Source organism: Telluria mixta (assembly GCF_029223865.1).
GTDB classification, from domain to species: Bacteria; Pseudomonadota; Gammaproteobacteria; order Burkholderiales; family Burkholderiaceae_D; genus Telluria; species Telluria mixta.
In genome coordinates this window covers 7,369,283-7,426,116 of sequence record NZ_CP119520.1, presented here as the reverse complement: position 1 = coordinate 7,426,116, position 56,834 = coordinate 7,369,283, and the positions used below count along the sequence as shown (strand labels likewise).

48 protein-coding genes, 1 tRNA gene and 1 riboswitch (2 of these 50 running past the window's edge) are annotated in these 56,834 nt (G+C 66.5%); of the genes, 21 read left to right on the top strand and 28 right to left on the bottom strand.

The genetic code is table 11. The annotated features are described in order from the left end of the window. The 3 genes in view from rsgA to P0M04_RS32680 are tightly spaced (each overlapping or abutting the next) and all read right to left on the bottom strand, a layout consistent with a single transcriptional unit that may run on beyond the window. Window positions 1–487, bottom strand: the 5' portion of a protein-coding gene (gene rsgA / locus P0M04_RS32690) for a ribosome small subunit-dependent GTPase A (RefSeq protein WP_259452024.1). Its footprint begins 410 nt before the window's first position; 487 of the gene's 897 nt are visible here — the first part of the coding sequence; its start codon is at window positions 485–487; its stop codon lies off the left edge, out of view. Then, window positions 484–816 carry a 4a-hydroxytetrahydrobiopterin dehydratase gene (locus P0M04_RS32685; RefSeq protein WP_259452025.1) on the bottom strand — a complete coding sequence of 111 codons (333 nt, stop codon included), beginning with the start codon at window positions 814–816 and terminating at the stop codon, window positions 484–486. Before P0M04_RS32685 ends, rsgA begins: the two co-directional genes overlap by 4 nt. Beyond that, on the bottom strand, window positions 813–2,078 hold the full coding sequence (locus tag P0M04_RS32680; protein WP_259452026.1) for a M48 family metallopeptidase: 1,266 nt from the start codon (window positions 2,076–2,078) through the stop codon (window positions 813–815). The genes P0M04_RS32685 and P0M04_RS32680 overlap by 4 nt, the downstream gene beginning before the upstream one ends. A 102-nt stretch (window positions 2,079–2,180) precedes the next feature. Between P0M04_RS32680 and orn the strand changes: the two genes are divergently transcribed. Together orn and P0M04_RS32670 are read left to right on the top strand one after the other, a co-directional pair. Continuing rightward, window positions 2,181–2,759: an oligoribonuclease gene (orn, locus tag P0M04_RS32675; RefSeq protein WP_259452027.1), complete on the top strand. Its 579-nt coding sequence runs from the start codon at window positions 2,181–2,183 to the stop codon at window positions 2,757–2,759. A 75-nt stretch (window positions 2,760–2,834) separates the two neighbouring features. Continuing rightward, complete coding sequence (locus P0M04_RS32670; RefSeq protein WP_259452028.1) at window positions 2,835–5,327, top strand: hybrid sensor histidine kinase/response regulator; 2,493 nt, start codon at window positions 2,835–2,837, stop codon at window positions 5,325–5,327. Between the two features lie 6 nt (window positions 5,328–5,333). On the opposite strand, the gene P0M04_RS32665 is transcribed toward P0M04_RS32670, so the two are convergent. The 3 genes from P0M04_RS32665 to P0M04_RS32655 all read right to left on the bottom strand — a co-directional run bounded on the left by P0M04_RS32665 (window position 5,334) and on the right by P0M04_RS32655 (window position 8,490). Then, complete coding sequence (locus P0M04_RS32665) at window positions 5,334–6,287, bottom strand: MBL fold metallo-hydrolase (protein ID WP_259452029.1); 954 nt, start codon at window positions 6,285–6,287, stop codon at window positions 5,334–5,336. Window positions 6,288–6,380: 93 nt separating this feature from the next. Beyond that, a complete protein-coding gene (locus tag P0M04_RS32660; protein WP_259452030.1) occupies window positions 6,381–8,141 on the bottom strand; it encodes a chloride channel protein in 1,761 nt (586 codons plus the stop codon). 4 nt (window positions 8,142–8,145) lie between these two features. Further along, window positions 8,146–8,490 carry a MarR family winged helix-turn-helix transcriptional regulator gene (locus P0M04_RS32655; protein ID WP_259452136.1) on the bottom strand — a complete coding sequence of 115 codons (345 nt, stop codon included), beginning with the start codon at window positions 8,488–8,490 and terminating at the stop codon, window positions 8,146–8,148. Window positions 8,491–8,676: 186 nt separating this feature from the next. On the opposite strand from P0M04_RS32655, the gene P0M04_RS32650 reads away from it, so the two are divergent. Next, window positions 8,677–9,864 (top strand): HPP family protein, encoded by a 1,188-nt coding sequence (locus P0M04_RS32650; protein ID WP_259452031.1) that lies wholly within the window; start codon window positions 8,677–8,679, stop codon window positions 9,862–9,864. A gap of 99 nt (window positions 9,865–9,963) precedes the next feature. Here the strand turns inward: P0M04_RS32650 and P0M04_RS32645 are convergent, their stop codons facing one another. Next, window positions 9,964–10,653, bottom strand: coding sequence for a UPF0149 family protein (locus tag P0M04_RS32645; RefSeq protein ID WP_259452032.1), 690 nt, complete (start codon window positions 10,651–10,653; stop codon window positions 9,964–9,966). A gap of 77 nt (window positions 10,654–10,730) precedes the next feature. Between P0M04_RS32645 and P0M04_RS32640 the strand changes: the two genes are divergently transcribed. Together P0M04_RS32640 and P0M04_RS32635 are read left to right on the top strand one after the other, a co-directional pair. Further along, the gene (locus P0M04_RS32640) at window positions 10,731–11,711 is read left to right on the top strand and encodes a serine/threonine protein kinase (protein WP_259452033.1); all 981 of its coding nucleotides are present in this window, start codon (window positions 10,731–10,733) and stop codon (window positions 11,709–11,711) included. A gap of 112 nt (window positions 11,712–11,823) precedes the next feature. Next, entirely contained in the window at window positions 11,824–14,352 is a 2,529-nt protein-coding gene (locus tag P0M04_RS32635; protein ID WP_259452034.1) for a coiled-coil domain-containing protein, read from the top strand. Between the two features lie 138 nt (window positions 14,353–14,490). Here P0M04_RS32635 and P0M04_RS32630 read toward each other — a convergent pair whose 3' ends face one another. The 4 genes from P0M04_RS32630 to P0M04_RS32615 form a co-directional block, all read right to left on the bottom strand. Further along, window positions 14,491–15,939, bottom strand: a complete 1,449-nt coding sequence (locus P0M04_RS32630) for a tryptophan halogenase family protein (protein ID WP_281042236.1) — start codon at window positions 15,937–15,939, stop codon at window positions 14,491–14,493. Window positions 15,940–16,106: 167 nt separating this feature from the next. After that, the gene (locus P0M04_RS32625) at window positions 16,107–16,511 is read right to left on the bottom strand and encodes a DUF8785 domain-containing protein (protein ID WP_259452036.1); all 405 of its coding nucleotides are present in this window, start codon (window positions 16,509–16,511) and stop codon (window positions 16,107–16,109) included. Window positions 16,512–16,595: 84 nt separating this feature from the next. Beyond that, window positions 16,596–17,171: a TerD family protein gene (locus tag P0M04_RS32620; RefSeq protein WP_259452037.1), complete on the bottom strand. Its 576-nt coding sequence runs from the start codon at window positions 17,169–17,171 to the stop codon at window positions 16,596–16,598. Window positions 17,172–17,202: 31 nt separating this feature from the next. After that, on the bottom strand, window positions 17,203–18,243 hold the full coding sequence (locus P0M04_RS32615; RefSeq protein ID WP_259452038.1) for a DUF475 domain-containing protein: 1,041 nt from the start codon (window positions 18,241–18,243) through the stop codon (window positions 17,203–17,205). Between the two features lie 183 nt (window positions 18,244–18,426). Between P0M04_RS32615 and P0M04_RS32610 the strand changes: the two genes are divergently transcribed. From P0M04_RS32610 to P0M04_RS32600, 3 genes are all read left to right on the top strand, one after another. Continuing rightward, entirely contained in the window at window positions 18,427–18,846 is a 420-nt protein-coding gene (locus P0M04_RS32610) for a divergent PAP2 family protein (RefSeq protein WP_259452039.1), read from the top strand. Window positions 18,847–19,103: 257 nt separating this feature from the next. Then, window positions 19,104–20,291 (top strand): efflux RND transporter periplasmic adaptor subunit, encoded by a 1,188-nt coding sequence (locus P0M04_RS32605; protein WP_259452040.1) that lies wholly within the window; start codon window positions 19,104–19,106, stop codon window positions 20,289–20,291. A 15-nt stretch (window positions 20,292–20,306) separates the two neighbouring features. Then, the gene (locus tag P0M04_RS32600) at window positions 20,307–23,507 is read left to right on the top strand and encodes an efflux RND transporter permease subunit (RefSeq protein WP_259452041.1); all 3,201 of its coding nucleotides are present in this window, start codon (window positions 20,307–20,309) and stop codon (window positions 23,505–23,507) included. 161 nt (window positions 23,508–23,668) lie between these two features. Here P0M04_RS32600 and P0M04_RS32595 read toward each other — a convergent pair whose 3' ends face one another. The 4 genes from P0M04_RS32595 to P0M04_RS32580 form a co-directional block, all read right to left on the bottom strand. Beyond that, window positions 23,669–24,118: a hypothetical protein gene (locus tag P0M04_RS32595; RefSeq protein WP_259452042.1), complete on the bottom strand. Its 450-nt coding sequence runs from the start codon at window positions 24,116–24,118 to the stop codon at window positions 23,669–23,671. A 300-nt stretch (window positions 24,119–24,418) separates the two neighbouring features. After that, entirely contained in the window at window positions 24,419–25,387 is a 969-nt protein-coding gene (locus tag P0M04_RS32590) for an NAD(P)H-hydrate dehydratase (protein ID WP_259452043.1), read from the bottom strand. Between the two features lie 12 nt (window positions 25,388–25,399). After that, window positions 25,400–26,164, bottom strand: a complete 765-nt coding sequence (locus tag P0M04_RS32585; RefSeq protein WP_259452137.1) for a histidine phosphatase family protein — start codon at window positions 26,162–26,164, stop codon at window positions 25,400–25,402. Between the two features lie 132 nt (window positions 26,165–26,296). Beyond that, complete coding sequence (locus tag P0M04_RS32580) at window positions 26,297–27,697, bottom strand: L-cystine transporter (protein WP_259452044.1); 1,401 nt, start codon at window positions 27,695–27,697, stop codon at window positions 26,297–26,299. A 163-nt stretch (window positions 27,698–27,860) separates the two neighbouring features. On the opposite strand from P0M04_RS32580, the gene P0M04_RS32575 reads away from it, so the two are divergent. Both P0M04_RS32575 and pbpC read left to right on the top strand, forming a co-directional pair. Next, a complete protein-coding gene (locus P0M04_RS32575; protein WP_259452045.1) occupies window positions 27,861–33,584 on the top strand; it encodes an alpha-2-macroglobulin family protein in 5,724 nt (1,907 codons plus the stop codon). Continuing rightward, complete coding sequence (gene pbpC, locus P0M04_RS32570; protein WP_259452046.1) at window positions 33,584–35,734, top strand: penicillin-binding protein 1C; 2,151 nt, start codon at window positions 33,584–33,586, stop codon at window positions 35,732–35,734. Before P0M04_RS32575 ends, pbpC begins: the two co-directional genes overlap by 1 nt. Here the strand turns inward: pbpC and P0M04_RS32565 are convergent. Continuing rightward, window positions 35,644–36,654 carry a 5'-nucleotidase gene (locus P0M04_RS32565; RefSeq protein WP_259452047.1) on the bottom strand — a complete coding sequence of 337 codons (1,011 nt, stop codon included), beginning with the start codon at window positions 36,652–36,654 and terminating at the stop codon, window positions 35,644–35,646. The two genes, pbpC and P0M04_RS32565, sit on opposite strands and share 91 nt — an antisense overlap. Before the next feature lie 170 nt (window positions 36,655–36,824). Between P0M04_RS32565 and P0M04_RS32560 the strand changes: the two genes are divergently transcribed. Next, window positions 36,825–37,343: a lysozyme family protein gene (locus tag P0M04_RS32560; protein ID WP_259452048.1), complete on the top strand. Its 519-nt coding sequence runs from the start codon at window positions 36,825–36,827 to the stop codon at window positions 37,341–37,343. On the opposite strand, the gene P0M04_RS32555 is transcribed toward P0M04_RS32560, so the two are convergent. The 11 genes from P0M04_RS32555 to P0M04_RS32505 form a co-directional block, all read right to left on the bottom strand. Then, a complete protein-coding gene (locus tag P0M04_RS32555; RefSeq protein WP_259452049.1) occupies window positions 37,340–38,041 on the bottom strand; it encodes a penicillin-insensitive murein endopeptidase in 702 nt (233 codons plus the stop codon). The genes P0M04_RS32560 and P0M04_RS32555 overlap by 4 nt on opposite strands. Window positions 38,042–38,114: 73 nt before the next feature. Next, the gene (locus P0M04_RS32550) at window positions 38,115–38,507 is read right to left on the bottom strand and encodes a hypothetical protein (RefSeq protein ID WP_259452050.1); all 393 of its coding nucleotides are present in this window, start codon (window positions 38,505–38,507) and stop codon (window positions 38,115–38,117) included. 448 nt (window positions 38,508–38,955) lie between these two features. Then, window positions 38,956–39,031, bottom strand: a tRNA-Lys gene (locus tag P0M04_RS32545). Window positions 39,032–39,077: 46 nt separating this feature from the next. Next, on the bottom strand, window positions 39,078–39,839 hold the full coding sequence (gene ybgF, locus P0M04_RS32540) for a tol-pal system protein YbgF (protein ID WP_259452138.1): 762 nt from the start codon (window positions 39,837–39,839) through the stop codon (window positions 39,078–39,080). Window positions 39,840–39,973: 134 nt separating this feature from the next. Beyond that, window positions 39,974–40,501, bottom strand: coding sequence for a peptidoglycan-associated lipoprotein Pal (gene pal, locus P0M04_RS32535; protein WP_259452051.1), 528 nt, complete (start codon window positions 40,499–40,501; stop codon window positions 39,974–39,976). Between the two features lie 25 nt (window positions 40,502–40,526). Further along, window positions 40,527–41,792 (bottom strand): Tol-Pal system beta propeller repeat protein TolB, encoded by a 1,266-nt coding sequence (tolB, locus tag P0M04_RS32530; RefSeq protein ID WP_259452052.1) that lies wholly within the window; start codon window positions 41,790–41,792, stop codon window positions 40,527–40,529. Between the two features lie 34 nt (window positions 41,793–41,826). Next, window positions 41,827–42,807, bottom strand: coding sequence for a cell envelope integrity protein TolA (gene tolA, locus P0M04_RS32525; RefSeq protein ID WP_259452053.1), 981 nt, complete (start codon window positions 42,805–42,807; stop codon window positions 41,827–41,829). A gap of 10 nt (window positions 42,808–42,817) precedes the next feature. Continuing rightward, on the bottom strand, window positions 42,818–43,246 hold the full coding sequence (locus P0M04_RS32520; RefSeq protein ID WP_259452054.1) for a biopolymer transporter ExbD: 429 nt from the start codon (window positions 43,244–43,246) through the stop codon (window positions 42,818–42,820). Between the two features lie 20 nt (window positions 43,247–43,266). Continuing rightward, window positions 43,267–43,950, bottom strand: coding sequence for a protein TolQ (gene tolQ, locus P0M04_RS32515; protein ID WP_036237603.1), 684 nt, complete (start codon window positions 43,948–43,950; stop codon window positions 43,267–43,269). Window positions 43,951–43,977: 27 nt separating this feature from the next. After that, window positions 43,978–44,382, bottom strand: coding sequence for a tol-pal system-associated acyl-CoA thioesterase (gene ybgC / locus P0M04_RS32510; protein ID WP_259452055.1), 405 nt, complete (start codon window positions 44,380–44,382; stop codon window positions 43,978–43,980). Window positions 44,383–44,602: 220 nt separating this feature from the next. Further along, window positions 44,603–45,352 (bottom strand): SDR family NAD(P)-dependent oxidoreductase, encoded by a 750-nt coding sequence (locus P0M04_RS32505; protein ID WP_259452056.1) that lies wholly within the window; start codon window positions 45,350–45,352, stop codon window positions 44,603–44,605. A 142-nt stretch (window positions 45,353–45,494) separates the two neighbouring features. Beyond that, a riboswitch (ZMP/ZTP riboswitch) is annotated at window positions 45,495–45,628 on the top strand. 101 nt (window positions 45,629–45,729) lie between these two features. Here P0M04_RS32505 and glyA point away from each other — a divergent pair. The 10 genes from glyA to P0M04_RS32455 all read left to right on the top strand — a co-directional run bounded on the left by glyA (window position 45,730) and on the right by P0M04_RS32455 (window position 54,722). Beyond that, window positions 45,730–46,977 carry a serine hydroxymethyltransferase gene (glyA, locus tag P0M04_RS32500; RefSeq protein WP_259452057.1) on the top strand — a complete coding sequence of 416 codons (1,248 nt, stop codon included), beginning with the start codon at window positions 45,730–45,732 and terminating at the stop codon, window positions 46,975–46,977. Between the two features lie 39 nt (window positions 46,978–47,016). Next, window positions 47,017–47,475 carry a transcriptional regulator NrdR gene (nrdR, locus tag P0M04_RS32495; protein WP_259452139.1) on the top strand — a complete coding sequence of 153 codons (459 nt, stop codon included), beginning with the start codon at window positions 47,017–47,019 and terminating at the stop codon, window positions 47,473–47,475. Window positions 47,476–47,590: 115 nt separating this feature from the next. Then, window positions 47,591–48,145, top strand: a complete 555-nt coding sequence (pilV, locus tag P0M04_RS32490) for a type IV pilus modification protein PilV (RefSeq protein WP_259452058.1) — start codon at window positions 47,591–47,593, stop codon at window positions 48,143–48,145. After that, window positions 48,142–49,044, top strand: a complete 903-nt coding sequence (locus P0M04_RS32485; RefSeq protein WP_259452059.1) for a PilW family protein — start codon at window positions 48,142–48,144, stop codon at window positions 49,042–49,044. The genes pilV and P0M04_RS32485 overlap by 4 nt, the downstream gene beginning before the upstream one ends. Next, a complete protein-coding gene (locus tag P0M04_RS32480; RefSeq protein WP_259452060.1) occupies window positions 49,041–49,835 on the top strand; it encodes a pilus assembly PilX family protein in 795 nt (264 codons plus the stop codon). Before P0M04_RS32485 ends, P0M04_RS32480 begins: the two co-directional genes overlap by 4 nt. Continuing rightward, complete coding sequence (locus P0M04_RS32475) at window positions 49,822–50,268, top strand: type IV pilin protein (protein ID WP_259452061.1); 447 nt, start codon at window positions 49,822–49,824, stop codon at window positions 50,266–50,268. Before P0M04_RS32480 ends, P0M04_RS32475 begins: the two co-directional genes overlap by 14 nt. 5 nt (window positions 50,269–50,273) lie before the next feature. After that, window positions 50,274–50,834, top strand: coding sequence for a GspH/FimT family pseudopilin (locus tag P0M04_RS32470; protein ID WP_259452062.1), 561 nt, complete (start codon window positions 50,274–50,276; stop codon window positions 50,832–50,834). A gap of 65 nt (window positions 50,835–50,899) precedes the next feature. After that, a complete protein-coding gene (gene ribD / locus P0M04_RS32465) occupies window positions 50,900–51,991 on the top strand; it encodes a bifunctional diaminohydroxyphosphoribosylaminopyrimidine deaminase/5-amino-6-(5-phosphoribosylamino)uracil reductase RibD (protein ID WP_259452140.1) in 1,092 nt (363 codons plus the stop codon). A gap of 32 nt (window positions 51,992–52,023) precedes the next feature. Then, a complete protein-coding gene (locus P0M04_RS32460; RefSeq protein WP_259452063.1) occupies window positions 52,024–52,653 on the top strand; it encodes a riboflavin synthase in 630 nt (209 codons plus the stop codon). A gap of 101 nt (window positions 52,654–52,754) precedes the next feature. Then, window positions 52,755–54,722, top strand: coding sequence for a S9 family peptidase (locus P0M04_RS32455; protein ID WP_259452064.1), 1,968 nt, complete (start codon window positions 52,755–52,757; stop codon window positions 54,720–54,722). Here the strand turns inward: P0M04_RS32455 and P0M04_RS32450 are convergent, their stop codons facing one another. Then, window positions 54,723–56,834, bottom strand: the 3' portion of a protein-coding gene (locus P0M04_RS32450) for a M16 family metallopeptidase (RefSeq protein WP_259452065.1). Its footprint extends 765 nt past the window's final position; the window shows 2,112 of its 2,877 coding nt (coding positions 766–2,877); the start codon falls outside the window, past its right edge; the stop codon is at window positions 54,723–54,725.

Genomic DNA, 56,834 nt, shown 5'->3' with positions numbered 1-56,834 from the left:
GCAGCGGCGTCAATGCCGCCACGGTTTCCTCGGGATGCGTCTTCGCCGACACCTCGTGCAGCGGGTAGCCGAGGTTCGTGTACAGGCTCGCGCGTTCGCGCGCGCGGGCGAGGTTGGGTTCGAGGTCGACCTTGTTCAGGATGAGGTGGGCGTCGACGCCGGCCGCCTCGCAGGCGACGAGGGCGCGCGACACGAGGTCGTCGGCAAAGCTGGGTTCCGTCGCGATGACGATGAACAGCCGGCTGATGTTCGCGGCCAGCAGCTTGCTCTTGTACTGGTCGGAGCGGTACAGCAGCGTGGTGCGCTCGGCGATCTTCTCGATCACGGCCTGGTCGTTCGACGTGCGTTTCAGGTGGACGATGTCGCCCACCGCCACGTTGGTTTTTTTTCCTCGCGTGACGCACTGGAGGAATTCGCCGTCGACGTCGGCCAAATAATGCCGGCCGTGTGCCGCGACGATGGTACCTGTGAATTCTTGTTTGCTCATGCGCCAGCCCGTCCCGCGTACAGCGCATCCGCTTTGGCCGCGCAAATAAAATCGTTGTCGGACAGGCGGTTGCCGGCCGAATGCGTCGTCCACGCCGCGGTGCAACGCCGGTAGCCGACGGTGAGATCGGGGTGGTGGTCTTCGCGGTGGATCATGAAGGCGAGGGCGTTCACGAATTCCATCGTCTCGTGAAAATCGCGGAACACGAATTCGCGCTCGATGCGATTGCCGTTCACACGCCAGTCGGGGATCTCGGCCAGCAGGGGCGGCAGAGCGGCATCGTCCAGCGCGGGCGCGCCGTGCACACAGTGGCGGTCGACGAGGCTCATGCAGCCCCCGTGAGGTGCAGGTGACGGATGCGCACCGACGCCGGCGGGTGCGAATCGTAGAACGCGGAGTGGATCGGGTCTGGCGTCAGCGTCGAGGCATTGTCCTCGTACATCTTGACGAGGGCCGACACGAGGTCGCGCGCATCGCTGTGGCTCGCGGCGAACGCGTCGGCCTCGAATTCATGCTTGCGCGACGTGATCGACGTCAGCGGCGAGAACGGGAACGTGAACACCGGCAGCACGAGCGAGAACAGCAGCAGGGCCATGGCGTCGTTCGACTGGCCCAGCAGCGGCAGCACGCCCAGGCCCGTGTAAAACCACACCTGCGTCTTGAGCCAGCCGAGCAGGGCGAGGAACGCGAGCGACAGCACGAACAGCACGCCGATGCGCTTGATGATGTGCTTCAGCTTGAAGTGGCCCAGCTCGTGCGCCAGCACCGCCTCGATCTCTTCCGGGGCCAGGCGCGACAGCAGCGTGTCGAAGAACACGATGCGCTTGTTCGAACCGAAGCCGGAAAAATAGGCGTTGCCGTGCGCGGAGCGCTTGCTGCCGTCCATGACGAACAGGCCCTTGGCCGCAAAGCCGACGCGCGTCATGAGGCCTTCGATGCGGTCCTTCAGCTTGTCGTCCGTGAGCGGCGTGAACTTGTTGAACAGCGGCGCGATGACGGTCGGGTACAGCACCATCATCAGCAGCTGGAAGCCGCTCCACACGAGCCAGGCGTACAGCCACCACAGGGCGCCCGTCTTGTCCATCAGGGTGAGGACGACCCACAGCAGCGGCAGGCCGATGACGGCGCCGACGAGTCCGCCCTTGACGGCGTCGGCGATCCACAGCCCGACCGTCATCTTGTTGAAGCCGAAGCGTTCTTCCAGCACGAACTGGCGGTAGTACGAGAACGGCAGGTCGAGCGCGCCGGAGACGATGGCGAACGCGACGATCAGCAGGATCTGGTGCACCATACCGGGACCGGTCGCGTGCAGCAGCGCCGTCGACAGCGCCTGCAGGCCGCCCAGCAAGGTAAAACCGGTCAGCACGAGCGTGTTCCACAGCGCGCCCCACAGGCCGAAGCGGGTCTTGGCGACCGTGTAGTCGGCAGCCTTCTGGTGGGCGGACAGGGGAATCCTGGCGGCGAATTCGGCCGGCACCTGCGCCCGGTGCGCCAGCACGTGGCGGATGTGGCGGCGCGCCAGCCAGTACCTCAGGCCGAGCGTGAGCAGGAGAAAGACGACGAACAAAACCGAAAACGCGGATGAAAGCATTCTGTGCCTGTGAGAAAATCCTGTTTTTCGGGGTCAGAGCACGAATTTCACGGTTGTGCTCTGACCCCGACTGATTAAAGCTTTAACAGCGAAGAGAGAATTATGTCACAAGCCAACCCCACCGAAGTATCCACCCCGCGTCCGAACGAATTCAACCTGGTCTGGATCGACATGGAGATGACCGGCCTGGATCCGGACAACGACCGCATCATCGAGGTAGCCGCTGTCGTCACGGACGCCAACCTGAACGTGCTGGCCGAAGGCCCCGTGATCGCCGTCCACCAGAGCGACGCGACGCTGGACAAGATGGACAACTGGAACAAGGGCACGCACGGAAAATCGGGACTGATCGACCGCGTCAAGGCGTCGACCATCGACGAAGCCCAGGCCGAGGAGCAGCTGATCGCCTTCCTGAGGCAGTGGGTGCCGGCGAACAAATCGCCGATGTGCGGCAACTCGATCTGCCAGGACCGCCGCTTCATGGCGCGCGGCATGCCGAAGCTGGAAGCGTTCTTCCACTACCGCAACCTGGACGTGTCGACCCTGAAGGAACTGTGCCGCCGCTGGAAGCCGGAACTGGCGTCCGGTTTCAAGAAGGCGCAGAAGCACACGGCGCTGGCCGACATCATCGAGTCGATCGAAGAGCTGCGCTACTACCGCGAGCATTTCATCAAACTGTAAATCGGCTCGGGCGGACCCGGACACGAAGTTGCAATCGTGCATGGGCCCCGCCGCCGGGTATGCGAGAATCGGGGCATGGCTGACATTCTGCGTACCACCGCCGGCCTCGGCGGAGACAGCGACGTCCGGCGTCTCCTGCAGACGCACGACTGGAGCGCGTCGCCGCTCGGGCCGCCGGAAGACTGGCCGCCCGAACTGGCCACGGCCGTGTCGATGACCGTCAGCTCCGCGTTCCCGATGTTCGTCGCATGGGGGCCGGACCTGCGCTTCCTGTACAACGACGCTTACGCCACGATTCTCGGCGCCAAGCATCCCGCCGCGTTCGACGCGCCGTTCCAGCACGTCTGGGCCGAGATCTGGCCCGACCTGGTGCCCATCGTCGACCGCGCGCTGTCCAATAAATCCGCGTATTTCGAAGACCTGCCGCTCACGATGGAGCGCCACGGCTTTCGCGAGCAGACCTGGTTCACGTTCTCGTATTCGCCCCTGCACGACGGCCACGGCCGCGTGGCCGGGATGTATTGCACCGTCATCGAGACGACGACCCGCGTGCAGGCCGAGCGCCGCGCCGCGTTCGAACTGACGGTGGCGGACGCGCTGCGCCCGCTGGCGTCCGCCGACGAGGCGATCCGCACCGGCTGCACCCTGCTGGGCCTGGAACTGGGCATGGCGCGGGTGCTGTACGGCGAAGTCGACGACGATCTCGATACGCTGGCCGTGGCGCGCGACTGGAACCGGCCCGGGCTCGCCAGCGTGGCCGGCCACACGTTTTCCATGGATGCCTTCGGCCCCGGCCTGGCGCAGGCGGGACGCGCCGGCGAGATCGTGCAGCTGGCCGACGTGCGCACCGACCCGCGCGCGGCCGCCCTTCAGGGCACGTACCTGGCGCTGGACGCCGAGGCCTGCCTCGCCGTCCCGTTGCGCAGAAGCGGACGCCTGCAGGCGTTCCTGATCCTCGGCCTGGACCGGCCGCATCCGTGGACCGCCGCCGAAGTGGCGCTGGCGCGCGGCACGGCCGAGCGCATCCGGGCCGCCGTCGACCTGGCGCGCGTGCAGGGCACCCTGCGCGAGGAACGCGACCGCAGCCGCTCGATCCTCGACACGATCGCGGAAGGCTTCATGCTGCTCGACCGCGACTGGACAGTCCTGCAGATGAATCCCGCCGGCCTGCGCATCGCGCACATGGATCCCGCCGACATCTTCGGCCGCAACCATTGGGACGTGTGGCCGGAAGCGATCGACAGCGAGGCGGGGCGCATGTACCGCCGCGTGATGCGCGACCGCGTGGCGGGCACCGCGGAGTACCGCCAGCGCATGCCGGACGGCGTCGAGATCTGGTGCGAGGTGCGTGCGTACCCGACGGCCGACGGCGGCATCGTCTCGTTCTTCCGCGACATCACGGAGCGAAGGGCTGCCGAAGACAAGCTGCGTGCCGCCGACCGGCGCAAGGACGAATTCCTCGCGATGCTGGCGCACGAACTGCGCAATCCGCTGGCGCCGATCAGCGCCGCCGCCGACCTGCTGCGTATCGGCCGCCTGGATGAAGCGCGGGTGCGCCAGAGCAGCGCCATCATCGGCCGCCAGGTGCGTCACATGACGAGCCTCGTGGACGACCTGCTCGACGTCTCGCGCGTCACGCGCGGCCTCGTGACGCTCGCGCGCGCGCCCGTGGCGGCCCGCACCATCGTCGACGACGCGATCGAGCAGGTACGCCCCATGTTCGAGGCACGCCGGCAGCATCTCGCCGTCGCCATCGCCGACCCCGATGCACTGGTGCTGGGCGACAAGGCACGCCTCGTGCAGGTGCTCGCCAACCTGCTCAACAACGCGGCCAAATACACGCCGGAAGACCGCCGCATCGACGTCGCCGCCACGGTCGACGACGCGCGCGGCCGCCTGCTGCTGACGGTGCGCGACGAGGGCATCGGCATGGAACCGGAACTGACGGGGCACGTGTTCGACCTGTTTACGCAGGGCGAGCGTTCGGTCGACCGCGCCCAGGGCGGGCTGGGGCTTGGGCTTGCGCTCGTCAAGAACCTCGTCGAACTGCATGGCGGGACCGTCGCGTGCACGAGCCCCGGGCTGGGGCAGGGCAGTACCTTCGAGGTGGCGTTGCCGCTGATGGAAGGCGCGTCGCCCGTGGCGCCGGCCGCTTCGGGCACCGGCGTGCCCGGCACGGCCGCCGGCGCGCGGCGACCGCTGCGCGTGCTCGTGGTCGACGACAACGTCGACGCGGCGGCCACCCTGGGCATGCTGCTGGAAGCGTGCGGCTACCTGGTGGAGGTCGAACACGATTCGCACCGCGCGCTGGAGCGGGCGCGCCGCCAGCGGCCGGACGTGGCGCTGCTGGATATCGGTTTGCCGGAGATGGATGGCAACGAACTGGCCCGGCGCCTGCGCGCGGACGCGCAGACGGGGGCCATCGTGCTGGTGGCCGTCACGGGGTACGGCCAGGAACAGGACCGCCGCGCGGTGTTCGAGGCGGGGTTCGACCACCACCTCGTGAAGCCCGTCGACATGGACGAGCTGGCCGCGCTGCTGGCGGGGATCGAGGCGGAACGCGCCTGACTACGTTCAGCGCATCTGGGTGTAGTTGACGGGCACCCAGCGATACCCTTTACCCTGCGTCACGAGGTGACCCAGGCCCGGGAACTGCAGGTGCGCGCCGCCCACGAGCCAGCCGTTCTTCGCCGCGTCGTCGAACACTTTCTTGCGCGCCGCATACGCCGCCTTCTCGTCGCTGTCGAACGCGATCGTCACCTGCGGATTGTCGAACTGGACGGCCGCCAGGTGGATCAGGTCGCCGATCAGCACGAGCTTCTGGCCACGGCTTTCCACCGCGTACACGGTGTGGCCCGGCGTATGGCCGTGCTCGGCCTGGGCGGAGACGCCCGGGACCAGTTCGCCATCCTTCTCGATGGGCTTGAACTTGCCGGCCTGGATGTACGGATTGATCGACGCCATCGCGCCCTTGAAGAAGTCCTTCTTGTCGGCCGGGGCCTTGTCCATGTTCGCCTGGCTCAGCCAGTAGTCGGCATCGGCCTTGCCCGCGCGCACGACGGCGTTCGGGAACACGCGCTGGCCATTGTTGACGAGGCCGCCCACGTGGTCGCCGTGCATGTGGGTGATGTAGATCTCGTCGATCTGTTCCGGCTGGTAACCGGCCGCCTTCAGGTTGTTGACGAACTTGCCGACGGTCGGGCCGAACAGCGCGCCGGCGCCCGTGTCGACCAGCACCAGCTTGCCGCCGGTGTTGATCAGGAAGGCGTTGTCGGACGTTTCGACCGGCAGCTTCAGGAAGTTCTTCGTGACGGCGGTGCGCGTCAGTTCCGGCTTCTGGTGCATGAACTGGTCCATCGGCAGGTCGAAAGTGCCGTCGCTGATCGGCGTGATTTCGACGTCGCCGAGCATCACGCGGAAGAAACCGGGGGCCGGGGTCTTGACCATCGGTGCGGCGGCCTGGGCGCCAACGGTTGCTGCGGCGAGGGCGGCGGCGAGCAGGGTGTGCTTGAGTGCTTTATTAATCATGTTGTTATCCTCGATGAATGACACAACGCGCGAACGCGGGTTGCTTATCGTACATGATTGTTCAGCAACTCGCTGGACCCTGGTTGCCCTACCTCAAGGACGGCGCACCAGGGGCAAGGTGCGCAACGTGCGGCGTTCGTGTTCCTCGTCGTGGAGGGTGGCGGTCGCCTTGATCAGGTCGCTGCGGCTGACGACGCCCAGCAGTTGCGCATGCCCCGTCTGCGCGACGACCGGCAGCCGCTCGATGCCGTGCACGGCCAGGCGCGTGGCGACGGCGCGGCACGTTTCGCCGGGCAGCGCGACGAGCGGCGGATTGGCGCCGAACAGGTCGCCGACGGGCATCGTCGGCGGGTGGCCGTTCAAGGTGTCGCGCTCGACCATGCCGACGACGAGCCCGTCGCGCGTGACCGGAAAGCCGCGGTGCTTCTGGGCCGGGCCGAAATGCGTGGCCAGCACGTCGCCGATGGTGGCGTTCGCGTCGATGTGATGCACTTCCGTGCTCATGACTTCGGCCACGCTGTGGCGCTCGAGCGGATCGATGCCGTATTCGCGGTAGATGTGGTGGCCGCGGCGCGCGATCTTTTCCGTCAGGATCGAACGGCCCATCGTCAGCACCGTGAAGCCGTACGCGCCGGCCGCGGCGGCCAGCAGGGGCAGCAGGGCGTTGGCGTCGTGCGTCAGTTCGAATGCGAACACGACGGCCATCACCGGCGCGCGCATCATGCCGCCCAGCGTGGCGGCCATGAACACGAGCGGCCACAGCGCGGGATCGGCACCGGGCAGGTACGGTCCCAGCAGCGCGCCGAGGCCCGCGCCGAGCATCAGCAGCGGGGCCAGCACGCCGCCGGACGTGCCGGAGCCGAGCGCGATCAGCCAGATCACGAGTTTCACCGCGAGCAGGCCGAGGATGGCGCTGACGACCATGTGGTTGTGCAGCAGATCGCCGATGACGTCATACCCGACACCCAACGCGCGCGGCTCGACATAGCCGCCGATGCCGACTGCGAGGCCGCCCAGCGCCGGCCACCACATCCAGTGGATAGTCAGGCGGTGGAAGCCGTCCTCGACGCGGTACAGCGCCGTCGACATCAGCCATGCGAGCGCGCCGCACGCGATGCCGGCCACCAGGCAGGAGAGGAGGGCGATCGGCGCGACGGGCGCCGTCTCCACCGGGAACAGCGCGCCGGCGCCGATGGCCAGCGGGCGCAGGAAGCCGGCCACGGCGCAGGCGGTCGCCACCGGCAGCAGGCTGCGCGGACGCAGTTCGAACAGCAGCAGCTCGACGGCCATCAGCACGGCCGCCACCGGCGTGCCGAACACGGCCGTCATGCCCGACACGGCGCCCGCCACGAGCAGCGATTTACGCTCGCCGCCCGTCAAGTGGAAGTGCTGGGCGATCAGCGAGCCGATCGCGCCGCCCGTCATGATGATCGGGCCTTCCGCGCCGAACGGACCGCCGCTGCCGATGGCGATGCCGGACGACAGCGGCTTCAGCACGGCCACCTTCGGCGACATCGCGCTGCGCTTGAACAGGATCGCCTCGATGGCTTCGGGAATGCCGTGGCCGCGGATCGCCTCGGTGCCGTAGCGGGCGATCAGGCCGATGATCAGGCCCCCGATCACGGGGATGCCGATGACCCACGGACCCAGGGTATTGTCGGCCGGGGACAGCTCCGCGAACGAGAATTTTCCGTAAAAGAACAGGTCCGTGAAGAACCGGATCATCGTCAGCAGGACGCGCGCGGCGACCGTGCTGAGTGCGCCGATGAAGGCGGCGAGGGCGGCGATGCGCAGCAGGCGGACATCGCCTGAAAAATCGCGCCGCGGTGTGGACGGGTGCGTGGCAGTTTTCATTTTGTTATGCAAGATTAGGAACCGTAAAGACGCCTTGCAGGGCGCGCAGCTCGGCGCGGTGGACGGCGGCCAGCCGCGTCAACAGCGCCTCGCCCTTCGGCAGCAGGTGCACTTCCACCCGGCGCCGGTCCTCGGCATTCGTGCGGCGTACCACCAGTTCGCCCGCCTCGCAGCGCGTGACGAGCGCGACGACACCATGCTGCTTGGCCTGCAGGCGCTCGGCCAGTTCGCCGACGGTGGCCCATTCGCGTCCGGGAAAACCCTTGATGTGGAGCAGGAGCAGGTATTGCAGCGGCGTGATGCCCTCGGCCTGCACGGCGTTTTCGGAGAAGCGCTCGTAGCGCCGCATCTGGTAGCGGAATTCCGACAATGCGGCGAAATCCGGCTTGGACAGCGGGGAGATTCGTCTTTCACTGGCTTGTTTCGGTGTGGGCGTTGGCTTTGGGAACCAAATAATATATCATAACGTGATACATTTTTTTAGCAAAAGCGTGCGACGCCCTGGCGTTGCCGTTCTTTCACAATCGACAGGACTATGCTGGAACACAGTTTGGAATGGTTGCGCTCGTTCGTACCGCAACCGAATACGGTGCCGCGCGGGGAACGCATGCGTGCGGTGGCAGGGGCTCTCGTGGGGCTGTTCGTGACGGCGATCCTCAGCGACATGCTGACGAAGGGTTCCGACATCGGTCCGCTGGCCCTGGTCGCCCCGATGGGCGCATCGGCCGTGCTGTTGTTCTGCGTGCCCGCCAGCCCGCTGGCCCAGCCCTGGTCGGTCATCGGGGGAAATACGATTTCCGCGCTGATCGGCATCATCTGCGCCAAGACCGTCGCCAACCCGGCCCTGGCCGCCCCGCTGGCGGGCGCCTGTGCGATCTTCGTAATGTTCCTGTTGCGCTGCCTGCATCCGCCCAGCGGCGCGGTGGCGCTGACGGCCGTCCTCGGCGGCCCGGCCATCCATGCGGCCGGCTTCGGGTTCGCGTTCCTGCCCGTGTGCCTGAATTCGACGCTGATCGTGCTCGCGGCGCTCGTCTTCAACAACCTGACGGGCCGGCGCTATCCGCACAACCAGAAATCCGCGCTGCGCACGGCCCAGCAGGCGGCGCACGCGACGCGCGACCCGGCGCCGATGGCGCGCCTGGGCTTCACGGCCGAGGACCTCGATGCCGTGCTGGCCCGCTACGGCCAGGTGCTGGACGTCAGCCGCGACGACCTGGAAGACATCCTGCTGCAGACGGAACAACGCGCCTACGCGCGCCGCTTCGGCACCGTGAACTGCGGCGCGATCATGTCGAAGGATGTCGTGACGGCCACGCCGAACATGCCCCTGGACGAAGCCTGGCGCCTGCTGCGCCACCACAACCTGCACGCGCTGCCGGTGCTCGATGCGTCGCACCGCGTGGCCGGCATCATCGGGCAGGGCGATTTCCTGCACCATGCGGGCCTGGACGATTACCAGACGGTAGGCGAACGCCTGCGCGGCCTGTTCGCCCACGTGCTGGGCGTACGGCCGGAGCGGGCGGCGACGGTGGGGGAGCTGATGTCGACGAAGGTTGCCGTCGTCGACAGGAACGAACCGATCGCCACGCTCGTGCCGCTGATGAGCAATGGCGGGTTGCACCACATTCCGGTGGTGGACGAGCGGGCGGTGTTCCTGGGTGTCGTCAGTCAGTCGGATCTGCTGGCGGCGCTGTTCGAAAGCCGCCTGGCTGAAGCGGCCTAATTAGTGCCGTCGTTCCCGCGAAAGCGGGAACCCATACTGAGCGTCTGTGATCGGCTCAGCATGGCTCCCCGCTTTCGCGGGGATGACGTTTCGGGTTGATCAGTCCTGATTGGCCCCGCAGCACTTCTTGTATTTCTTGCCGCTACCGCACGGGCAATCGTCGTTGCGGCCCACTTTAGGCTCCTCGCGGCGCACCGTCTCGACGGCGGCCTTGCGGCGCGGCAGCCAGAAGCGGTGGATGCCGGGCAGGTTGGCCTCGATCTCCAGCGCCAGCTTGTGCGCCTTCTTCGGGTCCTCGACTTCCGCCAGCTCGCTTTCCTCGATTTCGTCGGCGCCCAGCAGGTAGATCGGGCGCATCAGCGGGGCCGCTTCCGAATCCCAGATCTCTGCCCATGAGCCGGGATGCAGTTCCATGCCTTCCCAGAAACCCCAGCACCACGCCTCGGCGTCGATCAGCGTCTCGCCATTGATGTCGTGCTCGACGTACAGCGGCTCGAATTCCTTCGGCGCGACCTCGAAGGTGACGAGCACCTCGTTCATGAAGCGCATGATCAGGTTGACGATGCGTTCTTCTTCCTTCGGGTTCTTCCACTTGGGCACGGCGCCTTCCTCGCCCCACACGCGCGGCAGCCATTCGGCCGGCATGATGGTTTCCAGACCGATCGCGATGGCGGTCAGGTAGCCGTGCAGCGTGTCCATCGTCATCGCGTCGTCGGAGCAGCGATCGGACAGGAGGAAGTTGTCGAGGTCGTCGAATTCTTTTTCGGAGAGGGGCTGGTCGAGTTGCATTGTTGCGATTTCCTTGCGTTGAAGGCGTCAGTGTAACGCTTCCGCCCCCTCACCGGCGAAAACCTTACAATGGCGGAATGGATAACCACCCCTTTTCCCGCCTCGATCCCGCGATGGTGCTGGACGCCGTCGACAGCGTCGGCCTGCGTGGCGACGGCCGCCTGCTTGCGCTGAACAGCTACGAAAACCGCGTGTACCGCGTCGGCCGCGAAGAAGGCCCGCCCGTCGTCGTCAAGTTCTACCGGCCCGGCCGCTGGAGCGACGCCGCCATCCTCGAAGAGCATGCGTTCGTGCAGGAGCTGGCCGACCAGGAAGTGCCCGTGGTGCCGGCAGACGTCCTCGAGGGCCGTTCCCTGCACGAGCACGGCGGCTTCCGCTTCGCCGTGTTTCCCAGCCGCGGCGGCCGCGCGCCCGAGCTGTCCGACCCGTCCACGCTGGAATGGATCGGCCGCTTCATCGGCCGCATCCACGCGGTGGGCGCCGTGAAGCCGTTCGCGCAGCGCCCCCGGCTCGACCTGGACACCTTCGGCAGGGAGCCGCGCGCCTGGCTGATCGGCCACGGCTTCATCCCGCCGGAATTGCTGACGGCCTACACGAGCGTGCTGGACCAGGCCCTGGACGGCGTCGCGCGCTGCTACGACCGCGCCGGCGACTTGTCGCTGCTGCGCCTGCACGGCGACTGCCACGCGGGCAACGTGCTGTGGACGGGCGACGGTCCGCACTTCGTCGACTTCGACGACAGCCGCATGGGTCCGGCCGTGCAGGACCTGTGGATGCTGCTGTCGGGCGAGCGCCACGAGATGGTGGGCCAGCTGGCCGACGTGCTGGCCGGCTACGAGGACTTCTGCGACTTCGATCCGCGCCAGCTGTATCTCGTCGAGGCGCTGCGCACCTTGCGGCTGATCCACTATTCGGCGTGGCTGGCGATGCGCTGGGACGATCCGGCATTCCCCGCGGCATTTCCCTGGTTTAATACCCAGCGTTACTGGCAGGACCGCATCCTCGAATTGCGCGAGCAGGTGGCGCTGATGGATGAGCCACCTTTGTTCCCCGTCTAACGCTGAAATTGACGTAGTTTTACGATTCAGCTTGGCGTGACACGAAACAGAACCATGTCGCATAATTGGAGAGCGGACCCGACCGGGCCCGCATTGAACTGACGAGCCATCCATGACCGACGCCGACCGCACCGATCCATCCGCACAGAAAGACGACGCCGATTTCACGATCGACCTGATGCCCGCCGCGCAAGACCACGCGGCGCCGCAGGTCGAGCCGCAGCGCGAACATCTGGAACAGCGCGCGATCAAGGAAGGCATCGCGCGCGTGGAGGCGGAGGCGAAGGCCGCGGTGGCGGCCGAGAACCGCGCCCACGCGGAAGCGCGTGCGCGCAGCCTGGCCGAGGAACGCGCGGCCATCGACGCCGAAGCGGCCGCCGCGGCCCTTGCGAACGCGCAGGCGTCGGAAGAGGCGATCGAGGCGAACCGCGACCGTATCGAGACCCTGCGCGCCGCCGCCAAGGCCGCCGCCGAGCGCCTGGAAGCGATCCGCCAGGAGACGGCGGGATTGCGCGCCCGCGTCGAATCCGACACGCAGATCCGCATCGCGGCCGAAGCCCGCGCCCGCGCCGAGGAAGACGCTCGCAAGCGCGCGACGGAACAGGCGCGCATCGACACCGAGATCGCCGCCCGCGCCCAGCGCGACGCCGACGATCTCGCCATCCACGCCGAGCAGGCGCGCCTGCAGGCGGCCGAGCGCGTGGCGGCCGTGCATGCGGCGCGCGAGGAAGTCCACCACAGCGCCAGCGCCGATGCCCGCGTGGCGATCCTCGCGCGCGAGCGCGAACGGGCCGAGCGCGCGGCGCGCCAGACGGCGGAAAAGCTGGCGCAGGCCGAAGCCGAAGCGCTGGAACTGGCGCAGCAGCGCGAACGGGCCGACCAGGTGGCGCTCGCCTCCGCGTTCGCGCGCGCGTCCGCGGAGGCGCGCGCGCTCGAGGAAGCCCGCGCCCTCGCGCATATCGAACAGGAACGGGAAGCCATCGCGCTGGCCCAGGTGGAATCGGAGCGGACGGCCGCGCAATCGCTGCGCATGCGCCTGCAGACGGAAAAGGAATTGCGCGACGCGTCCATCCACCGCGAACGCCTGGAGCAGATGGCGGCCGACGCGGCTGCCGCCCGGCGCGAAGCCGAGGCCCGCATCCTGGCCGCGACGGAAGCCCGCATCGAAGCTGACCGCAAGCTGCGCGACGTGGCCCTGGCGCGCGCCGCGGCGGAAGAGGAGGAGTCCCAGCAAAGCCAGGCCCGCCTGGACGCCGAACGCGTCGCGACCGAACAGGCGCGCCTGCGGATGGAGGCCGACCGCGTGGCGCAGGAAGCGGCGCAGCGCGATCTGGAAACCCAGCAGCGCGAGCGCCGGCTGGCCGAGGAGCGCGCGGCCTTGACCGAAGCGGCAGCCGCCGCACGCGCCGCGCAGAACGCGGCGCTTGAGGCCGAACTGGCAGCGCAAGCGGAGCAGGTCGAACACGAACGCGAAGCGGCGCGGCTGGCGGAGGAACGCGCCGCGCAGGCACAAGCGCTGGCGGAGGCCGAGCAGGCGCGCGTGCAGGCGGAGCAGGAGGCGCTGGCGCGCCAGCAGGCCCGCATCGAGGCGGAACGCGCACTGGCCGCCGCGGCCGAAGCGCGCGCTGCCGCAGAGCAGGAGCAAACGATTCAATTGGCCGAACGGCTCGAAGCCCAGCAGCGCGAGATCGCCGCGCTGCGCGCAGAAACGGAAGCGCGCTTCGCCGCGGCCGAGCAGGAGCACGCCACGCGGCTGCAGGCCCAGCGCGATGCGCTCGCCGCCCAGCAGGCGGAATTCGATGCACGCCGCGTCGCCGCCGAGCAGGAACACGCGGCGCTGCTGGCTGCGCAGGCCGAGAGCGAGCAGCGCGCCGCCGCCGAGCGCCAGGCCGCGATCGACGCCCAGCGCGCGATCACGGAACAGGCGGCGCGTCAGGCCGACCACGAGCAGGCGATCGCCGACGCCCAGCGCGCGCAGGCGGCACGCGCGGCCGAACTGGCGCAGGCGCAGGCCGACCGCGCGGCGCACGAACGCCGCCAGCAGGCGTTGACGGAAGAATTGCTGGCGGCCGAGCGCGCGGGTGCCGATGCCGCGCACGATGCCCTGGTGCTGCTGGAGCAGAAGCTGTCGTCGCAACAGCAGCAGACGGCCGCCGACGTGCGCGCCAACGAAGCGGCGGCGGCCCGCATGGCGTCCGAGCGCGCCGCGGTGGCAGCTTCGGAGGCCCGCGCCGCCGCCGAAGCGGAGCGCGCGCAGCTGGCGAAGATGCGCGAGGCGGCCGAGCAGGCCGCGGCGCAGGCCGCGATCGACAAGCGCGATGCCCAGCGCGCGTTGCTGGCGAACGCCCAGCTGGCGGCCGAGATGCAGCGCAAGACGGCGCTCGCCACGCAGGAAATGGCGGACGCAAAAAAACGTCTCGTGGAGCTGGAATCCGTGCGCCAGGAAGAGCAGGTGGCGGAACTGGCCGCGCTGCGCGAACAGATCGAGGCGCGCCAGGCCGAGGCGAAGCAGCGCGCCGAATCGGAAGACCTCGCGCGCGAGGTGCTGGGGCGGTTCGCGCAGCAGCCCTCTAAAGTGCAGGCGGCGATGCGGCTCGCGGATGCGGTGGCCAAGCAGCGGGCCGACCGCGATCACGACTAACCCGAATACGTCGTTCCCGCGAAAGCGGGAACCCATGCTGAGCTTCCGAAAGTCGGGCTACGGCTTGCGCCATGGCGCTTCCCGCGTACGGAATTCTGCGACGCTGTATGGATTCCCGCGTGCGCGGGAATGACGGTACTAACCGGCTTTCGCGTTCTTCTCCAGATACGCGCTGTGTGACGGCATCTTCGCCACCGTCTGCACGATGAGGTCGCGCAGTCCGGCGAAGTGCCCGTGCAGCTGGCGCATGTCGACATCGTCCACGAACGGATCATAGCGCTTCGGCTCGACGCCCAGGCCGACCAGCATCGACACGAACGACGGTAGCAGAAAACTGTCACGGTCGAGGATCGCGACGCGGCCCGTCTCGCGGAACAGCTCGATCTGGTGCGCGAGCGAATCGGGGATGGTCATGTTCGCGCAATAGCGCCAGAACTCGGTGTCGTCGCGCTTCGTCAGCTTGTAGTGCATGACGATGAAGTCGCGGATCGACTCGTAGCGGCTGCCGATGATCCGGTTGAATTCATCCGCGAGCTCGGGACGGAAGTCGCGGTCCGGAAACTGTTCGATCAGCGTGCCGACGGCCGTTTCGATCAGGCTGATGCTGGTCGATTCCAGCGGCTCGACGAAGCCGGCCGACAATCCGATCGCCACGACGTTCTTGACCCACGATTTCTTGCGCTTGCCGGTGACGAAACGCAGCTGGCGCGGCTCGTCCAGCGCGGCCCCGTCGAGGCCGTCGAGCAGGTCCTGGCGTGCCTTGTCGTCCGTCGTGAACGCATCGCTGTACACGTGGCCGTTGCCGGTGCGGTGCTGCAGCGGGATGCGCCACAGCCAGCCCGCCCCCTTGGCCGTCGAACGGGTATAGGGCGTCAGCGGTTCGACGCGCGCGCACGGGACGGCGAGGGCGCTGTTGCAGGGCAGGTGCTCGCTCCAGTCGTCGTAGCCGGCCTTCAGCGCGCCTTCGATCAGCAGGCCGCGGAAGCCCGAGCAGTCGATGAACAGGTCGCCGTCGAGCGTGCGGCCGTCGGCCAGGCGCACGGCCGTGACGAAGCCGGTTTCCGGATGCTGGTCGACGCTGGTGATCGTGCCTTCGACGCGCTTGGCGCCGCGCGCCATCGCGTAATCGCGCAGGAAGGCGGCGTACAGGCCGGCGTCGAAGTGGTAACCGAACGAATAGGCGTCCGTGACGCCCGGCTGCGCGTCGCTCGGCATCGCGAATTTGTTCTCGCGCGCCATGATCGACGCCGTCGACCAGTTTTCCAGGGCCGGCATGTGGTCGAACGACCGCGCGAGGCGCAGCCAGTAATGGTGCGCCTGGATGCCGTTGACGGGCGGACCAAAGTCGCCGAAACCGTGGAAGAAGCGGTTGCCGACGTGACCCCAATCCTTGAATTCGATGCCGAGCTTGAAGCTGGCCTGGGTCTTTTTGATGAAGTCCGCGTGGTCCAGCTGGAGGGCCGCGTTATAGAAGCGGATCGTCGGCAAGGTCGCTTCGCCGACGCCGATCGTGCCGATGTCCGGCGATTCCACCAGTACGATCTCGCAGCGCTTGCCCATGCGCTGGGCCAGTGGTGCCGCGGCCATCCAGCCGGCGGTGCCGCCCCCACGATGACGATTTTGCGGATGGGGTTTTGTTGCATGTCGTCTCCTGTTGTATTACTTGTTCAGGAGAGTGTAGGGCAGGGCTGTGCAGTCGGCAACACAAATGTTTGCGTATAACATTTGTTTAACAAAGAAGACGCAACAGCGCGTCACATATTGCTGGGCGCTACCGGATTCGACCCGCCGACGACGGCCTTGTCGACGAAGTACTCCGTCTCGCCGAAGCACGAGGTCGGGATGCCGACGTGCTGCGAATAGGTCAGTTGCACGCGCTGCCCCATGGCGGCCTGCAGCTGGCGCACGACGTTCTCGTCGCGCACGGTGAAGTTGAAGCGCTCGGGAATGGCACCGGGCATGCTCGACAGCAGGATCTCGCCTTCCCACGTCTTGCACAGCCAGCCCTTGCGCGACAGTTTCTGCAGGTAGCCGGCCCGTTCGCCTTCCGAATACGACCAGTTCAGCACGATCCACGTGTACAGGGCGAACATCGCCACGGCGGCGATGACGACGGAGGCGAGGATGGCGATGGCGCGGCGCGGCAGGGTCTTGGGCATGGTCGTGTGCGAGATTAAGGTCACGGGGCGTGACGAAGCGCGCCCATTCTGACATGGGCGCCCGGATTGTCAATTAGGCTAGTCTTAGACCTGTACCCCGAACGAGCGGGCGAGGGGCCCGAGGCCGCCGTTGTAGCCCTGGCCCACGGCGCGGAATTTCCACTCGCTGCCGTAGCGGTACAGTTCGCCGAAGATCATCGCCGTCTCCGTCGAGCTGTCTTCCGACAGGTCGTAGCGGGCGATCTCGCGCTCGCCGTCCGCGTTCAGGCAGCGGATGAAGGCGCGCGCGACCTGGCCGAAGCTCTGGCGGCGCTGGTCGGCCTCGTGGATCGTGACGGCGAACGCGATCTTTTCGACCTCCGGCGGCACGCGCGTGAGGTCGACCATGAGGCGCTCGTCGTCGCCTTCGCCCTGGCCCGTGCGGTTGTCGCCCGTGTGCTTGACGGAACCGTCGCTGGACTGCAGGTTGTTGTAGAAGATGAAGTCGGCATCGCCGCGCACCTTGCCGTCGCCGCGCAGCAGGAAGGCGCTGCCGTCGAGGTCGAAGGTAGCACCGTCGGTCGCGCGCGGGTCCCAGCCGAGGCCGATGATGACCTTTTTCAGGTTCGGATCTTCCTTGGACAGGTTGACGTTGCCGCCTTTCTGCAAACTGATCGCCATCTTGCTTCCTTTCTGATGATATGACTACGGTTCAGGTCGCCGACTCGAGTTGCTCGCGCTTCTTGTAGCGGATCGACGACCACAGCGATACCAGGATGAAGGCCACGCCGGACAGGCCGGTGAACCATTCGGGAATCTCATACTCGACGCTGGCGAACATGATCAGGGCCAGGATGCCGATCGCGTAGTGCGCGCCGTGCTCGAGGAAGACAAATTCTTCCAGCGTGCCCTTGTGCACGAGGAACACGGTCAGCGACCGCACGAACATGGCGCCGATGGCCAGGCCGAGCATGATCACCACGACGTCGTTGGTGATCGCGAACGCCCCGATGACGCCGTCGAAGCTGAACGACGCGTCCAGCACTTCCAGGTACATGAAGCCGCCGATACTGCCTTGCGAGATCAGCTTGCCGACCGCCGGATCGGATTCTTCTTCCTCCAGCAGCCCGCTGAACCAGTCGACACCTACGTAGATCAGCACGCCGACGACGCCCGCGATGAGCGTGGACAGCTTGCGGTCCTGCGGCACGAGGCTCATGCAGCCGAACACGGCGAGCAGGGTGAGCAGGACGGCGAGGCCTTCCGAGCCGTACTTGCCGACCTTTTCTTCGATCCAGCCCAGCCAATGGAGTTCCTTTTCCTCGTCGAACAGGAAGTTGAGGAAGACCAGCAGCAGGAACGCGCCGCCGAACGCGGCCACTTCGGCATGGCGCGACGTCAGGTTGCGCGCGTACTCGTCCGGATTGTTGACGGCCATGTGCCAGACGTCGATCAGGCCCAGGCCCGTCGCCACCGACACGATGAGGAGGGGAAACAACAGGCGCATGCCGAATACGGCGACGATGATGCCGACCGTGAGGAACAGCTTTTGCCAGAACGCGTTCCAGTTGCGCAGGACGGAGGCGTTGACGACGGCGTTGTCGAACGACAGCGAGATCTCGAGCACGCCCAGCACGGCCGCGATCCACAGCGCTTGCAGGAGGCCGGCGGTGCCACCGTGGGAAAAGCCCCACCAGCCGGCCAGCGCCAGCAGGACGGCGGTGACCACGAACGACAACCTGAAATGTTGCATGCACTACTCCTGTGACTCAATAATTATCTTCGCATTGTCTGAATGACCACACGGCGCATATTAACCCGTTTCCCACTTTGGCGGGCGCATCGATCGTCGAGGCATGAATTGCTCACGTGACATTGCATCTGCCATAATGCCGCCCGGCGTCATGCCTCCCGTTTTCCCTTGAATGGATTTCACATGGATGTCTCTTATCTGGTCACCCCGGTGCTGACCTGGCTCGTGGTCGGCCCGATCAAATTCCTCATCAACAGTGCGCGCCAGCGGCGCTGGGCGTTCAACCTGGTCGGAAACGGCGGTTTTCCCAGCAACCACAGCGCCACCGTCACCAGCATGGCGACCCTGATCGCGCTGCGCGAGGGCATCGCCCACCCGGCATTCGGCGTAGCCGTCACCCTATGCTTCATCGTGATGATCGACGCCAACAGCCTGCGCCAGCACGTGGGCCGCCAGGCTGCCGCCATCAACCGCCTGGCCGAAGGCAAGGCCGGCCACATGACCCTGCGCGAGCGGATGGGCCATACGCTCGTCGAGATCGGCGGGGGCATCGTGACCGGGATCCTGATGGGGAACCTGGTCTATCGCCTGTTCTCCCACTAAGCACTAAGTATTGTCGAGTACGGGGTTGACGCAAACGTCAATCCCGGACGTCCGCCCGGCGTCCGCCTGTCCGTTTTGTCGTGCAATTCAACCTCGGCCAAACGCATTTCATCCCGCCTATCTGCAGTTCATCCCACCAAAACCGCGCTTTGCCGAAACGTCAATTGACGGTCATGACGGCCTAATCGATACTGCGCGCTGGCCTTTTATATTCTTATTTTTACAGGTAACGAGTCCATCCTCGGGGGAACCAAGAAATGCTGCGCAAAACTATAATCTTCCTTGCCATTGCTTCCGCACTCAGTGCGTGCGGCAAACACGACAAGGACCCTGCCAAGCCCGACGCGGCCCACGCGCAGGCGGATGCCAAGCAGAAGGATGGCAAGGCCGTCCAGCTGCTCGTCGCCCCCGAGGATGTGCTGACCGTGCAAAGCAGTGCGCTCGCGAACGGTCCGGTGATCACGGGCTCGATCCAGCCGGAACGCAAGGCCGACCTGCGCGCGGAAGTCTCCGCCATCGTGCTGCAGGTCCTGAAAGAGAACGGCGACCCGGTCAAGAAGGGTGACGTGCTGGTCAAACTGGACGAGACGTCGATCCGCGACAGCCTGATGTCGGCCCAGGAAGCCCAGCGCGCCGCCTCCCAGGCCCTGGACCAGTCCAACCGCGCCCTCGAGCGCCTGAAGACGCTGCGCGCGTCCGGCATGACGTCCGCCCAGGCGCTGGACGATGCGGAAGTGCGCCGCAACAGTGCCCAGAGCGAACTGTCCGCCGCCAGGGCGCGCCTCGTGGCCGCCCAGCAGCAGGTGACCCGCACCGTCGTGCGCGCGCCGTTCGACGGCATCGTCTCCGACCGTAAAGTTTCTCCCGGCGACACGGCCGCCATCGGCAAGGAATTGCTGAAAGTGATCGATCCGACGAGCATGCGCTTCGAAGGCCGCGTATCGGCCGACAAGATCGCCGCCGTCAAGGTTGGCCAGCCCGTCTTCTTCCGCGTCAACGGTTACGGCGAGCAAAAGTTCACCGGCATCGTCAAGCGCATCGACCCGAGCGCGAACGACATCACCCGCCAGGTCGAGGTGCTCGTCGGCTTCAGCAACGAGGCCCGCCCGCGCGTGGCCGGCCTGTATGCCGAAGGCCGCATCGACGCCGAACTGTCCGATGCGATCACGCTGCCGGAATCCGCGATGGTCAAGGCCGGCGACAAGACGTACGCCTGGAAAGTGAAGGGCGGCCAGCTGGCGAAGATCGACCTGACGGTGGGCACGCGCGATCCGCGCACCGGCAATTTCGAAATCAAGAACGGCCTGACGTCCGGCGACACCGTGCTGCGCCATCCGGGTTCGACCCTGAAGGACGGGCAGAAGGTGGAAATGGCGGCCGCGTCGCGCGTCGCCAGCGCCGCCGGTGCCGCCAGTGCCGCCAACAACGCGGCCCAGGGTAAATAAGCGGGATTAACCACCATGTTCCTGTCCAATTTCAGTGTCAAGAAGCCCATCGCCACACTCGTGCTAATCATCGGCATGATGTGCATGGGCCTGCTCGCGCTCAAGCATCTGCGCGTGAACCAGAACCCGGACGTCGAGATTCCGATCATCGTCGTCACGATCCCGTATCCGGGTGCGTCGCCGGAGACGTCCGAACGCGAACTCATCCAGCGCCTCGAGAAGCCGATGCAGGCCATCACGGGCGTGACCGAAGTGAATGCGTACGCCAACGAGGGCAGCGCGACGATCGTGCTGCGCTTCGACTTCAAGCGCAACCTGATCGAGGCGTCGGACGACGTCCGCAACGCCATCGCGGCCGTGCGCTACAAGCTGCCGATCGAGATGCGCGAGCCCGTGCTGCGCCGCGTCGACCCGTCCGCCCAGCCGATCATGAACCTGGCCCTGTCGTCGAGCTCGCAGACCCATGCCGAGATCTCGCGCCTGGCCGAGGACCAGCTGGCCGACCGCTTCCGCGCGGTCGACGGCGTGGCCAACGTGCAGGTGAACGGTTCGCTGCGCCGTGAGTTGTCCGTGCTGCTCCATTCGGAAAAACTGCGCGAGTACAACGTCTCCGTCAGCGACGTGACGAACGCGCTGTCGCGCCAGAACACGAACGCGCCGGTGGGCAAGGTGCGCAGCGAGCTGGACGAGAAGGGTATCCGCCTCGTCGGCCGCATCGAGCGTCCGGAAGACTTCTCGCAGGTCGTCGTCAAGCGCAACGGCGACACCGTCGTGCGCCTGAACCAGGTGGCCGACATCAGGGACGGTTTCGCGGACATCGACAGCGCGTCGATGCGCAGCGGCAAGCCGAACGTCGGTATCCAGATCATCCGCTCGCGCGAAGCATCGACCGTCGCCATCGCCAAGAAGGTGCGTGCGGAAATCGAGCAGATCCGCAAGGAACTGCCGGCCGGCACCAAGCTGGACATTTCGTACGACGGCGGCGAGGACGCCCAGGACAGCCTGAACAACGTCATCGAATCGCTCGTGTTCGGCGCCGTGCTGACCATCTTCGTCGTGTACGCGTTCCTGAATTCCTGGCGTTCCACCCTGATTACCGCGCTGGCGCTGCCGACGTCCGTGCTGGCCGCGTTCATCGCCGTCTGGCTGTGCGGCTTCACCCTGAACTTCATGACCTTGCTGGGGCTGTCGCTGGCCATCGGCGTGCTGATCGACGATGCGATCGTCGTGCGGGAAAACATCGTCCGGCACATGGAAAACGGTTCCGACCGCCGCACGGCCGCCCTCGAGGGTACCGCCGAGATCGGCATGGCCGTCGCGTCGACGACGTTCTCGATCATGGCCGTGTTCATTCCCGTCGCCTTCATGCCGGGCATCTCGGGCGAATGGTTCCGTCCGTTCGCGCTGACCGTGGCCTGCTCCGTGATCGTGTCGCTGTTCATCTCGTTCACGCTCGACCCGATGCTGTCGGCCTACTGGGGCGACCCGCCGGGCCACCACCATGCACCCAAGAAGGGCATCGAGAAATATCTCGCGCGCTTCAACACCTGGTTCGACCACCAGGCCAACCGCTACGGTCACGTGATCGCCTGGGCGTTGCACCACCGCCGCTGGATGGCCATCATCGCCGTCCTCAGCCTCGTCGCGGCGCTGGGCCTGCAAGGCAAGTTCGGCGGCACGTCGTTCCTGCCGAAGCAGGACAGCGGCCAGCTGCTGATCGAAGTGCGCACGCCGGCGTCGTCGTCGGTGGGCTATGCCCGCATGAAGATGGAAGAAGCGGCCGCACTGGCGCGCTCGATGTCCGAGACGAAGGACACGAACGCGTCGATCAACTCGGGCGGCGGCCGCATCTACGTCGACATCGGCAAGCGTGGCGAACGCAAGCGCAGCGCTTCCGAGATCGCCGTCGAGCTGCGCGAGAAGATCGCCCGCCTCGTCGGTGCCGAATACACGGTCACGGACGACCTGAACGGCAACGGCAAGCCCGTGCAGATCGAGTTCACCGGCCCGGATTCGCGCAAGCTGATGGACCTGACCAATGCCTACATGGAGAAACTGCGGCAAGTGCCGGGCGCCGTGGACGTCACGCTGTCGCAGCAGGATCCGAAGGACGAGCTGCAGATCGAGCTGGACCGCGGCCTGTCGAACATGATGGGCATCTCGGTCGGCGACGCCGCCACCGCGCTGCGCGTCGCGTTCGCCGGTATCGAGGTCGGCGACTGGGTCGACCCGACGGGCGAGACCCGCGACGTGGCCGTCCGCCTGGCGCCGGAAGACCGCGTGGGCCTGGAGAATATCGAGCGCCTGCCGATCGCCGTTACCGGCAGCAACATGATGGTGCCGCTGGACCAGATCGCGAAGATCACGATGGGCAAGGGCCCGTCCGCGATCGAGCACAAGGACGGCAAGCGCGTCGTGCGCGTGTCGGCCAATGCCCAGGGCCGCTCGAACGGCGAGGTCATGGACGATGCGCTGAAGCTGGCGAAATCGATGGACTTCCCGCCTGGCTACGGTCTGGCGCTGGGTGGCCAGAGCAAGGACCAGCAGGAAGTGTTTACGCAGATGACGATCGCGCTGGTGTCCGGTATCGGCCTCATGTACCTGATCCTGGTGATGCAGTTCGGCTCGTTCACGGCACCGCTGAGCGTGATGCTGTCGCTGCCGCTGTCGCTGATCGGCGTCGTCGTCGCGCTGCTGCTCACGAACGGGACGCTGAACCTGATGAGCTTCATCGGCATCATCATGCTGATGGGCCTCGTGGCGAAGAACGCGATCCTGCTGCTGGACGCCGCCCGTACCCGCGAAGCGGAAGGCATGGACCGCGAAGAGGCGCTGATGGCCGCCGGCCGCGCCCGCCTGCGTCCGATCCTGATGACGACGTTCGCGCTGATCGCCGGCATGCTGCCGGTGGCGCTGGCCCTGGGCGACTCGGGCGAGTTCTACCAGCCGCTGGCCATCGCGATCATCGGCGGTACGATCACGTCGACGTTCCTGACGCTGCTGGTCGTCCCGACCTTCTACGACAGCATCGAGATCGCCCGCGACCGCATGGTGGCCAAGTTCGGCCGCCGCGCAAAGCGCTTCACCGCGGTACCAGCATTCGTGATGACCTTCGTCGAAGCGATCCTCACGCTGGTGCTTGTACGCTTCGTGTTCCGCATGATCGTGAAGGCAGGGCGCTTCGCCACCCGCCGCGGCCGTCCGGCGACGGCGTAACGGTGTCGTGCCGGCCGCGGCCGGCACGCAATGACAAGGGCCTGCAAGCGCAGGCCCTTTTCTTTATGCCGAGCCGGCATGCACTAGGGCCGCGTCCGCCGCGCCCAGTGCATGCCGGTGCAAAGGGCCGTTCCCGACCCTTTGCCGATGCGCCACGGCGATCAGCGGCCGGAAGTGCCGGTGCCCGAGGTGCCGGTGCCGGAGGTGCCCGACGTGTCGCTGCCGGTCGTGCCCGAGGTACCCGACGTGCCCGACGAGCCGCTGCCGCCGGTCGTGCCGGTTGCGCCGGTGCCCGTGGTGCCGGTTGCGCCCGTGCCGGTGCTGCCGGTGCCCGTTGCGCCCGTGCCGGTGTCGCCGGTGGTGCCCGTCGCGCCGGTGGTGCCGCCCATGGTGCCGGTGGTGCCGGTTGCGCCGGTGCCGGTGGTGTCGCCGGTCGTGCCCGTGCCGGTGGCGCCGGTCGTGCCGCTGGTGCCCGTGGCGCTGCTCGGCGCGGTGGCCGACGTGTCGCCGGTGCCGGTCGTGCTGGTGGTGTCATTCTTCTTGCAAGCGGCCAGGCTGGCCATCAGGGCTGCAGCAAACAGAATCTTCGATGCGTTGTTAAGAGCTTTCATTTGTATTACTCCTCGTTCACGTCTATCGTTTACCGCCGTCTCCCGGTGAGGCAATGGAAGTGGGGCGGGGCTTGGGTTCCCGATGGACCATGCGGCCCAAACGCGAACCATCAGGGAACCGACGCAATACGCGGCCCCGTTGGCGTACGAATCCGACTGTCTGCATTTGACCGGCATCGTGCCGGCCGGTTCGTCGGATTGCACGTCTTCTGCTTTGGGGAAACCGAAGTTTCCCTCGATCCTCAGTGCCGTCTGCAACATCGACACGTGCGGATTAGATAAGAGCCGAACCATCATCGTTCAACCCTCGATCCCCCGGCGAGTGCCGGATGGCCGTGACGCCGCGTCGGCGCTGTCGCCGGCGGCCTGTTCGAGCAGGGCGGGAATCACATCGCACAATTCCCGCGCCAGGTAACCCAGTCTGCCGAAGCGTTCGGCAAGGCGCTCGCCCGCGCGCGCGTGCAGCGCGACGCCCCAGGCGGCGGCCTGCGCGAGCCCGGCGCCACGCGCCGCGAGCCCCGCGATGATGCCGGCCAGCACGTCGCCCGAGCCCGACGTGGCGAGCCCGACGTTGCCGCCTTCGTGCTGCCACCGCTCGCCGCCCGGGGCCGCGATCACGGTGCGCGCGCCCTTGAGCGCAACGACGGCATTCCACTCCTGCGCGGCCTCGACCGCATGGCGGTCCGGCGCCACGCCGATCTCCTCTTTCGCGATGCCCGTCAGGTGCGCCATCTCGCCCGCATGCGGCGTCAACAGCACCGGCACGTTGAAGCGGAAGGGCGGGTTGCCTACGGGCGGATGCAGGACCGCGCCCATCGCCTCCGCGTCCAGCAACACGTTCGTGTCGGTGCCGTCGAGACGCGGCAACAGCGCGTGCACGAGGCGGGCCGTCGCGGCTTCGTCCTGCATGCCGGGTCCGATCAGGATGGCGCTGATCTTGTCGGCCAGCGGATCGAGCGCGGCCACGGCTTCGACCGTGAAGCCGCCGGCGTCGTTTTCCGCCAGCCCCAGCACGCGCGATTCCGGAATAGCGAGCGCTACCAATTGGGCCACGCTGCGGCCGGTGGCGATGGTCAGCTTCCCGGCGCCGGCGCGCAGCGCAGCCGTCGCGGCCAGGATCACGGCACCCGGCATCTCGCGCGAGCCGCCGAGGACGAGCACATGGCCGCGGTCTTCCTTGTCGGCATCGTTCGAGGGCATGGGCAGCGGCCAGGCGCGGAGCAGGCTCGTATCGACGTCGCGCGGGCGGGCGTTGGTTTGCAGCGTCATGGGAAAGGGACCTCAGGCCTTGGCCGCGGTGGGTTGATCTTTGGCGACCGTCACCGGCGTGCCGGTGGCTTCGAGCGGGGCGACGAAATTGACCAGGCGGACGGTCAGCTTGCCGCGCTTGCCCAGCGTGGGATCGAAGGCGTAGGAGGTGACGGAGCAGTTCGGCACATCGCCGGCGCGGTCCTGCTCAAGGATCGTCGCTTCGTCCATTCGCTCGATCAGGTAGCGGAAGCAGTTGACGATGACCTGGTGCGCGACGATCAGCACGCGCTCGCGCGGGTACTCGCGCGTGATCGTGTCGAGGACGCTGCGCAGGCGCAGGATCACGTCGCACCAGCTCTCGCCGCCCGGCGGACGGAAATAGAACTTGCCGACATGGTGGCGTTGCTCATGCAGCTCAGGATATTTCTCGGCGATGCCGCGCACCGTCAGCCGGTCGAGGATGCCGAACTCCTTTTCGCGCAGCCGCTCATCGGCATGGACGGCCAGCAACTCGTCGCGGTTCAGGCGCTGCATCAGGATGTTGGCCGTCTCGGCCGCGCGCACGTACGGCGAGTGCAGCACGACGTTCGGCTGGCTCTCGGGCGGCAACGCGGCGAACCAGCCTGACAGGGCCTGCGACTGGCGCACGCCCAGCTCGGACAGGGGCACGTCCACGTCGCGCTCGGCAATGTCGATGAGCAGGCCCGACGCGGCTTCGGCGGCATCGCGCGCGACATTGCCGGCGCTTTGCCCGTGCCTGACGAGCCAGATTTCCTGTGGCCACTTCTGCTCCATCATCCGACCGTTTGTGATTTTGACATGACGCGATCATAGACGGATTCGGCGGGATTTCCGCGCACGATTCCGGACGAAAATGTGTGCCGAAACGACGTGTAGGCGCGGTCTTACGTGGACAGTAGAAGGCGATTACGCGACCTGTTCCTCGCTGTCGAGGTTGACGTCAGCGTCGCTGTCGAACACGGTCATGTCGGTCTGGCCGAGCACGCGGCTGGCGAACGTGCCGGCCGTGATGGAACCGCTGACGTTGAGTGCGGTACGGCCCATGTCGATCAGCGGCTCGATGGAAATCAGCAGGCCCGCGAGCGCGACAGGCAGGTTCAGCGCCGACAGCACGATGAGGGCGGCGAACGTGGCGCCGCCTCCCACGCCGGCCACGCCGACGGAACCGATGGTGACGATGCCGACGAGCGGCAGCAGGAAGCTGCTCGTGAACGGATCGATGCCGACGGTGGGCGCGATCATGACGGCCAGCATCGCCGGATAGATGCCGGCGCAGCCGTTCTGGCCCATCATCGAGCCGAACGACGCGGCGAAGTTGGCGATGCCTTCCGGCGTGCCGAGGCGCGCGGTCTGCGTCTGCACGCTCATCGGGATGGAGCCGGCCGACGTGCGCGACGTGAACGCGAACGCGAGCACGGGGAAGATCTTTTTCACGTAGCGGCCCGGGTTCAGGCCCACGGCCGCAATGATCAGCAGGTGTACGCCGAACATCAGGATCAGCGCGCTGTACGACGCCATCACGAAGCCGATCAGCTTCAGGATGTCCTGCACGCTGGAGCTCGCGAGCACCTGCGTGATCAGGGCGAACACGCCGAACGGCGTCAGGCGCAGCACGAGCGTCACCATGCGCATCACGATCACATGGGCGACGTGGACGAACTCGCTGAACTTTTCGAACACGTCCGGCTTCTTCGCGGCGATGCCCGTGGCAGACACGCCGATGAAGATCGAGAACAGGACGACGGCAATCGTCGACGTCTTGCGCGCGCCCGTCATGTCGAGGAAGGGATTCTCGGGAATGAACGACAGGATCATGGTCGGCAGCGACACGTCCTGCGCCGTCGCCAGTTTGCCTTCCAAATAGTGGCCGCGCGCGACTTCGGCCGCGCTCGACGTCAGGCCGACGGCGGACAGGCCGTACAGCTTGGCCATCAGGATGCCGATCATTGCCGCGATGGCCGTCGTGACCATCAGCGTCCCGATCGTCAGCGCACTGATCTTGCCGAGCGACGAGGCGTCGCGCAGCTTGAGGATGGCCTGGATGATCGACACCATGATCAACGGCATGATGATCATTTGAAGCAGTTTGACGTAACCCGTACCGACGATGTCGAGATAGGCATTCGTCTGCGCGATGACGGGCGAACCGTTGCCGTAGAACGCCTGGAATGCGGCGCCGAGGACGATGCCCAGGCCCAGGCCCGTGAAGACACGCTTCGTGAAGGACAGGTGGCGTTGCTGCATCACGTACAGCAGCGCGCAGGCGGCAAGGGCGACGGCCAGGTTCAGGATCAGGGGGAGACTCATGGTCTTATATGCGCACAGGAAATATAAGAACCGCATTTTATATCCAATGATGCAGGTTTGCATGACGGCCATACTGTGTTGCAAATTGTTAAACGTTGTTGACACTGCAAGCCGAGTTTGCAACACTCAGCCGTCGTCCGTCCGCCATCTCCCGGGAGAAAACATGGCCGCCCTGCGTCGCCTGCTGTGCTTCGTCTTGTTGTGCTGCTGGTCGGGCGCGTGGGCGCAGACCACCGTGTCCGGTTTTTCGCCCGAGGGGCAGGTGCGGAGAGTGCGCCAGGTTGTCGCGCGCTTTGCGCAGCCGATGGTGCCGTTCGGCGACCTGCGCGCGGACACCCCGTTCGACGTGGCGTGTCCGGTGCCGGGCAGCGGCCACTGGGTCGATGCGCAGACGTGGAGCTACGACTTCGAACGCGACCTGCCGGGTGCCACGAGCTGCCGCTTTACGCTCAAGCCCGGCGTGCGCGACCTGGCCGGCCAGCCGCTGGCGGGACAGCTGGCGTTCAACGTCGCCACGGGCGGCCCGGCCGTGCTGGAATCGCTGCCGCACGAAGGCGCGTCCGGCATCGACGAGAAACAGGCGTTCGTGCTCGCGCTGTCCGCGCCCGCATCGAACGACAGCATCCTGAAACAGGCCTGGTGCCGCGCGGACGGCGCCAGCGACAAGATCGGCGTGACCCTGCTGACCGGCGAACAGCGCGAACAGGTGCTGCGCACGGACCGCTGGTTCGTCCGGCAGGTCGTTGCAGAGGACAATGGCAAGGAAGAGGCCGGACCGTACACGGACGCGCGGCTGCGCGCCGACGAGAAAGCGGGCCGCCTGGCCCGCATCGTCGTGCTGCAATGCCGCCGCACGTTGCCGTCGAACGCGGAAGTGGCCCTCGTCTGGGGCGCCGGCGTGGCCGCGCCGAACGGCATCGCGACGGCCGAGGACCAAACGTTGTCCTTCAAGACGCGCGCCGATTTCACGGCCCGCTTCAACTGCGAGAAGGTGAACACGCGGTCCCAGTGCATTCCGTTCCAGCCCATGCGCGTGGACTTCAGCGCGCCCGTGCGCGCGGCCGACGCGGCGAAGATCTACCTGGAAGGACCGGGCGGCAAGCGCTGGCCGGGGCGCGTCGAGAAGGAAGGCGCGCAGACGCCGGAGTTCGTGGGCCAGGTCAGCATGCCCGGGCCGTTCCCGGAACAGTCGAAGTTCACGTTGCACCTGCCGGCGGACCTGCGCGACGATGCGGGCCGGTCCCTCGTCAACGCGGGCCGCTTCCCGCTCGCCGTGCGCACGGGCGAGCAGCCGCCGCTCGTCAAGTTCGCGGCGCCGTTCGGCATCATCGAGGCGAACGGCGACCGCCTGCTGCCCGTCACCGTGCGCAACGTGGAGGCGCAGCTGGCGGGCCGCATGCACACGAACGGCGTCGCCATGCGCCTCGACGCCAGCCGCACGGCCGACGTGCTCACGTGGCTGCGCAAGGTCGCGGGTCCGCACGGCGGCCTGAATCCGAGCCAGCCGGACGGCGACCAGTTGAAAGTGTCGATCTTCAAGGGCGCGAAGCCGGACGCGCTGCAGCGCTTCACGCTGCCTAAACCGCTCGGGCGGCGCGCATTCGAAGTGATCGGCATCCCGCTGCGCCAGCCCGGCTTCTACGCCGTCGAACTGGAAAGCCCGCGCCTGGGCGCAGCGCTGAATGCAAAGGGACGTACGGCCTACGTGCGCAGCGCGGCCCTCGTCACCAACCTGGCCGCGCACTTCAAGCTGGGCGCGCAGTCGTCGCTCGTGTGGGTGACGTCGCTCGACAAGGGCCAGCCCGTCGCGGGCGCACGCGTGGAAGTGCGCGACTGCGGCGCGCGGCTGCTGTGGAGCGGCACGAGCGACGCCGCCGGCATCGCGCGCATCCGCCAGGCGCTGCCGCACGCCCGTTGCAAGGAGGGCGATATCTACGTCGTGACGGCCGCGCGCGGCGACGACTTCACGTTCACCTTGTCGGACTGGCAGCAGGGCATCGAGGCGTGGCGCTTCAACCTGCCGACGGGCAGCCGCGACGAGGACACCCGCATCGTCGCCACCGTGTTCGACCGGACCCTGCTGCGCGCCGGCGAGACCGTCCACATGAAGCATTACCTGCGCCGCCGCACGCAGCAGGGGTTTGCCTTCGTGCGCGCGAAGGATCCGGCGCCGAAAGAAGTACGCGACTGGCGCGCCCAGGAACTCGGCACGGACAAGACGGCGCTGCCCGCACGCGGCTTCCTCGTCCACCAGGGCAGCGGCGAGAAGGTCGAGTTTTCCCTGCGCTGGGATGCGAACGGCAGCGCCGAGGGCGAGTGGGCGATTCCCACGGAAGCGAAACTCGGCGTGTACGACGTGCTGATCGGCGGCCAGGTGGCGGGCGATTTCCGTGTCGAGCAATTCCGCGTGCCGACGATGAAGGCGCAACTGGCGGGGCCGAAGCAGCCCGCCGTGGCGCCGCAGGCCGTCACGCTCGATGCGCAGGTGAGTTATCTGTCGGGCGGCCCGGCGGGCCTCGCGCCCGTGAAACTGCGCAGCGTCGTACAGGACACCGGCGTGCAGTTCGCCGACTACGACGAGTTTGCGCTCGGTGCGGGCGACGTGCGCGAAGGCGTCGTCGACCAGGATGGCGGAGGCGAAGAGGACGAGGCCGAGTCCGAAGGCGCGCCTGGCCAGGAAGTCGCGCGCACGCAGGGCCTGCAGCTCGACCGCGCCGGTGGCGCGCGCATCGTCGTCGACAAGCTGCCGGCGATCGAGCGTCCGAAAAGCCTGCTGGCCGAATTGTCGTACCAGGATGCGAACGGCGAGACGCTCACGGTGTCCACCCGTGTGCCGCTGTGGCCGTCCGCGTACGTCGTCGGCATCAAGCCCGATGGCTGGCTGCTGCGCCGCGACGCGCTGAAATTCCAGGCCGTCGTGCTGGACGTCGCCGGCAAGCCCGTGGCGAACGTGCCGGTGGCGGTGGATCTGCTCAAGCGCGTGACGTATTCGCACCGGCGTCGTCTCGTCGGCGGCTTTTACGCCTATGAGTACAGCGCCGAGATCAAACGAATCGGCGAAGCGTGCAGCGGCACGACGGATGCGCGCGGGCTGCTCATGTGCGACGTGAAGGCGCCCGTCGACGGCGACCTCATTCTGCGGGCGCGTGCGCACGATACGCAACAGCGCGTGGCGGCGACGCACCGCGAAGTCTATGTGGCGGGCGATGAAGAGCAGTGGTTCGCGAACGCGGACCACGACCGCATCGACCTGCTGCCGGCGCAGAAACGCTACGAGCCAGGGGACCAGGCGCGCTTCCAGGTGCGCAGCCCGTTCCGCCGCTCGACGGTACTCGTGACCGTCGAGCGCGAAGGCATCCTCGATACCTACGTGCGGCACCTGTCGGGCCGCGACCAGACGATTTCGATCCCCGTGAAGGCGAGCTACGCGCCGAACGTGTTCGTCTCGGCCCTCGTCGTGCGCGGACGCGTGGCGGGCGTGCAGCCGACGGCGCTCGTCGACCTCGGCAAGCCCGCGTACAAGCTTGGCATCGCGCCGGTCCGCGTGGGCTGGAAGGGACATGAACTGAAGGTCGATGTCGCGGCGGACAAGCCCGTGTACAAGGTGCGCGAGCGTGCGCAGGTGACCATCCGCGTGCGCGACCCGGACGGCACGCGGCCGGCGGCCGGCACGGAAGTCGCCGTGGCCGCCGTCGATGCCGGCCTGCTGGAGCTGATGCCCAACACGAGCTGGAACCTGCTCGAGACGATGATGCACGAGCGCAGCCTGCAGGTGGAGACGTCGACGGCGCAAATGCAGGTCGTCGGCAAGCGCCACTTCGGCCGCAAGGCGTTCCCGCACGGCGGCGGTGGTGGCCGGGGCGCAGGGCGCGAACTGTTCGAGACGCTGCTGCTGTGGAAGGGCAAGGTCGTCCTCGATGCGAACGGCGAGGCGAGAGTGGACGTGCCGTTGAACGATTCGCTGACGTCGTTCCGCATCGTCGCCGTCGCGAGCAGCGGCGCGGGCCGGTTCGGCACGGGCGGCACGGATATCCGCACGTCGCAGGACCTGATGCTCGTCTCCGGCCTGCCGCCGCAGGTGCGCGAAGGCGACCGCCTGGGTGCCGGGTTCACGCTGCGCAATGCGTCCGACCGTCGGCTGGCCGTCCGCCTGGACGCCGGCGTGACGGCGGATGGCGGCAAGGCGCAGGCGCTGCCGCGCCAGGATATCGTGCTGGCGCCGGGCGAATCGCGCGAAGCGGGCTGGGATTACACGGTGCCCGCAGGGGCAACGACACTGCAATGGGACGTGGCGGCAGCAGGCGAGGGCGCGAGCGACCGCATGCGCGTCACGCAGCAGGTGAACGTCGCCGTGCCGGTGCGCACCCTGCAGGCGACGCTCGTGCAGATCGACGGCACGAAGACGATGCCCGTCGAGCGTCCGGCGGACGCGCTGCCGGGCCGCGGCGGCATCCGCACGACCCTGCAGGCGCGCCTCGGCAGCGACCTGCCCGGCGTGCGCGACTACATGGCGGCGTATCCGTACACGTGCTTCGAACAGCGCACGTCGCGTGCCGTGGCGCTGCAGGACGAGGCCATGTGGCAGAAGGTCGTCGCGACACTACCGTCACACCTGGACGGCGATGGCCTGGTGAAGTATTTCGCGCCGATGGAGCAGGGCAGCGACGTGCTGACGGCCTACGTGCTGTCCGTGACGCACGAAGCGGGCTATGCGATCCCCGACGAACTGCGGGGCCGCATGGAAGCGGGCCTCGCGGCGTTCGTGGAAGGGAAGATCGTGCGCGGCAGCGGCCGCGCGACGGGCGAACTGGCCGTGCGCAAGCTGGCCGCGCTGGAAGCGCTGTCGCGCGCCACGGAAGTGCAGCCGGCGCTGCTGGACTCGATCGAGGTCCAGCCGAATTTGTGGCCCACGTCCGCCGTCATCGACTGGTACCTGATCCTGAAACGCACACCGGCGCTGCCGCAGCGCGACCAGCGCCTGGCGCAGGCCGGCCAGATCCTGCGCGCGCGCCTGAACCTGCAGGGCACGACGATGGGCTTTTCAACGGAGCGCGCAGATGGCTGGTGGTGGCTCATGACGTCCGTCGACGTCAATGCCAACCGCCTGCTGCTGGCGACCCTGGACGATCCGGCGTGGAAGATCGACGCGGGCCGCCTCGCGCGCGGCACCCTCGGCCGCCAGCAGCACGGCCACTGGGACACGACGACGGCCAACGCGTGGGGTACCGTCGCGCTCAAGCGTTTCTCCGAGACGTACGAGCGCGAGCCCGTGACAGGTAGCGCGAACCTCGTCGTCACGGGCGCGGACGGAAAACCCGTCAGCTGGACCGGGACCGTGCCGGCGACCGTGCTGCAGGCGTGGCCGCAGGGCCGCGGGACGCTCACCATGCGCCAGCTGGGCAGCGGCAAACCGTGGGCGACCGTCCAGAGCCTGGCCGCCGTGCCCTTGAAAGCGCCGCTGTCGTCCGGCTACCGCATCGCGCGCACCGTCACGCCGGTCGAGCAGAAGGTCAAGGGCACGTGGTCGCGCGGAGACGTCTACCGCGTCCATCTCGACATCGACGCGCAGTCGGACATGACGTGGGTCGTCGTCGACGATCCGATTCCGGCCGGCGCCAGCGTGCTCGGGTCGGGCCTCGGGCGCGATTCGCAGATCGCCACCGCCGGCGAGCGCCGCACCGGCTGGACATGGCCTGCGTTCGAGGAGCGCCTGCACACCGGCTACCGCGCGTACTACGAATGGGTGCCGAAGGGCCGCTTCACAGTGGAGTACACGGTAAGGCTGAACAACGAGGGCCGCTTCGCGCTGCCGTCCACGCGCGTGGAAGCGATGTACGCGCCGGAGATGTTCGGCGAGGTGCCGAATGCGGGGATGACGGTGCAGTGATGAAGACCGTTTTTTGGGTTCTGCTCCTGTTGGCGTTGCCGGCACGTGCCGCGGTGCCGACGCCGCACGAGGTGAAAGCGGCCTGGCGCTCATCCGACACGACGCTGCTCGACCGCCACGGCGAGACCATCGCGACGGTACGCGTGGACATGACAGGCCGGCGTCTCGCCTGGGTGGCGCTGGACGACATCTCACCCGCGCTCGGCCGCGCCGTGCTGCAAGCCGAGGACCAGCGCTTCATGGAGCACGGTGGCATCGACTTCCAGGCCATCGGCAAGGCCGCGTGGGACAACCTGTTCAGCAGCGGCCAGCAGCGTACGCGGGGCGCGTCGACGATCACGATGCAGCTCGCGGGCCTGCTCGATCCGAAGCTGGCTCCCCGCTCGTCCGGTCGCACGTGGATGCGCAAATGGGACCAGGCGCTCGCGGCGCGCGAACTGGAGGCCGGGTGGACCAAGCGTCAGATCCTGGAGGCCTACCTGAACCTGGCCAGCTATCGCGGCGAGCTGCAGGGCATCGGCGCCGCCGCGCGCGGCCTGTTCGGCAAGGCGCCGTCCGGGCTGGATGCGGGCGAGGCCGCGATCCTCGCGAGCCTGCTGCGCGCGCCGACGGCGCCGCCGCGGACGGTCGCGAAGCGCGCCTGCACGCTCGCGCGCGAGCTCGATGCGCGCACGGATTGCGCGGCCATCGAATGGGAAGTCGATGCGGCGTTCGCGCGCACCGCGTCCGCGCCGGCATCCGCGCCGACGGGCGTGACGCCGCAACTGGTGCGGCGCCTGGGCGGCACGCCGGGCAGCGTGGTGCGCAGCACCCTTGACGCCGGCCTGCAGCGCTTCACGGTCGCCGCCCTGCGCCGCCACCTGGCCGAACTGGCCGAACGCAACGTGGGCGACGGCGCCGTGATCGTCATCGCCAATGCCAGCGGCGCCGTGCTGGCCTATGTCGCGAACGGCGGTACAGGCGAAGTGGACGGCGTAACGGCGCTGCGCCAGGCCGGGTCCACGCTGAAGCCGTTCTTGTATGAGCTGGCGCTGGAACGGGGCCAGCTCACGGCCGCGTCGCTGCTGGACGACACACCCGTCGACATCCCGACCGTCGGCGGCCTGTACGTGCCGCAGAACTACGACCACCAGTACCGCGACGCGGCGTCGGTGCGCACGAGCCTTGCCGGCTCGCTGAACGTTCCTGCGGTACGCACCCTCATGCTGGCCGGCCTGGAACGTTTTCACGAGCGCCTGCGCGCCCTCGGTATCACGAGCCTCACCGAGGCACCCGAGTTCTACGGCTGGTCGCTGGCGCTGGGCTCGGGCGACGTCAGCCTGCTGGAACTCGCGCATGCCTACCGCACCCTGGCGAACGGCGGCGTCCAGGACGGCAAGCGGCGCGTGCTCGATGCGCGCGCCAGCTTCATCGTGGCCGACATCCTGTCCGACCGCGCGGCTCGCAGCACGACGTTCGGCCTCTCCAACGAACTCGCCACCGGGTTCTGGAGCGCCGTCAAGACGGGCACCAGCAAGGACATGCGCGACAACTGGTGCGTGGGCTTTTCGGACCGCTACACGGTGGGCGTGTGGGTCGGGAATTTCGACGGCCGGTCGATGTGGGAAGTGTCCGGCGTGTCCGGTGCGGCACCCGTATGGCGTGACGTGATGGACTACCTGCACCGCGACCGCCCGAGCAGGCCGCCCGCCGCGCCGCCGGGCGTCGTGCGCCAGACGGTCCGCTTTGCGCCGGCCGTGGAGCCGGAGCGCAGCGAATGGTTCGTGCGCGGTACGGAAGTCGCGCTGGTCGAGATGCTGCCGCCGGCGAAGCGCGCACCGCGCATCGTGTATCCGGCCGCGGACAGTGTCATCGCACTCGACCCGGACATCCCGGCACCGCTGCAGCGCGTGAGCTTCCGCGCCTACGGCGGCGCGGGCCTGCGCTGGCAACTGGATGGCGCGGACGCCGGCCCGGCCGACCGGGGCGCCGCGTGGACGCCGCAGCCGGGCGAGCACGAACTGAAACTGGTGGGAGAGAGTGGCCGGGCGGTCGCCGCCGCCCGGTTCGAGGTACGAGGTCAGTTGGCCTCGACTTTTTCGACCAGCACAGGCGGATCGGCGGGCAGGTCGAGCGGTAACGGCGTGAACAGCGGCGAGTCCGAGCGGTAGGGCACGCGCCCGGACGGGACGTGGCGCGCGGCCGGATCCAGGTGCAGGTCCTGGTCGTCGAAGAACAGGTGCGCGCGGAACGCCTTGACGACCTTCGACTTCGGCACGCCGCCGAGGAAGAAGATCTCGTTCACGTACACACCCCAGTGGCGCAGCGTATTGATGACCCGCATCTCGGCCGGCGCACTGCGCGCCGTGACGATCGCGATGCGCACCGGCGACACGTCCGCGCCGAACGGCAGCCGTTCCTGCAGGCGCGCGAGCCGGCGCAACAGGATCGCATACGGGCCGTCCTTCATCGGTTCGTTCTGCTTCTCGTTTTCGATCGTGTGGAAGCGGTCCAGGCCCTCGGTCTTGTAGACCAATTCGCTGGAATCGTCGAACAGCACGGCATCGCCGTCGAAGGCGATGCGCACCTGGTCTTCCGGCGCCGCTTCGGCCGTGTGCGGCGGCGGCTTCAGGACCGCGGCGGCGCAGGCCTGTGCATCGATCACGCGCTGCGCGTCTTCGACATTCGTCGTCAGGAACAGGTCGACGGCGAAGGCGTCCAGGTAATCGACGACGGATTCGCCGCCGGTGAACGCATGGCGCGAAATCGGCAGGCCGCGCGACCGGATGTTGTTGAAGACACGCACGCCGGTCTCCGGGCTGTTGCGCGACATGACGACGACCTCGACGAGCGGCTTCGTCTCGGACGGCGCATAGCGGTTCAGCCCGAGCAGGGCGCGCACGAGCGCCATGCCGGTGCCGTCGCGCAGCGGCTCGTTCTCGCGCTCGAGCATGTAGGCGCGGTATTCCTCCAGCGCGCTTTGTGGATTCTTGACGTATCGGGCTTTATAGACGGCGTCGGCTTCCGCCAGGTCGAACAGGGCGGTGGCGGAGATGCCGACCACGAGGGTATCGGAAAGGTCGAGGGGCATGGCGGGCGGATTCCTTGGTTGCGGAACGGGAGCATTCCAAACGGAAATTATCGAGGGCAGGGTGGAAGCATACTTGAGTTCAATCGATCACCCCGCCTGAGCGAGCGCAAACCGCTCATGCAGTACGGGTAACATCATGGAGCGCATGACGTAACGAGACAGGTGACGACATGGCCGATTCGATGGTGTGCACCGAACCCCTTGCGCGCCTGCGCGACATCCGCCGGCTCGTGCACGAGAACAACCGGTCCTGCCTGCCGGATGAACTGATCGTGTGCCAGATCTACATGGAGTCGCGCTTCGACGCGTGCGCCCGGGCTGAGGGCAGCAGTGCGCGGGGCCTGATGCAGCTGCTGAAGGTGGCGAACCGCGAACTGTTCCGGCTTGATAACCTGTGCAAGCCGCCGTCGCAGCGCTGTGCCGAGCCGGCGCTGTATGCCGAGGCAGATGCGTTTCATGCCAGCGCTGCCTTCATCGACGAGGCCACGAATATTCAGATGGGCACGCGTTATTTGCAGGCGTTGATCGACCGGGCCAGGCGTGAGCATGCGGCCGATCCGATCGCTGAGGCTTACATGGATTATCGGGGCGTCAGGAACGGGATCTACTACCGCAAGATTTGCGCGGCGGCGGAGAGGCTGAAGCGCGATCCGGACGATATCGGGGCGCTGCGGACATTGACTGCCTAATCGTGATAGTCGCGCAGCGGCCGGCAAGCCAGTCCGAAGTCGATGTGATAATGCTCGTCATGCCGGATCCAGGGATGTTCCTTCATGAACGGCATGATGTGTCGCAGTTCGACGCCATGCCGGCTGCTGTCGAACAGTCTTTCCGACAGGCGTGGGTCGAAGATGACGCGCCGGATTGTCAGACCATGACGGCGGGAGGTTATCGAAATTTGATACAGGTGTTCGGCCATCGCATCGAAGTCGATTCGATAGCCGGGAATGCGGCCCTGGTCGTCAAACTCGAGTGCGTAGCCATATTTGTTCGAGAGCGATGATGGCAAGGGTACAGAGCGACCTGCGTCATCCAGAACCGGCACCATGAAGTCGACGGAGAGACCTGCCTGGTGTGTCCGATGAGGGGATATCGGCCCGCCGTGTGCAAATCCGGTTTCTCCGTACACGTAGGTCTTGTCGGGTAACGTGGTTCGCACGTTCGCGTACGCTTCCAGCATGGCTTGGTGTACTCGGTCGTGAACGTAGGTTCGACCCATCTCGACACCCTTCGGGCTGTAGGCCGCGAAATTAACGCCTTGGGGCGGTAACTGCACGCCTCCCGAAAGCCGTCCCTTGCCGACGGTTCCGTAGCACGTGCTTGCAGCCGCCACGCCTGGCATGGACGCGGCGAATATGGAAACGACAATCGGCCACGGGATTTTCATAAATTCAGTTCTGGCATCTGGCGTTATCGGCGTGTTGTACGCACGCCAGGCTTCAATGCAATGTAGAACAGGTTTATTTGAAAACACACCCTTCAAATGACATATATTGTGTTCCTGAAGAGAACGCCAAATCACAAACGGCCTTGAATTTCGCGCCAGCTTGCAAGGCCTTTAGCTTATTTTCTTGGGCATCGTCGTCGGCAGTCAGCCTCGCTAATTCTTGCGAGCCAGCATGCGACCCAACTTTCAAAATCGAATCGCCACTCAGTGATTGGCTGATATCAAGCACTATGCCTGAAATTAGTACTTGTTTTGTGGTCTCCATAAGCTCTAGTGACGTATATCCGGCTTTTTCAAAACGTCCATAAAGTTTAACCAAATCGACTGCTTTTGGTGCCGACTCAGCTGTTGCCATGGAAGCTGCGAGGGTAACGCTTGCAGCCACGATGATTCTCTTAAACCGCATTGTGAGCTCCTTAATGTTTTAACGAAAAATATCTCCGTTAATTTTCGAGGATATTAACATTTCACCGCAAGGTTGCCGATACCGTTTATAGTGCTGCCCGTCTCTCCATCAAAATACTGTCCAGGTAAATCTGACTTATTTCCAAACCGCGTACTATGCGGGGCCTTTCGTAGCTTCTCAAATGTAGCTCGATCGCAAATGAGGGCCAACAACGGCTTGTAAGAGTCGGCGGCTATTAGAGCGCTCCGGACTTGCAACGAACTTCTTGACTGTAGTTATTAAATCAAAAGTCGCCAGTGACGAAACGCAAGTCTTTGCGTCATGCAGCGGTAGCAGATGGACTCTGCGCGTCGCAAAACGGCACAGCAGATAAGAGGGGGAGTGCAGCGCAAAAACAAAAAAGGCATCACGATCACTCGTAACGCCTTGATTTGCTACTGCTGAATTCTGGTAGGCCGTGCTGGGCTCGAACCAGCGACCAACGGATTAAAAGTCCGCTGCTCTACCAACTGAGCTAACGACCCGAAAGAAGCAAGATTATAGGGGGTAACTTCGGTCGTGTCAAACGGCTTACTTGAGCGCCGCCAGGCGGTCCTTGGCCGCCTGGGCCGCCGCGGAGTCCGGGAACTTCGACACGAGCTGCTGCAGGGCCTTCTTGGCGTTCTTCTTGTCCTTCAGCTCCGTGTAGCTGGAGGCGATGTTGAGCATGGCGTCCGGCGCCTTCGCGCTCGTGCCGTAGTTGGCGACGACGGCTTCCTGGGCAGCGATCGCGTTCTTGTAGTCGCGCTGGGCGTAATAGGCGTTGCCGAGCCAGTACTGGGCGTTGGCGGCGTAGGCCGAATCGGGGAAGCGGCGCACGAAATCCTGCAGGGCGCCGGCGGCGGCCTTGTAGTCGCCCGATTTGAACAGCTCCATCGCGGTGTCGTAGGTTTTCTTTTCGGACGGCAGGACTTCGGCCGTCTGCCCGTCGATCGTTTCCTGGCGCGGTTCGAGTTTCTTGATACGCGCATCGAGGTCCGCGTACAGGTCTTTCTGGTTCTTCTGGGCGTTGGCGACCTCGTTGGCGAGGACTTCGACCTGGCCGCGCAGGCGCGAGATTTCCTGCATGGTCTGTTCGTGCTGGTTCAGCATGTCGACGCCGATCGACTTGTCGGCCTTCGTGTCGACGCGGGCATTGATGTCGCGTGCCAGTGCATCGACCTTGGCGCGCAGGTCGAGGATCGCCTTGCGGGCTTCGTCGTCGTCGAGCAGGCCGGCATTGGCCTGCAGGGGCAGCCAGGCGGTCAGGGCGAGGGCGACGGCGGCGAGGCGGAACTGGGACAGTTTGATCATCATGACTTTTCTAGACCTATGAAAACTTGGGAATCCAAATGGAAACGGGGCGGGATGCAGTCTGCACCGCATCCCGCCCCGCTGTCAAATCTGCCGGGAGCGCCTGCTCCCAGGCAGCCGTGACAGCGTCCCGATTATTGGTAGACGATGTCGGCGCGGCGGTTTTCAGCCCAGGCGGCTTCGTCGTGGCCGGTGGCCTTCGGCTTTTCCTTGCCCAGCGAAACAGCTTCCATCTGGCTGTCCGAGACGCCCAGGGCAGCCATCGACTTGCGCACGGCTTCGGCGCGCTTCTGGCCCAGGGCCAGGTTGTATTCGGTGCCGCCGCGTTCGTCGGTGTTACCTTGGATCAGGATCTTGCGCTGCTTGTTCTTGCCAAGGTAAGCCGAGTGGTTCTCGACGACCGGCTTGCCGTCGTCACGGACAACGTAGCTGTCGAAGTCGAAGTACACGCTGCGGTTCGCGAGAACGCCTTTCGGGTCGTTCAGCGGGTCGACGGTCGCGGTTTCGACCGGACGGATCTCACGGGTGTCGGCCGGCGGGGTCGGTGCCTGGGCGACCGGCTTTTCTTCGACTTTCGGGGCTTCCTGCAGCTTGGTCGACGAGCATGCCGACAGCAGGGCGGCGGCAGCCACGATGAACGCTACACTTTTTACATTACGCATGGTTTTTCTCCTGGTCAAAAAGTTTTTACTTCATAAACGGGCCCCAGCTGGGCTCCCGAATGTTTCCCGCCTGGGTGCTCAAGCGCTGCTTGACGCGTCCGTCGACCGACACGACGGCCAATGCAGTGCGTCCCCCACCCTTCGTCGCATACATGATGTATTTGCCGTTCGGCGAAAAACTCGGTTCGGTGGCCCCATCGGCCAAGCGTTGTTCCTGACCGGAAGCCAGGTCCATCGCATACAGGGAAAAACCCCCATCGCGTTGCGAAATCCACGCCAGCGTCTTGCCGTCCGGGGATACACGAGGGCTGATATTGTAGTTGCCGTTGAACGTGACGCGGGTTGCCTGCCCGCCGTTCACGCTCATCTTGTAGATCTGCGGGCCGCCGCTGCGGTCGCTGGTGAAGTAAATCGACTGGCCGTCGTGCGAGAACTGCGGCTCGGTGTCGATGCCGTTGCTGTTCGATACGCGACGCAGGCCGCTGCCATCCGCGTTCACGACCCAGATTTGCGTATTGCCGGTCTTCGACAGGGCGAGGGCCAGCTTCGTGCCGTCCGGCGACCAGGCCGGTGCGGAGTTGTTGCCCTTCTCGTTGGCGACGACGGTACGCTGGCCCGTCACCAGGTTCTGCACATAGATCACGGGCTTGCGCAGTTCGAACGAGACGTATGCGACCTTCGTGCCGTCCGGCGACCACGACGGCGAGATGATCGGCTCGCGGCCATGCGCGGCGACTTGTTCGCCTTCGCCGTCCGCATCCGCCACAACGAGCTTGTAGTCGCGCGAGGCCGGGTCCTGCTTCACGTACGTGATGCGGGTCGAGAAGATGCCGCGCACGCCGGTCAGTTTTTCATAGACGTCGTCGGCGATGCGGTGGCCTTCCAGGCGCGTGTTGCGCGCGGTGACGGCATCCGACAGTTGCGACAGCTGCGACTGCTTGACGGTGTCGAGCAGTTTATAACGCACCTGGAAGCGGCCGTCCGCGAGACGCTGCACGGAGCCCACGACGAGCGCGTCGGCACCGCTGGCCTTGAAGGCGGCCAGGTCGATGTTGGCGGTGTCGGAAATGGTCTGGCGCGCGTCGATGACCTTGAATACGCCGCTGCGTTCAAGGTCGGCGCGGATGATGGCGGACACCTGTTCGGGTGCCACCGACTCGTCGGCGAATGCCGCGACTGCGACCGGGATTTGGTTGCTGCCCACGCCGGCGATTTCGACTTTCAGCTGGGCATGTGCAGCCACGCCCATCAGGAGGGTGGCCGAAAACAGCAGGGTATGTAGTTTCTTCATGTTTCTCTCAGCAATGGTTAAGGTCGGAACGCGATCACTGCAGATCCTTCATATGGAACTCGATCACGAGGGAACGCTCTACCGTACCATCTTTCTTCTTGGGCAGTGGGGACGATTTGGTGATGCCCTTTTCGACCGCATCGTCGAATGACGGCACGCCACTGCTCTTGATCTTCTTGACCGAAATGATCTCGCCGGTCGGCAACTGCTCGACGCGGAAAGTCGCCGTCGGATTGCCCGGTTCGTCGAGGCTGCCCGCATACGACGTATTGCCTTTCACCTTGGCCGTGATAGCCGCGGTATAGCCCTTGTCGATGCGCGGCGCCGTCGATTTCTCGGCCGTGCCGGTGCTGGTCGGATTGCCGGCCGCGCCCGTGATGCGGCGCATTTCCTCGGCGCGTGCAGCGTCCAGTTTCTTCTGTTCTTCGGCGGCCTTTTTCTTCTTGTCGGCTTCCTCTTTCTTTTTCTTTTCCGCGTCTTCTTTTTTCTTCTTCTCGGCTTCTTTCTTTTCAGCGTCGGCCTTGGCCTTCTTCTCTTCGAGTTCGCGTTCCTTCTTCTCGGCGAGTGCCTTCGCTTTCTTTTCTTCCGCGCGCTTCTGTTCCGCGAGTTCACGCTCGCGCTCTTCCTCGATCTGCTTGCGCTTCAATTCTTCCTTGCGCTTCTTCTCGCGCTCGAGGGCGATGTCCGGCGCCTTCGGCTGCGGCTTCTCGACGACGGGCGGCGGCGGCTCCACGGCTTTCGGCGCGGGTTGCGGCGGCGGGGTCTCCGGTTCGGGTTCCGGCTCGGGTGCGGGGGCGGGCGGCGGGGCGGCGGTCTGCGTCGTCACGTCCCAGATTTCCGCTTCGACGGCGACCGGCGCATTGTTCTGCCAGCTCACGCCGATCCACAGGAACGCCAGCAACATGGCGTGCACGCCCACCGCCAGGCCGATGGCCGGCCAGCGGTTCGGTTCAGGCGGCACGTGATAAGGCGCGCCGTTGCTGTTGCCGATGTTGGTCTGCTTCGTTGCTGACATCAGTTCGTCTTCACTTCGTGGCCAGGCCGACGCGGTTGATACCCATCTTCTTGGCTTCGGAAATCAGCTGGATGACGTCATCGTATTTGCTGTCGCGGTCGCCAGCTATCAAGACCGGATAATCCGGATGCTCGGCATGGAGGTCGCGCAGGCGCGTGACGAGCGTCGAACGGCTCGATACGTCTTCCAGCGGCTGCGGATTCTTGCCCGTGATGCCGATCTGCAGCTGGGCGTTTTCCCGGATCGCGATCTGGATGTAGTCGTCCGGCGGCTGCGTCGAGCGCTCGGCGCTGGGCAGCTTGATCTCGCTGGGGTTCTGCGTCGGCGGCACCGCCATGAAGATGATGAGCAGCACCAGCATCACGTCGATGTACGGCACGACGTTGATCTCGGACTTGAGCTTGCGACGGCTGCCCCGCAGGCTGCTGTTGAAGGCCATGTCGGTTCCTCGGGCGGCGATCAGCGCGACTGGCGCTGCAGGATGTTCGAGAATTCCTCGACGAAGCTTTCGAAGCGGATCGCGAGGCGGTCGATGTCGTGGGTGAAGCGGTTGTACGCGACCACGGCCGGAATGGCGGCGAACAGGCCGATGGCCGTGGCGATCAGCGCTTCGGCGATGCCGGGCGCAACCGTGGCTAGCGTGGCCTGCTGGACGTTCGCCAGGCCGCGGAACGCATTCATGATGCCCCAGACAGTACCCAGCAGGCCGATGTACGGCGAGACGGAGCCGACGGACGCCAGGAAGTTCAGGTGCGTGTCCATCTGGTCGAGTTCGCGGTGGAAGGCGGCGCGCATCGCGCGGCGGGCGCCATCCAGCACCGCGCCCATGTCGAGCGCATCGCGCGACGCCTGCTTGCCCTTGATGAACTCGCCCATGCCGGCTTCGAAGATGCGTGCCAGCGGACCGCTCTGGTCGCGCTGGCTGCTGGCACTCTGGTGCAAGGTGTGCAGGTTGCCGCCGGCCCAGAAGCTGCGTTCGAACTGTTCCGTCTGGCGACGCGCCGCGCGGATCGCGAACAGTTTGCGGAAAATATAAGTCCAGCTCATGAGCGAAATCGCGAACAGCAGGGCCATCAGCAACTGCACCAGCACGTGGGCATGGCGGATCAGTTCAATGAATGAGAGGTCTTGGACTGCGTTCATTGGATATATATTTGGTCAAATGGATGATCAGGCGGCACGCATTTTAGCAGCGGCAAGGTCGGGGAGGGTACGCGGGCGCATCGTCACGGCATCGACGCAGGCGACTTTCACGTCGGCGCTCGACAGCAGCGTGTCGCCGCGCCAGGCTTGCTGGGCGAACTGGACGGACGCGCGGCCCAGCTTTTCCACCTTCAGGGTCACTTTCACTTCATCGTCCAGGCGCGCGGACGCGACATAGTCGATGCTGGCATTGCTCACGACGAAGATTGCCCCGGCCTGGTCGCGCAGGGCTTGCTGATCGATGCCGAGCGCGCGCAGCCATTCGGTGCGCGCACGTTCGAAAAACTTCAGGTAATTGGCGTAATAAACGATGCCGCCGGCGTCCGTATCCTCGTAATAGACGCGAACTGTCCAGGTGAAAACTGAAGGCATTTCAGCTGCCATAAATGAAAATGGGAAACATTTTACGTCATTTCACCCCGCTATATGTGCGTCAGGGTACATATACATAGGTATGAGTGGCAGGCGTGAGAATGTGAGAGGCTCATGCCAAGCCAGCAACTGTAGCACTTTTTCATTTTGCACGGCGCCGCTGTTACAAAGCGAAAACAATTTGTTCGCCGGTCGGCCGATTTTTGTGCTTGCAGAAATATCAGCCCGGGTTGCGCTTGATGTTGAGGGGACCGTAGCCCTGGCAGGTCGGCATCATCTCGATGTGGTTGATGTTGACGTGCGGCGGCAGGGACGCGATCCAATACGCGGTCTCGGCAATGTCTTCGGCCGTCAGCGGCTGCGTGCCCTCGTAGACTTTCGCCGCGGCCGCGTCGTCGCGCAGGCGCACGTTCGAGAATTCGGTGCCGCCGCACAGGCCCGGCGCGATATTCGTCGCGCGCACGCCGGTGCCGACGAGGTCGGCGCGCAGGTTCAGGGTGAACTGTTCGACGAATGCCTTGGTGGCGCCGTACACGTTCCCGCCGGGATACGGGGTGCGGCCGGCCACGGAGCCGATGTTGATGACGAGGCCGCTGCCGCGCTCGACCATCGCGGGCAGCAGGGCGTGCGTCATCGTGACGAGGCCCTTGATGTTCGTGGCGATCATCGTTTCCCAGTCTTCCAGCGGCACCTCATAGGCCGGTTTCGTGTTCAGGGCCAGGCCGGCATTGTTGATCAGGACGTCGATCTGGCGCCAGGATTGCGGCAGCATCGACAACGCTTCCTCGATCGAGTTCTTGTCGGTGACGTCCATCGTGATCGGCAGGGCCGACTCGCCCAGTTCCCTGGCCAGGACATCCAGTCGGTCCTTGCGGCGCGCCGCCAGCACTACCTGGTGGCCGTTCTTGACGAAAGTGCGCGCCATGGCGGCGCCGAATCCGGCCGATGCGCCGGTGATGAAAACGATCATTTTGGTTTTTGCCTGGCAGGTTGTAACCGTGAGATTGTAGCTGAAATGACCATCCTGGGCAGCGCCGGAGGCCGGGTTGCCAGGTCGGCATCGGTTTCCTTGCCTGCCAGCGGCACAATCCCGTACAATCCGGAGTTCCATTTACATCTCACGTGACTGGCGAAAACCGTGCGCTGCCGTCCGATCAGGAGCGATCGGCCTGCCGGCGCGTGGCGAAGGTGGGCACCCACCGGGGAACGTGAGATTTCAAACTTGCCGTTCGCCTGGGCAGCCACCGACTGGTACGCGTTGGTATCGCGGCTGCCCCGCATGTGTTTCGGCTCCCGCCTGTTCAGCGCTGACCGTTGCCTGGTTCTCTTATCGATTGGAGTTTTTTCATGTTTGCAAAAGATCACACGCTCGCCAAGGTTGACCCGGAACTGTTTGATGCCATCCAGAAGGAAAACAAGCGCCAGCAGGACCACATCGAGCTGATCGCATCCGAGAACTACACGTCGCCGGCCGTGATGCAGGCCCAGGGCTCGCAACTGACCAACAAGTACGCCGAAGGCTATCCGGGCAAGCGCTACTACGGCGGCTGCGAATACGTCGACGTCGCCGAGCAGCTGGCGATCGACCGCGTGAAGGAACTGTTCGGCGCCGAAGCCGCGAACGTCCAGCCGAATTCGGGTTCGCAGGCGAACCAGGGCGTGTTCTTCGCGATGCTGAAGCCGGGCGACACCATCATGGGCATGTCGCTGGCCGAAGGCGGCCACCTGACCCACGGCATGGCGCTGAACATGTCGGGCAAGTGGTTCAACGTCATCTCCTACGGCCTGACCGAGCAGGAAGACATCGACTACGAGCAGATGGAACGCCTGGCGCGCGAGCACAAGCCGAAGCTGATCATCGCCGGCGCGTCCGCCTTCGCCCTGCGCATCGACTTCGAGCGCTTCGCCCGCATCGCGAAGGAAGTCGGCGCGTACTTCATGGTCGACATGGCCCACTACGCCGGCCTGATCGCCGCCGGTGAATACCCGAACCCGGTCCCGCACGCCGACTTCGTCACGTCGACGACGCACAAGTCGCTGCGCGGCCCGCGCGGCGGCATCATCCTGATGAAGGCCGAGCACGAGAAGGCCATCAACTCCGCGATCTTCCCGGGCATCCAGGGTGGTCCGCTGATGCACGTGATCGCCGGTAAAGCGGTCGCCTTCAAGGAAGCGCTGACGCCGGAATTCAAGGCGTACCAGCAGCAGGTCGTCAAGAACGCCAAGGCACTGGCCGACACGCTGATCGCACGCGGCCTGCGCATCGTCTCGGGCCGTACCGAGTCGCACGTGATGCTCGTCGACCTGCGTTCGAAAGGCCTCACCGGCAAGGAAGCGGAAGCCATCCTCGGCCAGGCTCACATGACCTGCAACAAGAACGGCATCCCGAACGACCCGCAGAAGCCGTTCGTGACGTCGGGCATCCGCCTGGGCAGCCCGGCCTTCACGACCCGCGGCTTCAAGGAAGAGGACGCCGTCAAGGTCGGCAACCTGATCGCCGACGTGCTGGACAACCCGCACGACGCCGCGACCATCGACCGCGTCAAGGCCGAAGTGAAGCAACTGACCGACAAATACCCGGTCTACGAAGCGTAATGCGATAGCGGGGCGCCCATGCGGCGCCCCATTGACCCCATGAAATGTCCGTTCTGTCAGCATGACGACACCCAGGTCCTCGATACCCGCGTATCCGAGGAAGGCGATGCCATCCGGCGCCGCCGCCGCTGCGTCGCGTGCGACAAGCGTTTCACCACGTACGAGCGGATCGAGCTCTCGATGCCGTTCATCGTCAAGAAGAACGGCAGCCGTACCGAATACGAATCCTCCAAGCTGCGCGGCAGCCTGATGCTCGCACTGCGCAAGCGTCCCGTGGCGGCCGAAGCCATCGACCGCGCCGTGGCCTCCATCGAAGAAAAACTCCTCACCAGCGGCCGGCGCGAAGTCGATACCGGCCATGTCGGCGAACTGGTGATGCAGGAACTCAAGCGTCTCGACAAGATCGCCTACATCCGTTTCGCGTCCGTCTACAAGAACTTCGAAGACCTGGCCGAGTTCCAGGAAGCCATCGCCGAAGTGGGCCAGCCGCGCAAATAAGCGCGTCATCTTTCCCGGTTTTTAGTTCCATCTCCACGGTTGAGTCGCCACACGGCTCGCCGAAGCTCGACTGTTACCTTTTCAGCTCTTTCAATCGAAACGCTGGAGGTCGTCGATGCGGTCGCTGTCGGGTTCGCCATTGCGCGTGTCGGCCGGATTCACGTTGGTCGAGGTGCTTGTCGCCCTGTTCGTCGTCGCCCTCGGCATTGCCGGCGCGGCCGCGCTGCAGACGCTGGCCGTGCGCGCCGCGCGCGACGCCGCACGCCTGTCCGACGGCACCCGTCTGGCCCGCTCGCTGGCCGAGCGCATGCGCGCCAATCCCCGTGCGCTGGCCCAGCCCGATAATCCCTATCTCCACCTCGATTACGACGCAGGCAGCGGCGCACTGGCCGCGCCCACCCTGTGCTATGCGGACGCGGACTGCGACGCGGACGAACTGGCGCGCCTGGATGTGTTCGAAGTGGCCGACGCCGTGGCCGCCAATTTTCCCGGCGGACGCATCCGCGTATGCCGCGACGCGAGCGAGCCGGATGCCGCCGGCGTGCTGCCCTGGACCTGTGATCCGGAAGACGGGGCGCCGGTTGTCGTCAAGCTCGGCTGGCGCGCCCAGGGCGACAGCGAGACCGGCGCGCCGAAGGTGATGATGCCGCTGGCGGGAGCGGCGCCATGAGCCTGCTGATCCGGCAGCGCGGCATGACCTTGGTCGAGCTGATGGTGGCGCTGGCCATCGGCCTCGGCATCGTGCTGATGGCCGGACGCCTGCTCGTGCTCGCGAACGGCGCGTACGCGGCCCAGATCGAGTCGGCCGGGGTGGAGGATGGCGGACGCTTCGCCATCGATCTCATCGGCCGTGCCGTGCGCCATGCCGGCGCCGTGGATACCGACATGGTGGCCGATCCCGCCGCGGACAGTGCACCCGCCCGCCTTGCGGGACTGGATGCGCGCACATTGTCCCGTGCCACGGCCGGCATCGACGATCCGCTGCCGGCGGCCGTCAACGGCAGCGACGTGCTGGCCGTCCGTTTTCCCGGCGACAGCGGCGGCGCCGTCGATTGCGCCGGCTTCCCGATCGCGGCGGGCGAGGAGGGCTGGAGCATCTTCTACGTGGCGCGCAACGGCGAAGGCGAGGCCGAGCTGCGCTGCAAATACCGCGGCGCTGCACACTGGAGCGCGGATGCCGTAGTGAGCGGCGTGGACGGTTTCCAGGTGCTGTACGGCGTGGACACGGACGACCCGCCGGACGGCGTCGCCAACCGCTATGTGAACGCGATGGCAATCGATGCCCTCGACGCCGGGTTGGCCGGCCTGCCTCCGGCCGAGTTCAACCGGCGGACGCACTGGAAGCGCGTCGTCGGCGTACGCGTGGGCCTGCTGCTGCACGGCAGTCGCCCCACGCGCATCGAGCCCGGCGGGGCGCGCTTCCACCTGTTGGGTACAGGGTATGCGGCCGCGGCCGGCACTGACGATCCCGGCAGCTCGCTCGACGAGGCCGGCATGACGCCGGACCAGCGGCGGCGCGAGCGGCGGCTGGTCACGTTCACCGTCGCGTTGCCGGCGCCGCCGTCATGAAGCCGACCGCATCCGAGCGCGGACTGGCCCTCGTCTGTGCGCTGACGTTGATGGTGGCGGCGATGGTGATCGGCGTGGCCATCACGCGCGGGGCGTTCGTCCTGCTGGCGTCCGCGCGCAACGAACGCGACCGCGACGTGGCACAGGCTGCGGCCGAGGCGGCCCTGCGCGACGCCGAGCACGACATCGCCGGCGCGGCGGGCGTGCCGCCGGGCCGTGCTGCGCATTTCGGTGCGGCCGGTGGCCACGTGTTCACGGATGACTGCGGGCAGGGCACGGACGACCTGGGCCTGTGCCGTGCGCGCTCACCGCCCGCGTGGCAGACGCTCGACCTCGCGGATGCGGAGAATCCGGCGCTCGTACCGTATGGGCGCTTCACGGGCGCCGCGCTGCCTGTCGGGCGCGGGGCGTTGCCCGCGCGGCTGCCGGCCTACGTCATCGAGCGTATCGCGCCGGCGGGTGCCACGGCGCAGATGGGCAGCTTTTACCGCGTTACGGCCATCGGGTTCGGGACCCGGACGTCGACACGGGTCGTATTGCAGTCGCTGGTCCGGCTGCCGCCGCCGGCGGAAGGCGCCGGAGGGGAGCACGGACATGGAAACGACGGTGATGAAGGACATGACGATGGCAACGATGATGCACACGGCCGCAACAGTGGAAACGGCAGCGGCGATCGGCCGCCCGCCCGGCCGCCGGAGCGCCGGCCGCCGGAGCGCCGGCTTCCGTCCGGCCGTATCGGCTGGCGCGAGATCGCGAACTGGGACGAGCTGCACGCCCATGCCGGGCCGTGACGCCGGATTCACGCTCGTCGAACTGATGATCGTGCTGGCCATCGTCTGCATCCTCGGCGCGCTCGCGTACCCGACCTACGCCGGCTACACCGTGCGCGTCAGGCGCGTCGAGGGCCAGGTGGCGCTGATCGACGCCATGCAGCGCCAGGAGCGCTACCACCTCCAGCACCATACGTATGTCGCGTTCTCGGCGGACGAGCCCGGCACGGACGGCTTCGCGTGGTGGTCGGGCGCCCGCGCGCCCGCAAGCGCCTACGAGCTCGATGCGCATGCCTGTCCCGACCGCGAGATCGGGGAATGCGTCGAGATCCGCGCCCGTCCCGGCACGGCACGGGTCGACGCGCGCTTCCGCGATCCCGACTGCGGCGCGCTGACGCTCGACAGCACCGGGCGCCAGGGTGCCGAACACGCGGAGGCGCGATGTTGGCCGTGACGTCCATGCACAGCCGCCCCCGGCGGGCGGATGGGGTGACGCTGCCCGAACTGTGCATCGTCCTGGCCGTGTCCGCCATCGTGCTGGGCATCGCCGTGCCGGACCTGCGCGACCTCGTACGCGCGCAGCAGCTGAAGGCGGCCACCGGCGACCTGTTCGCGGCGATCGACCTCGCGCGCGCGCAGGCGCTCGCGCGCGGGCGGCGCGTCAAGGTGGTGCCGCGCGATCCGCTGGGCGCCGACTGGCGAATGGGCTGGCAGGTCTTCGACGATCGCGACGGCGACGGCCATCCGGGTATGGACGAGCTGATCGCGGAGCACGGGCCGCTGGCGCCGGGCATTGCCGTCGACTTCGCTTTCACGAATGTCGCACGGCCGTACTATATCGCCTACAATGGCGCGGGACGCAGTTGCGCCGACGGTAACAGCGCGGCGGCGCGCTGGGGAACGGTGTCGCTGTTTCACGGCGGGCACATCCGCCGTATTAAAATCAACATGCTGGGCCGGGCGCGCGTGTGCGATCCGGCGCGCGATGGGGGTTGCGACGGCGCACCGGCGCCACCCTGAACCCGCGGCAACACAACGTAGCGAGACCGGAAACGAGAGTGCAGATACAGAGCGATACCGACGGCATGGCGCTGGCCCTGGAATGGGCGGCGAAGGGCATGTACATCACCGCGCCCAACCCGCGCATCGGCTGCGTGATCGTGCGCGACGGCACCGTCATCGGCGCCGGCCACACGCAGGCCGCGGGCCAGGCCCATGCCGAGATCCAGGCGTTGCGCGATGCCCAGGCGCGCGGCAACGACGTGCGCGGCGCTACCGCTTACGTTACGCTGGAGCCGTGCAGCCACTACGGCCGCACGCCGCCGTGCTCGAACGCGCTGATCCAGGCGGGGCTCGGCCGCGTCGTGGCGGCGATGGTCGACCCGAATCCGCTCGTCGCGGGGCGCGGCCTGGCGCAGCTGGAGGCGGCCGGGATCGAGGTCAGCGCGGGCCTGCTGGCCGAAGCGGCCCATGAATTGAATATCGGCTTCTTCATGCGCATGCGCCACGGGCGGCCGTGGGTTCGCCTGAAGACGGCGGCCAGCCTGGACGGCGTCACGGCGCTGGGCAACGGCGAGAGCCAGTGGATCACCAGCCCCCAGGCGCGCGCGGACGGCCACGCGTGGCGCGCGCGCGCGAGCGCGATCCTGACCGGCATCGGCACGATCAAGGTCGACAACCCGCAACTGACGGTGCGCGGCATCGACACGCCGCTGCAGCCGCGCCGGGTAATCGTCGACAGCCGCCTCGACATCGACCTCGACGCGTGCATCCTGCAGGGCGAGCCGTGCTGGATCGTGGCCGCCGTGCCGAATGCGGAGAAGGAAGCGGCGCTGCAGGCGATGGGGCACGAGATCATCCTGTTGCCGAACGCGTCCGGCAAGGTCGACCTGCCCGCACTGATGCGGGAGCTGGGGCGGCGCGAGATCAACGAATTGCATGTGGAGGCCGGGTCCAAGCTGAACGCGTCGCTCGTGCGCGAAGGCTGCGTGGACGAACTGCTCGTCTATCTCGCGCCCAGCCTCGTCGGCCCGGGGCAGGGGATGTTCGCGCTGCCGCCGCTCGCGCACCTGTGCGACAAGCTGCCGCTGCATTTCCACGGCGTGGCCCAGGTCGGGCCGGACCTGCGCATCCTGGCGCGTTTCAGGCCGGACGAGGATCCGAACCGCCACGCGTAACACGATACAAGTACTAGCAAAGGAAGAGACTTATGTTCACCGGAATCGTCGCTGCCGTCGGCAGCATCAAATCGGTCACCCCGCTCGCGGACGGCGCGGATGCCGGCGTGCGCCTCGACATCGACGCGGGCGGTCTGCCGCTGGCCGACGTCGCGCTGGGCGACTCGATCGCCATCAACGGCGCGTGCATGACCGTGGTCGAAAAGACGGACAGCGCCTTCGCCGTCGACGTCTCGCGCGAGAGCCTGAACCGCACCGTGGGCCTCGACCAGCCGGGCGAAGTGAACCTGGAAAAGGCGCTGACCTTGGCCGAGCGCCTCGGCGGCCACCTCGTGTCGGGCCACGTCGACGGCCTCGGCCAGGTGCACAGCTTCGAACAGGTGGGCGAGTCGTGGAAGCTCGTCGTCGATGCGCCGCGCGACCTGGGCAAGTACCTGGCCTATAAAGGTTCCGTCGTCGTCAACGGCGTGTCGCTGACCGTGAACAGCGTCGAGGACATCGACGGCGCGGGTCAAGCATGCTGCCGCTTCTCGATCAACCTGATCCCGCACACGATCGCCGTGACGACCTTGAAGCACCTGCGCGCCGGCGCCAGGGTCAATCTCGAAATCGACCTCATCGCGCGCTACGTGGAGCGCATGCTCAGCGCCGCCAAGGCCTGAGCGAATGGCGTAGACTGCCTGCTGGCATCCATGCCAGCGTAGCCGGCCTGTCCGTCTTTACGTTGGCGTCGCCACGACAACAACGACAACAAGGACGAGACATGGCCCGAGACATCTCCCTCGATGGTAAAACGCTCGCGCGCGGCGCGGCATTGACCGTGCTGTTCGCGGCGGGGTTGGCACACGCCGACCCGGCCGGCATGCGCACCTACCGCACGCTCGCGATGACGGCAAGCGGCGAGCGCATCGCGGCGGTGGAGGCGGTGGAGGGGGAAGCGCGGACGGGGCCGCGCATCGTCGTGCGCGACACGGCCACCGGCCGCATCGCATCGACGTGGCAGAAGGCCGATTGCGCGCAATGCCGCCTGGAGTCGCTGGCCTGGTCGCCGGACCAGAAGACGCTGGCCGCCATCGTCGCCGACCCGAGGGCCGGCACCGCCGGCGTCGTGCTGGTGCGCGACGGCCGCATGACGACGCTGGCCACCATCAAGGGCGTCGCCGGCACGGTGCGCTGGTCGCCGGACGGACGTCAGGTCGCCTTCCTCGCGACGGTCGGCGCGAAGAAGCTGACCGGGGCCGTCGAGGCGGGCGCGCGCCAGGTCGGCGAGATCGGCCTCGCCCAGGAAGAGGACGAGCAGCGGATTGCCATCGTGCCCGCCGCCGGGGGCGATTATCGCCTCGTGTCGCCGGGCGATACCTTCATCTACGAATACGACTGGACACCGGACGGCAAGGGCTTCGTCGTCACGAGCGCGAAGGGCAATGGCGACAACAACTGGTGGATCGCGACGCTGGGCCACGTCGACCTGGCCAGCGGCCGCCTGCGCATCATCGCGGCGCCGAAGATGCAGATGAACATGCCGCACGTGTCGCCGGACGGCCGCACGGTCGCGTTCATCGGCGGCCTGATGAGCGACTTCGGTTCCGTCGGCGGCGACGTGTACACGGTGCCGCTGGAGGGCGGCGAACCGGTCGACGCGACACCGGACTATAAAGGGAGCTTCAACGGGATCACGTGGCGGGGCAAGGCATTGCTGGCGTCCGTGCTGGCCGGCAGCGACGCCGGCATCGCCGCGATCGATCCCGAGGCGCGCAGCGCGCGCATGCTGTGGCAGGCCCCCGTCACGACGTCGGCGGGACGCGACGGGCGGGTCGTGTTCAGCGCGGACGGCCGCGTGGCCGCGTCGGTGACGGAAGATTTCGAGCACGCGCCGCGCATCGTCGCCGGACGCCTGCCGGAGCTGGTGCCCATCACCCGCGACAACGACGGGTTCGCGCCGCAGATCTCCGCGCGCAGTATCAGCTGGACCAGCGAAGGGTTCGACGTGCAGGGCTGGCTGGTGGGGCCGCGCAGCGTCGAGGCGGGCCGCACGTACCCGATGATCGTGCAGGTGCATGGCGGCCCGGCGGCGGCCGCGTCGCCGCGCTACGTGGCCGCCGGCGACAACGGCAACCCGCTCGTGCGCGATCTCGTGAAGGAAGGGTATTTCGTCTTCATGCCGAACCCGCGCGGGAGCTATGGACAGGGCGCGGCGTTTACGCGCGCGAACCGGCGCGACTTCGGCGGCGGCGACTGGCGCGACATCCTGGCCGGCGTCGACGCCGTCATCGCGCGCGCGCCCATCGACGGCAACCGCCTTGGGCTGGTGGGACATTCCTACGGCGGCTTCATGACGATGTGGGGCGTCACGCACAGCCAGCGCTTCAAGGCCGCCGTGGCGGGCGCCGGCATCGCCAACTGGATCAGCTACTACGGCCAGAACGGCATCGACCAGTGGATGGTGCCGTTCTTCGGCGCGACGATGTATGACGATCCGGCCGTCTACCGTGCGGCATCGCCGATCGAATCGATCAAGGCGGCGCGCACGCCGACCTTCATCTACGTGGGCGAGCGCGACGTCGAATGCCCGCCGGCGCAATCGTTCGAGTTCTGGCACGGCCTGAAGGCGATGGGCGTGCCGACCACCTTGCTCGTGTACGACGGCGAGGGACACGCGTTCCGCAAGCCGGAGAACCAGCGCGACCTGCGGGCGCGCGAGATCGCGTGGTTCAACAAATACCTGAAGTAATTACGACTTGTTGGGCTTCTTCTCGGTGTCGTTCCGCGCCTGGGCCGCGGCGGCCTTGGCCTCCGGATTGAGCACCACCTGCACGTAATTCTCCGTGTTCAGGTAGCGCTGCGCCGCCCGCTTCACGTCATCCACGGTCAGGTTCTGCACTTCCTTGTCGAAGGTGAGGATGGTGCCAGGATCCGTACCCTCCGTCAGCGACGTCTGCAGGGCGGCCAGCCAGTACGCGTTTTCCTGCAGCGACTTGCGGTAGGTCTGCAGCCAGTTCGTCTTGACCTTGTCCAGGTCTTCCTGCGTCGGGCCTTCCTTGCGCATGTGGTCGATCTCCGCGAACGTTGCCGCCAGCACCTTGTCGACGTTGTCCGGGCCCGTCGGCAGCTGGACGCCGATCGTGTAGTGGCTGTACGGGATGCGCGTCATCGAGGCTTCCATGCCGCCGCCGTAGATCAGGCCCAGCTTTTCGCGCAACACGTCGATGATGCGGATGTTCATGACTTCCGTCAGCGCGGACAGGCGCAGTTCTTCCAGTTCCGTCACCTCGGTCGGACCCGTGAACGTCAGCGACACGTTGCTGCGGTCTTCCGAGCCGCTCTTGATCTCGCGCTTGACGACGCCTGTTACGGGGCGGATGCCGAGGTCGCGGTAGGCGGTCGGGATGTCCGGCGTGGGCAGGCTGCCCAGGTACGTGGCGACCAGCGGCTTGATGGCGGCCACGTCAAAGCTGCCGACGAAGATGAACGTCAGGTCCTTGGCGCTGGAGAAGCGCTGGCGGTAGATGGCGATGGCGCGGTCGAGGTCGATCTTGTTGATGTCCTCGGGACGCAGCGCGCGCGGGGCGCGGGGATTATTGTCGTACAGCGTGGCCAGCACGGTGTCGCCGAACAGGGCGCCCGGCTGAGACAGGCGGTTGCGCGCCAGTTCCATCTGCTTGCCGATGAACGATTTGTACAGGTCCTCGTCGCGGCGCACGCCGGCGAACTTCAGCCACACCATCTGCAGCATCGTCTCGACGTCCGTGGCGCCCGCGGTGCCCGCGACGACGTCCGTGTTGTTGCCCAGGCCCGCGCTCACGGATGCAGCCTTGCCGGCCAGGATCTTGCGCATGTCCAGCGGCGAGAAATCCTTCAGGCCCATCGCGGCGACGATGGTGTCGGCGTAGCGGGCGTTGAACATGTCCTTGTCGTCGAACAGGCTCTGGCCGCCGAACCGGGCGGCGCTCATCAGGACCTGGTCGTTGCGGAATTTGGTCGGCTTGAGGATCACCTTGACGCCGTTCGACAGCGTCAGCCGCGTGAGGCCAAGACTCCCATCGCGGCTTTCGTCGACGATCTTGCCCGGCGCGGGCGGCTGGTCCATCAGGTGCGCGGCCACGGCCTTGTCGTTGTGCGCCTGCACGTCGCGCTTTTCGGCGTTCGTGACGGCCGCCAGCAACTGCTCGCCGGTGGGAATCGGTGCATCGCCTTCCGTCTTCGTCGAGCCCGTGTAGATCACGAGCTTGCCGGAGTCGGCCGGGATCGTCCTGGCGGCATAGGCATTGATCTCCGCGAGCGTGATGCCGGGCGCCAGTTCCTTCACGTAGCGGTACTCGGCATCGATGCCGGGGATCGATTCCCCTTCGAGGAAGTTGCGCATCAGCTCGGCGGCATGGACGGAGGAATCCGTCTTGTCCCGTTCGTTCCAGGCGCGCTCGTAGGTGCGCATCATCGTCTTCTTCATGCGCTCCAGTTCGGCGGCCGTGAAGCCGAAGCGGCGCGCGCGCTCGTTCTCCTGCACGAGGGCGTCAATGGCGACGGTGGCGCCGTTCATGCCGAGCGCCGCCATCGCGTTGTACGACCGGTAGCGCGGCGTCAGGCGGGACAGGGCGCTGCTGGCGCCGATGAAAGGAGGCGAAGGCAGCGCCGACAATTCCTGCAGGCGCTGGTTAAGCATGCCGGCGAACAGCGCTTCGACCAGCTGCTCGCGGTAGCCGCGCAGGGTGGCGCGTTCGTGGAAGGGCTGCAGCGGGTAGCGGATCAGGATCGATGCCGGGCCCGCTTCCTTGTCGGTGACGACGAGCGCCTCGTTGTCCGTGCGAGCCGGGATCTTCGCGTAGTCGCGCGGGCGTGCGTGAGC

Bases quoted from the DNA above. Each gene is read 5' to 3' on its own strand.
- P0M04_RS32605 (WP_259452040.1), top strand. From the start codon at position 19,104: ATGCTGCGCAAAACTATAATCTTCCTTGCCATTGCTTCCGCACTCAGT.
- P0M04_RS32635 (WP_259452034.1), top strand. From the start codon at position 11,824: ATGACCGACGCCGACCGCACCGATCCATCCGCACAGAAAGACGACGCC.
- P0M04_RS32485 (WP_259452059.1), top strand. From the start codon at position 48,142: ATGAGCCTGCTGATCCGGCAGCGCGGCATGACCTTGGTCGAGCTGATG.
- pilV (WP_259452058.1), top strand. From the start codon at position 47,591: ATGCGGTCGCTGTCGGGTTCGCCATTGCGCGTGTCGGCCGGATTCACG.
- P0M04_RS32650 (WP_259452031.1), top strand. From the start codon at position 8,677: ATGCTGGAACACAGTTTGGAATGGTTGCGCTCGTTCGTACCGCAACCG.
- P0M04_RS32520 (WP_259452054.1), bottom strand. From the start codon at position 43,246: ATGGCCTTCAACAGCAGCCTGCGGGGCAGCCGTCGCAAGCTCAAGTCC.
- P0M04_RS32645 (WP_259452032.1), bottom strand. From the start codon at position 10,653: ATGCAACTCGACCAGCCCCTCTCCGAAAAAGAATTCGACGACCTCGAC.
- P0M04_RS32625 (WP_259452036.1), bottom strand. From the start codon at position 16,511: ATGCCCAAGACCCTGCCGCGCCGCGCCATCGCCATCCTCGCCTCCGTC.
- P0M04_RS32685 (WP_259452025.1), bottom strand. From the start codon at position 816: ATGAGCCTCGTCGACCGCCACTGTGTGCACGGCGCGCCCGCGCTGGAC.
- tolB (WP_259452052.1), bottom strand. From the start codon at position 41,792: ATGAAGAAACTACATACCCTGCTGTTTTCGGCCACCCTCCTGATGGGC.
- tolQ (WP_036237603.1), bottom strand. From the start codon at position 43,950: ATGAACGCAGTCCAAGACCTCTCATTCATTGAACTGATCCGCCATGCC.
- P0M04_RS32480 (WP_259452060.1), top strand. From the start codon at position 49,041: ATGAAGCCGACCGCATCCGAGCGCGGACTGGCCCTCGTCTGTGCGCTG.
- P0M04_RS32640 (WP_259452033.1), top strand. From the start codon at position 10,731: ATGGATAACCACCCCTTTTCCCGCCTCGATCCCGCGATGGTGCTGGAC.
- ribD (WP_259452140.1), top strand. From the start codon at position 50,900: ATGGCGCTGGCCCTGGAATGGGCGGCGAAGGGCATGTACATCACCGCG.
- P0M04_RS32660 (WP_259452030.1), bottom strand. From the start codon at position 8,141: ATGAAAACTGCCACGCACCCGTCCACACCGCGGCGCGATTTTTCAGGC.
- P0M04_RS32670 (WP_259452028.1), top strand. From the start codon at position 2,835: ATGGCTGACATTCTGCGTACCACCGCCGGCCTCGGCGGAGACAGCGAC.
- P0M04_RS32615 (WP_259452038.1), bottom strand. From the start codon at position 18,243: ATGCAACATTTCAGGTTGTCGTTCGTGGTCACCGCCGTCCTGCTGGCG.
- P0M04_RS32460 (WP_259452063.1), top strand. From the start codon at position 52,024: ATGTTCACCGGAATCGTCGCTGCCGTCGGCAGCATCAAATCGGTCACC.
- P0M04_RS32665 (WP_259452029.1), bottom strand. From the start codon at position 6,287: ATGATTAATAAAGCACTCAAGCACACCCTGCTCGCCGCCGCCCTCGCC.
- P0M04_RS32560 (WP_259452048.1), top strand. From the start codon at position 36,825: ATGGCCGATTCGATGGTGTGCACCGAACCCCTTGCGCGCCTGCGCGAC.
- ybgC (WP_259452055.1), bottom strand. From the start codon at position 44,382: ATGCCTTCAGTTTTCACCTGGACAGTTCGCGTCTATTACGAGGATACG.
- P0M04_RS32505 (WP_259452056.1), bottom strand. From the start codon at position 45,352: ATGATCGTTTTCATCACCGGCGCATCGGCCGGATTCGGCGCCGCCATG.
- P0M04_RS32680 (WP_259452026.1), bottom strand. From the start codon at position 2,078: ATGCTTTCATCCGCGTTTTCGGTTTTGTTCGTCGTCTTTCTCCTGCTC.
- P0M04_RS32600 (WP_259452041.1), top strand. From the start codon at position 20,307: ATGTTCCTGTCCAATTTCAGTGTCAAGAAGCCCATCGCCACACTCGTG.
- P0M04_RS32620 (WP_259452037.1), bottom strand. From the start codon at position 17,171: ATGGCGATCAGTTTGCAGAAAGGCGGCAACGTCAACCTGTCCAAGGAA.
- P0M04_RS32655 (WP_259452136.1), bottom strand. From the start codon at position 8,490: ATGCGGCGCTACGAGCGCTTCTCCGAAAACGCCGTGCAGGCCGAGGGC.
- P0M04_RS32455 (WP_259452064.1), top strand. From the start codon at position 52,755: ATGGCCCGAGACATCTCCCTCGATGGTAAAACGCTCGCGCGCGGCGCG.
- pal (WP_259452051.1), bottom strand. From the start codon at position 40,501: ATGCGTAATGTAAAAAGTGTAGCGTTCATCGTGGCTGCCGCCGCCCTG.
- P0M04_RS32585 (WP_259452137.1), bottom strand. From the start codon at position 26,164: ATGGAGCAGAAGTGGCCACAGGAAATCTGGCTCGTCAGGCACGGGCAA.
- P0M04_RS32630 (WP_281042236.1), bottom strand. From the start codon at position 15,939: ATGGCCGCGGCACCACTGGCCCAGCGCATGGGCAAGCGCTGCGAGATC.
- ybgF (WP_259452138.1), bottom strand. From the start codon at position 39,839: ATGATCAAACTGTCCCAGTTCCGCCTCGCCGCCGTCGCCCTCGCCCTG.
- P0M04_RS32580 (WP_259452044.1), bottom strand. From the start codon at position 27,697: ATGAGTCTCCCCCTGATCCTGAACCTGGCCGTCGCCCTTGCCGCCTGC.
- P0M04_RS32575 (WP_259452045.1), top strand. From the start codon at position 27,861: ATGGCCGCCCTGCGTCGCCTGCTGTGCTTCGTCTTGTTGTGCTGCTGG.
- P0M04_RS32475 (WP_259452061.1), top strand. From the start codon at position 49,822: ATGCCGGGCCGTGACGCCGGATTCACGCTCGTCGAACTGATGATCGTG.
- P0M04_RS32470 (WP_259452062.1), top strand. From the start codon at position 50,274: ATGCACAGCCGCCCCCGGCGGGCGGATGGGGTGACGCTGCCCGAACTG.
- nrdR (WP_259452139.1), top strand. From the start codon at position 47,017: ATGAAATGTCCGTTCTGTCAGCATGACGACACCCAGGTCCTCGATACC.
- tolA (WP_259452053.1), bottom strand. From the start codon at position 42,807: ATGTCAGCAACGAAGCAGACCAACATCGGCAACAGCAACGGCGCGCCT.
- glyA (WP_259452057.1), top strand. From the start codon at position 45,730: ATGTTTGCAAAAGATCACACGCTCGCCAAGGTTGACCCGGAACTGTTT.
- pbpC (WP_259452046.1), top strand. From the start codon at position 33,584: ATGAAGACCGTTTTTTGGGTTCTGCTCCTGTTGGCGTTGCCGGCACGT.
- P0M04_RS32595 (WP_259452042.1), bottom strand. From the start codon at position 24,118: ATGAAAGCTCTTAACAACGCATCGAAGATTCTGTTTGCTGCAGCCCTG.
- P0M04_RS32590 (WP_259452043.1), bottom strand. From the start codon at position 25,387: ATGACGCTGCAAACCAACGCCCGCCCGCGCGACGTCGATACGAGCCTG.
- P0M04_RS32565 (WP_259452047.1), bottom strand. From the start codon at position 36,654: ATGCCCCTCGACCTTTCCGATACCCTCGTGGTCGGCATCTCCGCCACC.
- P0M04_RS32550 (WP_259452050.1), bottom strand. From the start codon at position 38,507: ATGCGGTTTAAGAGAATCATCGTGGCTGCAAGCGTTACCCTCGCAGCT.
- P0M04_RS32610 (WP_259452039.1), top strand. From the start codon at position 18,427: ATGGATGTCTCTTATCTGGTCACCCCGGTGCTGACCTGGCTCGTGGTC.
- orn (WP_259452027.1), top strand. From the start codon at position 2,181: ATGTCACAAGCCAACCCCACCGAAGTATCCACCCCGCGTCCGAACGAA.
- P0M04_RS32555 (WP_259452049.1), bottom strand. From the start codon at position 38,041: ATGAAAATCCCGTGGCCGATTGTCGTTTCCATATTCGCCGCGTCCATG.